The 54,708-nt window shown below is 59.9% G+C and carries 64 protein-coding genes and 2 pseudogenes (1 of these 66 only partly in view); 39 read left to right on the forward strand and 27 right to left on the reverse strand.

What is annotated here, in order from left to right; genetic code table 11:
• A pseudogene (locus RB2654_RS22705) lies at positions 1–795 on the forward strand (ISL3 family transposase); the annotation flags it as partial.
• Here the strand turns inward: RB2654_RS22705 and RB2654_RS00010 are convergent.
• From RB2654_RS00010 to RB2654_RS00030, 5 genes are all read right to left on the reverse strand, one after another.
• Positions 772–1,170, reverse strand: a complete 399-nt coding sequence (locus RB2654_RS00010) for a cation diffusion facilitator family transporter (RefSeq protein ID WP_425463158.1) — start codon at positions 1,168–1,170, stop codon at positions 772–774. The pseudogene RB2654_RS22705 and the gene RB2654_RS00010 overlap by 24 nt on opposite strands.
• Position 1,171: 1 nt before the next feature.
• Positions 1,172–1,834: a TVP38/TMEM64 family protein gene (locus tag RB2654_RS00015; RefSeq protein ID WP_008327266.1), complete on the reverse strand. Its 663-nt coding sequence runs from the start codon at positions 1,832–1,834 to the stop codon at positions 1,172–1,174.
• 3 nt (positions 1,835–1,837) lie between these two features.
• On the reverse strand, positions 1,838–2,287 hold the full coding sequence (locus RB2654_RS00020) for a DUF6010 family protein (protein WP_008327267.1): 450 nt from the start codon (positions 2,285–2,287) through the stop codon (positions 1,838–1,840).
• A gap of 161 nt (positions 2,288–2,448) precedes the next feature.
• Positions 2,449–2,886 (reverse strand): ion channel, encoded by a 438-nt coding sequence (locus RB2654_RS00025; RefSeq protein WP_222481193.1) that lies wholly within the window; start codon positions 2,884–2,886, stop codon positions 2,449–2,451.
• 88 nt (positions 2,887–2,974) lie between these two features.
• A complete protein-coding gene (locus RB2654_RS00030) occupies positions 2,975–3,403 on the reverse strand; it encodes a rhodanese-like domain-containing protein (protein ID WP_083794021.1) in 429 nt (142 codons plus the stop codon).
• Positions 3,404–3,636: 233 nt separating this feature from the next.
• Here RB2654_RS00030 and RB2654_RS00035 point away from each other — a divergent pair, with 233 nt between their 5' ends.
• The 7 genes from RB2654_RS00035 (at position 3,637) to ccmI (ending at position 10,325) form a co-directional block, all read left to right on the forward strand.
• A complete protein-coding gene (locus tag RB2654_RS00035; RefSeq protein ID WP_007803380.1) occupies positions 3,637–4,359 on the forward strand; it encodes a response regulator in 723 nt (240 codons plus the stop codon).
• Positions 4,359–5,825, forward strand: a complete 1,467-nt coding sequence (locus RB2654_RS00040) for an ATP-binding protein (protein WP_008327277.1) — start codon at positions 4,359–4,361, stop codon at positions 5,823–5,825. Before RB2654_RS00035 ends, RB2654_RS00040 begins: the two co-directional genes overlap by 1 nt.
• Entirely contained in the window at positions 5,761–6,066 is a 306-nt protein-coding gene (locus tag RB2654_RS23845) for an SHOCT domain-containing protein (RefSeq protein WP_222481198.1), read from the forward strand. The genes RB2654_RS00040 and RB2654_RS23845 overlap by 65 nt, the downstream gene beginning before the upstream one ends.
• 65 nt (positions 6,067–6,131) lie before the next feature.
• Positions 6,132–8,132 (forward strand): heme lyase CcmF/NrfE family subunit, encoded by a 2,001-nt coding sequence (locus RB2654_RS00050; protein ID WP_040884124.1) that lies wholly within the window; start codon positions 6,132–6,134, stop codon positions 8,130–8,132.
• Positions 8,133–8,140: 8 nt separating this feature from the next.
• Positions 8,141–8,707: a DsbE family thiol:disulfide interchange protein gene (locus tag RB2654_RS00055; protein WP_008327280.1), complete on the forward strand. Its 567-nt coding sequence runs from the start codon at positions 8,141–8,143 to the stop codon at positions 8,705–8,707.
• On the forward strand, positions 8,704–9,177 hold the full coding sequence (locus RB2654_RS00060; RefSeq protein ID WP_008327281.1) for a cytochrome c-type biogenesis protein: 474 nt from the start codon (positions 8,704–8,706) through the stop codon (positions 9,175–9,177). Before RB2654_RS00055 ends, RB2654_RS00060 begins: the two co-directional genes overlap by 4 nt.
• Complete coding sequence (ccmI, locus tag RB2654_RS00065; protein ID WP_008327282.1) at positions 9,174–10,325, forward strand: c-type cytochrome biogenesis protein CcmI; 1,152 nt, start codon at positions 9,174–9,176, stop codon at positions 10,323–10,325. Before RB2654_RS00060 ends, ccmI begins: the two co-directional genes overlap by 4 nt.
• Before the next feature lie 28 nt (positions 10,326–10,353).
• On the opposite strand, the gene RB2654_RS00070 is transcribed toward ccmI, so the two are convergent.
• Both RB2654_RS00070 and RB2654_RS00075 read right to left on the reverse strand, forming a co-directional pair.
• Positions 10,354–12,483, reverse strand: coding sequence for a protein-disulfide reductase DsbD family protein (locus RB2654_RS00070; RefSeq protein ID WP_040884127.1), 2,130 nt, complete (start codon positions 12,481–12,483; stop codon positions 10,354–10,356).
• 283 nt (positions 12,484–12,766) lie between these two features.
• A complete protein-coding gene (locus tag RB2654_RS00075; RefSeq protein ID WP_008327290.1) occupies positions 12,767–13,069 on the reverse strand; it encodes a DUF2933 domain-containing protein in 303 nt (100 codons plus the stop codon).
• A gap of 155 nt (positions 13,070–13,224) precedes the next feature.
• Between RB2654_RS00075 and RB2654_RS00080 the strand changes: the two genes are divergently transcribed.
• The 7 genes from RB2654_RS00080 (at position 13,225) to RB2654_RS00110 (ending at position 18,805) form a co-directional block, all read left to right on the forward strand.
• Entirely contained in the window at positions 13,225–13,785 is a 561-nt protein-coding gene (locus RB2654_RS00080) for a L,D-transpeptidase (RefSeq protein WP_009807486.1), read from the forward strand.
• A 28-nt stretch (positions 13,786–13,813) separates the two neighbouring features.
• Positions 13,814–14,272, forward strand: coding sequence for a c-type cytochrome (locus tag RB2654_RS00085; protein WP_007803401.1), 459 nt, complete (start codon positions 13,814–13,816; stop codon positions 14,270–14,272).
• A 369-nt stretch (positions 14,273–14,641) separates the two neighbouring features.
• On the forward strand, positions 14,642–15,235 hold the full coding sequence (locus RB2654_RS00090) for a c-type cytochrome (protein WP_007803403.1): 594 nt from the start codon (positions 14,642–14,644) through the stop codon (positions 15,233–15,235).
• Positions 15,236–15,237: 2 nt separating this feature from the next.
• Positions 15,238–16,155: a c-type cytochrome gene (locus tag RB2654_RS00095; RefSeq protein WP_007803405.1), complete on the forward strand. Its 918-nt coding sequence runs from the start codon at positions 15,238–15,240 to the stop codon at positions 16,153–16,155.
• Between the two features lie 43 nt (positions 16,156–16,198).
• On the forward strand, positions 16,199–17,593 hold the full coding sequence (locus RB2654_RS00100; protein ID WP_007803406.1) for a multicopper oxidase family protein: 1,395 nt from the start codon (positions 16,199–16,201) through the stop codon (positions 17,591–17,593).
• Positions 17,590–18,072: a c-type cytochrome gene (locus RB2654_RS00105; RefSeq protein WP_008327301.1), complete on the forward strand. Its 483-nt coding sequence runs from the start codon at positions 17,590–17,592 to the stop codon at positions 18,070–18,072. Before RB2654_RS00100 ends, RB2654_RS00105 begins: the two co-directional genes overlap by 4 nt.
• A 1-nt stretch (position 18,073) precedes the next feature.
• Positions 18,074–18,805, forward strand: coding sequence for a DsbA family protein (locus RB2654_RS00110; RefSeq protein ID WP_009807488.1), 732 nt, complete (start codon positions 18,074–18,076; stop codon positions 18,803–18,805).
• A gap of 42 nt (positions 18,806–18,847) precedes the next feature.
• On the opposite strand, the gene RB2654_RS00115 is transcribed toward RB2654_RS00110, so the two are convergent.
• Complete coding sequence (locus tag RB2654_RS00115; RefSeq protein ID WP_007803412.1) at positions 18,848–19,048, reverse strand: heavy-metal-associated domain-containing protein; 201 nt, start codon at positions 19,046–19,048, stop codon at positions 18,848–18,850.
• A 152-nt stretch (positions 19,049–19,200) separates the two neighbouring features.
• On the opposite strand from RB2654_RS00115, the gene RB2654_RS00120 reads away from it, so the two are divergent.
• A complete protein-coding gene (locus RB2654_RS00120) occupies positions 19,201–21,711 on the forward strand; it encodes a heavy metal translocating P-type ATPase (RefSeq protein WP_040884161.1) in 2,511 nt (836 codons plus the stop codon).
• Positions 21,712–21,723: 12 nt separating this feature from the next.
• Entirely contained in the window at positions 21,724–22,122 is a 399-nt protein-coding gene (gene cueR / locus RB2654_RS00125; RefSeq protein ID WP_007803416.1) for a Cu(I)-responsive transcriptional regulator, read from the forward strand.
• Positions 22,123–22,143: 21 nt separating this feature from the next.
• On the opposite strand, the gene RB2654_RS00130 is transcribed toward cueR, so the two are convergent.
• On the reverse strand, positions 22,144–22,908 hold the full coding sequence (locus RB2654_RS00130; RefSeq protein WP_012187037.1) for a MauE/DoxX family redox-associated membrane protein: 765 nt from the start codon (positions 22,906–22,908) through the stop codon (positions 22,144–22,146).
• A gap of 12 nt (positions 22,909–22,920) precedes the next feature.
• On the reverse strand, positions 22,921–23,757 hold the full coding sequence (locus RB2654_RS00135) for a DUF305 domain-containing protein (protein ID WP_012187184.1): 837 nt from the start codon (positions 23,755–23,757) through the stop codon (positions 22,921–22,923).
• A 179-nt stretch (positions 23,758–23,936) separates the two neighbouring features.
• Here RB2654_RS00135 and RB2654_RS23995 point away from each other — a divergent pair, with 179 nt between their 5' ends.
• The 4 genes from RB2654_RS23995 (at position 23,937) to RB2654_RS00155 (ending at position 27,240) form a co-directional block, all read left to right on the forward strand.
• The gene (locus RB2654_RS23995; protein WP_012187183.1) at positions 23,937–24,518 is read left to right on the forward strand and encodes a L,D-transpeptidase; all 582 of its coding nucleotides are present in this window, start codon (positions 23,937–23,939) and stop codon (positions 24,516–24,518) included.
• A 125-nt stretch (positions 24,519–24,643) separates the two neighbouring features.
• Complete coding sequence (locus RB2654_RS00145; RefSeq protein ID WP_008327307.1) at positions 24,644–25,906, forward strand: multicopper oxidase family protein; 1,263 nt, start codon at positions 24,644–24,646, stop codon at positions 25,904–25,906.
• Between the two features lie 113 nt (positions 25,907–26,019).
• Positions 26,020–26,532: a disulfide bond formation protein B gene (locus RB2654_RS00150; RefSeq protein WP_012187181.1), complete on the forward strand. Its 513-nt coding sequence runs from the start codon at positions 26,020–26,022 to the stop codon at positions 26,530–26,532.
• A gap of 42 nt (positions 26,533–26,574) precedes the next feature.
• On the forward strand, positions 26,575–27,240 hold the full coding sequence (locus RB2654_RS00155; protein WP_012187180.1) for a L,D-transpeptidase: 666 nt from the start codon (positions 26,575–26,577) through the stop codon (positions 27,238–27,240).
• Positions 27,241–27,316: 76 nt separating this feature from the next.
• Here RB2654_RS00155 and RB2654_RS24120 read toward each other — a convergent pair whose 3' ends face one another.
• Positions 27,317–27,874 (reverse strand): hypothetical protein, encoded by a 558-nt coding sequence (locus tag RB2654_RS24120; protein ID WP_012187179.1) that lies wholly within the window; start codon positions 27,872–27,874, stop codon positions 27,317–27,319.
• A gap of 397 nt (positions 27,875–28,271) precedes the next feature.
• On the opposite strand from RB2654_RS24120, the gene RB2654_RS00165 reads away from it, so the two are divergent.
• The 5 genes from RB2654_RS00165 (at position 28,272) to RB2654_RS00185 (ending at position 34,243) form a co-directional block, all read left to right on the forward strand.
• Positions 28,272–28,880 (forward strand): EF-hand domain-containing protein, encoded by a 609-nt coding sequence (locus RB2654_RS00165; RefSeq protein ID WP_012187178.1) that lies wholly within the window; start codon positions 28,272–28,274, stop codon positions 28,878–28,880.
• Between the two features lie 140 nt (positions 28,881–29,020).
• Positions 29,021–29,407 carry a DUF302 domain-containing protein gene (locus RB2654_RS00170; RefSeq protein WP_007803435.1) on the forward strand — a complete coding sequence of 129 codons (387 nt, stop codon included), beginning with the start codon at positions 29,021–29,023 and terminating at the stop codon, positions 29,405–29,407.
• Positions 29,408–29,512: 105 nt separating this feature from the next.
• Positions 29,513–30,433: a prolipoprotein diacylglyceryl transferase gene (gene lgt / locus RB2654_RS00175; protein WP_007803438.1), complete on the forward strand. Its 921-nt coding sequence runs from the start codon at positions 29,513–29,515 to the stop codon at positions 30,431–30,433.
• A 78-nt stretch (positions 30,434–30,511) separates the two neighbouring features.
• Positions 30,512–32,857: a copper-transporting P-type ATPase gene (locus RB2654_RS00180; protein WP_012187177.1), complete on the forward strand. Its 2,346-nt coding sequence runs from the start codon at positions 30,512–30,514 to the stop codon at positions 32,855–32,857.
• Between the two features lie 48 nt (positions 32,858–32,905).
• A complete protein-coding gene (locus RB2654_RS00185; protein WP_007803442.1) occupies positions 32,906–34,243 on the forward strand; it encodes an APC family permease in 1,338 nt (445 codons plus the stop codon).
• Between the two features lie 7 nt (positions 34,244–34,250).
• Here the strand turns inward: RB2654_RS00185 and RB2654_RS00190 are convergent, their stop codons facing one another.
• A complete protein-coding gene (locus RB2654_RS00190; RefSeq protein WP_007803445.1) occupies positions 34,251–34,895 on the reverse strand; it encodes a hypothetical protein in 645 nt (214 codons plus the stop codon).
• A gap of 109 nt (positions 34,896–35,004) precedes the next feature.
• Here RB2654_RS00190 and RB2654_RS23260 point away from each other — a divergent pair.
• The 3 genes and pseudogenes from RB2654_RS23260 to RB2654_RS00200 form a co-directional block, all read left to right on the forward strand.
• Positions 35,005–35,124, forward strand: a pseudogene (locus tag RB2654_RS23260) (IS5/IS1182 family transposase); the annotation flags it as partial.
• Complete coding sequence (locus RB2654_RS00195; protein WP_040884163.1) at positions 35,112–35,834, forward strand: cytochrome c biogenesis CcdA family protein; 723 nt, start codon at positions 35,112–35,114, stop codon at positions 35,832–35,834. The pseudogene RB2654_RS23260 and the gene RB2654_RS00195, both read left to right, overlap by 13 nt.
• 193 nt (positions 35,835–36,027) lie before the next feature.
• Entirely contained in the window at positions 36,028–36,693 is a 666-nt protein-coding gene (locus tag RB2654_RS00200; protein WP_007803448.1) for a L,D-transpeptidase, read from the forward strand.
• 47 nt (positions 36,694–36,740) lie between these two features.
• On the opposite strand, the gene RB2654_RS22715 is transcribed toward RB2654_RS00200, so the two are convergent.
• Positions 36,741–37,013: a hypothetical protein gene (locus RB2654_RS22715; protein ID WP_012187176.1), complete on the reverse strand. Its 273-nt coding sequence runs from the start codon at positions 37,011–37,013 to the stop codon at positions 36,741–36,743.
• Positions 37,014–37,205: 192 nt separating this feature from the next.
• Here RB2654_RS22715 and RB2654_RS00205 point away from each other — a divergent pair, with 192 nt between their 5' ends.
• Positions 37,206–39,560, forward strand: coding sequence for a heavy metal translocating P-type ATPase (locus RB2654_RS00205; protein ID WP_207287124.1), 2,355 nt, complete (start codon positions 37,206–37,208; stop codon positions 39,558–39,560).
• Here RB2654_RS00205 and RB2654_RS00210 read toward each other — a convergent pair.
• Positions 39,554–39,817, reverse strand: a complete 264-nt coding sequence (locus RB2654_RS00210; RefSeq protein WP_224888552.1) for a hypothetical protein — start codon at positions 39,815–39,817, stop codon at positions 39,554–39,556. The genes RB2654_RS00205 and RB2654_RS00210 overlap by 7 nt on opposite strands.
• 109 nt (positions 39,818–39,926) lie before the next feature.
• Here RB2654_RS00210 and mntR point away from each other — a divergent pair, with 109 nt between their 5' ends.
• On the forward strand, positions 39,927–40,385 hold the full coding sequence (gene mntR / locus RB2654_RS00215) for a manganese-binding transcriptional regulator MntR (RefSeq protein ID WP_008327326.1): 459 nt from the start codon (positions 39,927–39,929) through the stop codon (positions 40,383–40,385).
• A 94-nt stretch (positions 40,386–40,479) separates the two neighbouring features.
• Here mntR and RB2654_RS23625 read toward each other — a convergent pair whose 3' ends face one another.
• The 11 genes from RB2654_RS23625 to RB2654_RS00270 are packed head-to-tail and all read right to left on the reverse strand — an operon-like array spanning position 40,480 to position 48,099.
• Positions 40,480–40,647, reverse strand: coding sequence for a hypothetical protein (locus RB2654_RS23625; protein ID WP_007803456.1), 168 nt, complete (start codon positions 40,645–40,647; stop codon positions 40,480–40,482).
• A complete protein-coding gene (gene lnt, locus RB2654_RS00225) occupies positions 40,647–42,218 on the reverse strand; it encodes an apolipoprotein N-acyltransferase (RefSeq protein WP_008327328.1) in 1,572 nt (523 codons plus the stop codon). Before lnt ends, RB2654_RS23625 begins: the two co-directional genes overlap by 1 nt.
• Positions 42,215–42,688: a signal peptidase II gene (gene lspA, locus RB2654_RS00230; RefSeq protein WP_007803461.1), complete on the reverse strand. Its 474-nt coding sequence runs from the start codon at positions 42,686–42,688 to the stop codon at positions 42,215–42,217. Before lspA ends, lnt begins: the two co-directional genes overlap by 4 nt.
• A 4-nt stretch (positions 42,689–42,692) precedes the next feature.
• Complete coding sequence (locus tag RB2654_RS00235) at positions 42,693–43,475, reverse strand: ZIP family metal transporter (RefSeq protein ID WP_007803463.1); 783 nt, start codon at positions 43,473–43,475, stop codon at positions 42,693–42,695.
• 22 nt (positions 43,476–43,497) lie between these two features.
• Positions 43,498–43,956, reverse strand: a complete 459-nt coding sequence (locus RB2654_RS00240) for a DUF411 domain-containing protein (protein WP_007803465.1) — start codon at positions 43,954–43,956, stop codon at positions 43,498–43,500.
• Between the two features lie 3 nt (positions 43,957–43,959).
• Complete coding sequence (locus RB2654_RS00245; RefSeq protein ID WP_007803467.1) at positions 43,960–45,333, reverse strand: M23 family metallopeptidase; 1,374 nt, start codon at positions 45,331–45,333, stop codon at positions 43,960–43,962.
• Complete coding sequence (locus RB2654_RS00250; protein WP_007803468.1) at positions 45,330–45,956, reverse strand: SCO family protein; 627 nt, start codon at positions 45,954–45,956, stop codon at positions 45,330–45,332. Before RB2654_RS00250 ends, RB2654_RS00245 begins: the two co-directional genes overlap by 4 nt.
• Positions 45,956–46,426: a copper chaperone PCu(A)C gene (locus RB2654_RS00255; RefSeq protein WP_008327335.1), complete on the reverse strand. Its 471-nt coding sequence runs from the start codon at positions 46,424–46,426 to the stop codon at positions 45,956–45,958. The genes RB2654_RS00250 and RB2654_RS00255 overlap by 1 nt, the downstream gene beginning before the upstream one ends.
• A gap of 22 nt (positions 46,427–46,448) precedes the next feature.
• Complete coding sequence (locus tag RB2654_RS00260; protein WP_007803472.1) at positions 46,449–47,108, reverse strand: DsbA family protein; 660 nt, start codon at positions 47,106–47,108, stop codon at positions 46,449–46,451.
• Entirely contained in the window at positions 47,105–47,527 is a 423-nt protein-coding gene (locus RB2654_RS00265; protein ID WP_007803474.1) for a disulfide bond formation protein B, read from the reverse strand. The genes RB2654_RS00260 and RB2654_RS00265 overlap by 4 nt, the downstream gene beginning before the upstream one ends.
• A gap of 5 nt (positions 47,528–47,532) precedes the next feature.
• The gene (locus RB2654_RS00270; RefSeq protein WP_007803475.1) at positions 47,533–48,099 is read right to left on the reverse strand and encodes an SCO family protein; all 567 of its coding nucleotides are present in this window, start codon (positions 48,097–48,099) and stop codon (positions 47,533–47,535) included.
• 213 nt (positions 48,100–48,312) lie between these two features.
• Between RB2654_RS00270 and RB2654_RS00275 the strand changes: the two genes are divergently transcribed.
• From RB2654_RS00275 to RB2654_RS00300, 6 genes are all read left to right on the forward strand, one after another.
• Positions 48,313–48,741, forward strand: a complete 429-nt coding sequence (locus RB2654_RS00275; RefSeq protein WP_007803476.1) for a MerR family transcriptional regulator — start codon at positions 48,313–48,315, stop codon at positions 48,739–48,741.
• A gap of 82 nt (positions 48,742–48,823) precedes the next feature.
• The gene (locus RB2654_RS00280) at positions 48,824–49,444 is read left to right on the forward strand and encodes a cation efflux transmembrane domain-containing protein (RefSeq protein WP_008327361.1); all 621 of its coding nucleotides are present in this window, start codon (positions 48,824–48,826) and stop codon (positions 49,442–49,444) included.
• Positions 49,445–49,513: 69 nt separating this feature from the next.
• Entirely contained in the window at positions 49,514–50,077 is a 564-nt protein-coding gene (locus RB2654_RS00285; protein ID WP_007803479.1) for a transglutaminase-like domain-containing protein, read from the forward strand.
• The gene (locus tag RB2654_RS00290) at positions 50,067–51,032 is read left to right on the forward strand and encodes a cation diffusion facilitator family transporter (protein WP_008327363.1); all 966 of its coding nucleotides are present in this window, start codon (positions 50,067–50,069) and stop codon (positions 51,030–51,032) included. The genes RB2654_RS00285 and RB2654_RS00290 overlap by 11 nt, the downstream gene beginning before the upstream one ends.
• A complete protein-coding gene (locus tag RB2654_RS00295; RefSeq protein WP_007803481.1) occupies positions 51,004–51,315 on the forward strand; it encodes a SpoIIAA family protein in 312 nt (103 codons plus the stop codon). Before RB2654_RS00290 ends, RB2654_RS00295 begins: the two co-directional genes overlap by 29 nt.
• Positions 51,316–51,668: 353 nt before the next feature.
• Positions 51,669–52,364, forward strand: coding sequence for a hypothetical protein (locus tag RB2654_RS00300; protein WP_173674657.1), 696 nt, complete (start codon positions 51,669–51,671; stop codon positions 52,362–52,364).
• 517 nt (positions 52,365–52,881) lie between these two features.
• On the opposite strand, the gene RB2654_RS00310 is transcribed toward RB2654_RS00300, so the two are convergent.
• Positions 52,882–53,139, reverse strand: coding sequence for a helix-turn-helix domain-containing protein (locus RB2654_RS00310; RefSeq protein WP_008327365.1), 258 nt, complete (start codon positions 53,137–53,139; stop codon positions 52,882–52,884).
• Positions 53,140–53,263: 124 nt separating this feature from the next.
• Complete coding sequence (locus tag RB2654_RS00315) at positions 53,264–53,515, reverse strand: hypothetical protein (RefSeq protein ID WP_008327366.1); 252 nt, start codon at positions 53,513–53,515, stop codon at positions 53,264–53,266.
• 210 nt (positions 53,516–53,725) lie between these two features.
• Between RB2654_RS00315 and RB2654_RS00320 the strand changes: the two genes are divergently transcribed.
• Together RB2654_RS00320 and RB2654_RS00325 are read left to right on the forward strand one after the other, a co-directional pair.
• The gene (locus RB2654_RS00320) at positions 53,726–54,094 is read left to right on the forward strand and encodes a hypothetical protein (RefSeq protein ID WP_008327368.1); all 369 of its coding nucleotides are present in this window, start codon (positions 53,726–53,728) and stop codon (positions 54,092–54,094) included.
• Between the two features lie 43 nt (positions 54,095–54,137).
• Positions 54,138–54,708, forward strand: partial view of a lytic transglycosylase domain-containing protein gene (locus RB2654_RS00325; protein ID WP_008327370.1) — the 5' portion only. 44 nt of this gene lie beyond the right edge of the window; only the first 571 of its 615 coding nucleotides appear in the window; it begins with the start codon at positions 54,138–54,140; the stop codon falls past the right edge of the window.

The raw sequence follows: 54,708 nt of genomic DNA on the forward strand, positions 1-54,708 counted from the left end.
TGCGCACAGGACGTCCCGGGAAGAGATTTTCACCACCATCCATGCGCTCCGAAATCAGGGACTTCCTGCAGCGAGATCGGGCGGCGAACAGGGTTTCCGCGTCGCAGCATCGCGAAATGGCTGCAGTTCGAAACACCACCGGACCGCAGGCGGGCCGCTTTGAAGCCGAGTTCGCCATGGTATTTTGAAGAGTTCCTGAGCCAAAGCTGGAAGGAGGGCATTCGAACTGGCAGCGCCCTTTTCAGTCTGATCCAAGAGCGTGGTTACGAGGGGAGCCAGTCGCATTTGCAGCGGCTGCTGGCGGGTTGGCGCAGAGCCGAACAGCAAGCGAGCGATCCCAAGGTAGAACACAAGATCCTGGAGCCGGTTCGGGACCCGGAAACGGGGCACGCGATCTCCCCGGTCATCGCGGCCGCGCTGTGCATCAAACCGCGCGGCAAGCTCACCTCGGATCAGGCGCGTAAAGTCGATGCGCTCAAGACCCGCTCTCCCGCCTTCGTATCGATGCGCAGCCTCGCCATGCGGTTCAATGGTATCCTGCGCGGCCGCGTGGCAGACCCGCTCCCTGCATGGATCGACGACGCGATCGAAACCGACCTGGCGCCCATCGTGCGCTTTGCCCGCACAGTGAACCGGGACTACGAAGCCGTCAAAAACGCCATCGAGATGCCCTGGAGCAACGGCCAAGCAGAAGGTCAGATCAATCGCCTGAAGACCCTCAAACGCGCCATGTACGGCCGAGCCGGTCCAGAATTGTTGCGGGCGAGAATGCTACCGTTCCACCACACAGATTGAGGCAGAGCCGATTAAAGGGCAACGCGACACCAGGTGAATCGGATTCCCGAGCCGCATCGCGCCCATCCAGATCACCAGAAGCGCCATACCGAGAAGAAAGCCGCCATTCACCAGTGCCCCGATGATCTCGGCGCGGTACCAGCCGAAACTCCGCGCCGAATCCGCCGGGCGGCGCGCAATGCGCTGCGCGATGATGGCCACCAGAACGCCGCCAACCGCCGACAGGGTGTGAAACGCATCCGACAGGACGGCAATCGAGCCAGTCCAGAGCCCGACGGCCAGTTCAATCACGAAGTAGACGCCGGTGAGCCAGGCCGAAATCACAAGGGCCTTGCCGGAACTCGGCATATGCCCGGCGTGGGAATGACTGGCCATATCAGCTCTCCTTCCGTTTCGTACCGGTCTTTCGCGTCGCGGCGAAGAGAACCGACAGGCCGGTAAAGCCACCCAGCGCAAGTGCGGTCCATGTGGCAGTGCGGGCATCGCCGTTCATCGCCTGGCTGCCCATGTGAGCGAGCAAGAAACTCGCTGGAATAATCCCGGCCATCGTGGCCAGCGCGAACCTCCAAAGATGCAGCTTGCTCAGACCTGCGGCGTAACTGATCATATCGAAGGACAGAAACGGCAGCAGGCGACTGCCGAAGACCAGGAAGGTCAGAGTGTTCTGGGACCCGAACAGGCCTGCGTTAATCTTCTGACCGAGATGACGCTCAACGAAGGGACGACCCAAGCCGCGGGCCAGACCAAAGGCGGCAAGCGCACCGAGTTCCGCACCTAGAACGACGAAGAGCGTCCCGTACGTGTGTCCATAAGCCGCTCCGGCGGCGAGTGCGATTGGCGCCGAGGGCAGGGGGCTTGCGACAATAGCGATTGTCATGAGCGCCACGATGACAATTGGTCCGGCAAGACCTGCCGCCTCGATCCAGCGGTCAATTTCCGCGCGATCCGGCAGGCGAATGTCAACGCCAAGGACGTCCGGGAAGGCCAATGCGACGACTCCCATCAGGAACACCGCCATAAGAAGGATGCGCATCATCATGGATCAAAACACGGCATAGAGCAGAACGAAGAACGTCGCTGCCAAAAGGTCAAAGGCCACGCAGAATGGAATATACCAGTTCGGAATCCGGGCGAGACGATAAGAATTGTGGTGTGACATGTCCCAAAGGGCGTGAAGGGCCAAGCCCAAGGGGAGGAAGGCCCACTGCCATATCAGCCCCAGGAACGCTGCTAAGCCGAACAAAAGGGCGACCGCGAGCTCTGCCCAGAACACGCGCGCTCTGCCGTCCGCAGCGCCAAAGCCGATATAGGCACCGCCAATCAAAGCAAGCGTGATCGAAGCAAGAGCTATCGAGCTTTGCTCATCCAAAAAAAGGTGAGCCGGCAATGTGAGAACGACAAGCAACACGCCAACCCATACGGGAGATTTCAAGATATCCCCGTGTCGATGGTGCGATACGTGATCGCCTGTCTTTTCGAAAATCTGTGCCATGGCTTTGTACCTAGGGATTCCAGCAACTGGAAGGTCAAGGGCTATTCATCCACGCGCGCAACGCAGCGCTCACTCAACCGTTCCACGGTGAGGTCAAAGGACCGATATCAGGACGTATTTGACGCTGACGCCAAGCTCATGTCCGACGCGCGTGGCGATTTTCAGTCATCTTTCGCCTTCTGCCAGACTTGCTGGCAGGCTGAGTAAAGAAACGTCGCTGACCAGGTCAGCAACATGAAGCCCAAAAGCGATTGCAGCATCAGCAATAGTCGAAAGGGCCCGACCACCTCTATGGACGAATAGCCAAGGGTCGAGAACGAGATGCCCGTAACATAGAGAACATCCTGAAACATCGGAGGGCTGTTGCTGAACGATTGCGGCAGAACGCTTGCCACCACCATCGTGTTGAACACGGCGAGCGTCACAAGTTCCAAGACATGCAGCAACAGCAACGTGGAAAACGTCAGGATGATCCGAAAGCCGGAGCCATCCGACCGCTGCGGGGAAAACTTCAGAATGCCCGACAACGCATAATGATGGACAATTCCCATCACGATCGCCGCGCATATTCCGACAAACATAGCCATCAACTCGGTCATACACCCAAACCCGTCTTCCTGTTCAAACAGGTCAATTTGACCATACATCAGGCTTTTAGCACAACGGGACCAATTGATTCTTCACTGGTCAGGCCAACGCGGGGGGCAACCCGTTCAGGGCGACATCCACCGGAACGGTCGGCAAGTTCGATGCGATCCAGCCAGGCCCTTCGCCTGATCCCAACATCCCTTCCGAGATATCGGCGTAGCCCGAATAACCAGCTTGTCTCAACGCTCGAAGCAGCGATGCGGAGCGTCCGCCAGTGGCGCAGATCAGTCCAACAGTGCGATCACCGCTCAGTTCCTTGGCCCTGAACAATCGGTCCGGAAAACCGGACGCGTGCATGCTTATCGGCCATACACCAGCACCTACGCCGGTTTCTTGCCACTCTTTGTGCGTTCTGACATCGATGATCCGCGCCGTATCCGATAGAAGCGCGTCAAAGGCATTCTCTGCCGACCAGACAGATCGGCTCTGCGCCAACAGCGGTGACGCCGCGACGGTCAGCACCGTCATATGAGCACCCAGAACGAAACGGCGCCGGTTCAAATCAAGAGCCATATTCGAAAACCTCATCCTTTGATCGGTTGCGATCCCAAAGGTCACATAACATACGCGCGACGCTACCCGGGAGCACGACACGGTGCAGGCACAGATTTGTATCCATCTGTAGCAAGGGACTGACCTGATACAAACGGCTACAATTCTGCCCATGAAACAGAATGCAACGATGATCTAGGAAGGACGCCATGGGACCGCCACCTCATATCCTTATCGTGGACGACCACGCTCAGATACGCGAAAGCGTCGCGCGCTTCCTGGAGAAGAACGGAATGCGCACGACCGTCGCCAGGGATGCCGTGGAGATGGATGCCAAGCTGGCCACTGGTCACTTCGACCTCCTCGTGCTCGATGTCATGATGCCGGGCGAGGACGGTTTGTCGGTTTGCCGCAGACTTGCGCCAGAGGGTGATCTTCCGATCATCATGCTGACGGCGCTTGGTGAGGAAACGGATCGGATCGTGGGTCTGGAAATCGGTGCGGACGATTATCTCGCCAAGCCGTTCAATCCACGAGAACTGCTCGCCCGCATCAAGTCGGTTCTTCGGAGAAGCAACCGCGACGAACCTGTGGCCGGAAGCCTCGCTGGGAGGAAAGTCTCTTTTGCGCACTGGATACTGGATACCGACCGGCAGGTGCTGATTGACGAGTCCACCACCGAGACCCCATTGACGACCTCCGAGTTCAAATTGCTGGCGGTCCTGCTGGAACGCGCGAGGATGGTGCTCAGCCGTGACCAGTTGCTTGACCTGACCGCTGGTCGGACGGCAGGCCCGATGGATCGCACCATCGACAATCAGATCAGCCGTCTCCGCCGCAAAATCGAGCCGGATGTACTTAGGCCCAGTGTCATCAAAACGGTGCGGAACGGCGGATACTGTCTGGCTGCCGATGTCGAGGATGCGCCGTGATGCGCCGTGCGATGAGATCTCTGAGCGGCCAATTGATCCTGCTTGTGGTCGCGGCACTTGTCGTGGCCCAGGTGATCAGCCTGTTCCTGTTCGCCGACGAGCGCAGCCTTGCGATCCGTGCAGCTTTAGGATTCGAGGCCGCGGGTCGCGCAGCGAATGTCGCGCGGTTGATCGAAGAGGCCTCGCTGGATCTGCAGGACTCGATCCTTCGCGCGGCAAATTCGCCTCTGATCCGGTTCGATCTGTCGGACGCTCCGATCGTGGATCACACCGGTCATTCGGACGGCGGCATCGTGGAAGCGCGCATACGCGCCCTGATGGATGACAGCTACAGCCGGGATATTCGCGTTGAATTGCACGAGGTCGAGGGCGAGTTGCGGCCTCTTCCCAATCTCTCGGACGAGATGACAGAAATGCATCTCGCGATGATGCGCGGAGAGTTGACAGCGGTTGAAATGAACCTGTCCATCGCCATCAAGGGAGCGCGTTGGCTGAATGTCGGAACGCGGTTCGAGCGACCGCCGATCCAATGGCCTTTCTATTCGATGCTGACCTTCGGGATTTCCGCCGGACTGCTTCTGGTGGCGATCTTCTGGTTTGTAATGACGCGCCTGACGCGTCCTTTGCGGCACCTGTCGAAGGCCGCGGACCATCTTGGCCGGGGCGAAGATGTGGGCGAATTGGCGGTCACAGGGCCGACCGAGGTCAGAGATCTGACCGTCGCATTCAACCGCATGCAACGACGGCTGACCCGGTTTGTCAGTGATCGTACACGTATGCTCGCAGCCCTTGGCCACGATTTACGCTCGCCGTTGACTGCCATGCGTGTCCGCGCGGAGCTGGTTGACGAAGAAGAGACGCGGGACAGCCTCATCGCATCGGTCGAAGAGATGCAGAGTATGGTCGAAGCGACGCTCACCTTTGCACGCGGCCTTACCGGATCCGAAGGTGCTGAAGTAGTCGATCTGCGCAATTTTCTGGACAGCTTGTGCAGCGATATGGCGGCACACTGCACCTTTGCCCCGAGTGATGATGTTGCCGTGCGGCTTCGACCCAACGCGTTCCGAAGGGCACTGAGGAACTTGCTTGAGAACGCCGTTCGCTACGGTGGTGCCGCAAAAGTCAGCTGGGCGACCCACGGTTCGAACCTCGTACTCAACATCGATGACAATGGGCCCGGCATTCCCGTCGACCAGTTGGAAAAGGTCTTCGATCCGTTCTATCGCCTCGAGCAATCGAGGTCTCTGGAAACGGGCGGTTATGGGCTTGGGCTCTCAATCGCGAGGACAATCGTCCAATCCCATGGCGGCGATATCCAGCTGGTCAATCAGAACAGCGCGGGTTTGCGCGCTGTTGTCACCATCCCGTTGGATGAAACCGAACTGATCGAAGGAGAAACAGATGAAACTGAACGCGTTGATCCTGCCGTTGCTGGCCAGCTTGCCCGCCAGCATGGCGCAGGCTGATGGACCAGGCTCCTGGACGGGGCACATGTGGGGCAGTGGCTATGGCTTTATGGGCGGCTTCATGATGCTCGCCTTCTGGGGTGCGCTGATCGCATTGGTGGTGTTTCTGGTGTTCAGGCTGCGGGACAATGGCACCCGTCCCCCGGACTCGGACGCGCAGGAAGCGCTCAGGCGCCGCTTTGCAAATGGGGAAATCGACGAAGAAGAGTTCCGTCGCCGCAAAGCAACGCTCGACGAATAGACCCCGCCGCGGACGCCAAAGCCGTCCGACGCGACGCCCACCGACGCTGAATAGGAAAGAACGCCATGGTCCCGGAAATTGGTCACTTCGCACTGGCCCTCGCACTGGCGCTTGCGCTTGTTCAGAGTGTTCTACCGATTGCAGGTGCGTCGCGTAGAAATGCCGTCTGGATGAAATCCGCCCAGGCGACGGCAATAGGACAAGTGCTGTTTGTGGCCATCGCCTTCGCAGCGCTGATGCAGGCTTTCATCGTCAGCGATTTTACCGTCAGGAACGTCGTCGAGAACTCCCATTCGCTCAAGCCAATGCTCTACAAGGTGGCCGGGACCTGGGGCAGCCATGAGGGTTCGCTGCTGCTCTGGATCCTGATACTCGCGGTGTTCGGCGCGGGCGTCGCCTGGTTCGGATCGAACATCCCCGCCGAGACCAAGGCGCGCACCTTGTCGGTGCAGGCGTGGATCAGCGTCGGCTTCCTGTCCTTCCTGCTGCTGACGTCGAACCCCTTCGAGCGGGTGTTTCCGCCGCCGCTCGACGGCAATGACCTCAACCCGTTGCTTCAGGACATGGGTCTCGCCATGCACCCGCCGCTCTTGTATTTCGGGTATGTCGGCTTCTCCATCGTGTTTTCCTTTGCCGTTGCGGCTCTTCTGGAAGGGCGCGTCGATCCGGCCTGGGCCAGATGGGTCCGCCCGTGGACATTGGCCGCGTGGGTCAGCCTTACGGCAGGTATCGCTCTTGGATCGTGGTGGGCCTATTATGAACTGGGCTGGGGCGGCTGGTGGTTCTGGGACCCGGTCGAGAACGTGAGCTTCATGCCCTGGCTTCTGGGCACGGCGCTGCTGCATTCCGCCATCGTCACCGAAAAGCGCGACGCGTTCAAAAGCTGGACCATCCTACTTGCCATCCTGACTTTCTCGCTTTCGCTGCTCGGGACGTTCATCGTCCGGTCAGGCCTGCTTACATCCGTGCATGCCTTCGCCGTCGATCCAGAGCGCGGGCTTTACATTCTGGGTCTGCTGGCCGTGTCCATCGGTGGGTCGTTGGCGCTCTACGCCTGGCGGGCGCCCGAAATGGAGCCGGGTGGTCTGTTTCGCCCGATCAGCCGCGAGGCCGGGCTGCTCGTGAACAACCTCATTCTGGCCGCCGCTACGGGAACGGTCCTGTTCGGGACGCTTTATCCGCTGATCCTCGAGGCTATCACGGGGGACAAGATCTCGGTGGGTCCACCTTTCTTCAATGCGGCTTTCATTCCGATGATGCTGGCGCTGGTCGTGTTCATGGGTCTTGGTCCATTCCTGTCGTGGAAGCGGGCTGATATCGCCGGGTTGCTCGATCGCATTCGGTTCGTGGTCGTTCTGGCGTTCATCGCAGCTTTGGCCGCATGGTATCTTCTGAACGGTGGGCCGATCATGGCCTATCTTGCCATCCTTGGCGCAGCGTGGCTGCTTTTTGCAACCCTACGGGAATGGGCGCTACGCATCCGCCTGTTCGAGGTTCCCCTTGCAGAGAGCGCGAGACGCGCGCGCAATCTGCCACGCGCCTCTCACGGTATGACACTCGCCCATGCCGGCGTCGCTGTGTTGATGATGGGGATGATCGGCTCGACCGGATGGAAGAGTGAGGAGATCGTCTTTGCCGCCCCCGGGACCGAAGTCACGATCGCGGGGTTCGACATCACCTTCGAAGGGGCCACACAGGTTCAAGGGCCGAACTACATCGCGGATCGCGGCACCCTTGTGGTCCGTCGGGATGGCGAGCTGGTCACGACGCTTTTCCCAGAACGCCGGTATTACCCGGTCGCGGAAAGCCAGACGACGGAGTCGGCCATCCGCTCTACATTGGCGGGTGATCTCTATACGTCGATTGCAACGCCAGCCTCCGATCAAGTGAACAACGCCGGAGCATGGACCCTTCGGATCCTCTATGAACCGCTCGTCAACCTGATCTGGATCGGCTCGATCCTGCTGGTGATCGGTGGCTGTTTGTCCTTGTCGGATCGCCGTTTGAGGGTCGGGGCGCCGCGCCGCGCCAAACAGCCAGCCAGCGATGCTGTTCCTGCCGAGTAGGAGAGAAGATGAAACGTCTCATTGCCGGGCTGCCGTTTATTGCGGCGGTCATATTCGGGGTTTTTTTTCTCTGGGGGCTCAATCCCGACCGGGATCCCAACGAGATCCCTTCCGTCCTGATCTCGCAACCGGCCCCGGCGTTCGACCTCGATCCCGTGCCGGGGTTGGAGACACCCGGCCTGGCCCGAAGCGATCTTGTAGGCAACGAACGACCGGTCGTGGTCAATGTCTTTGCGTCCTGGTGCGTGCCCTGCCGCGCGGAACATGCCGTGTTGACACGCTTTGTCGAACGCGAGGGCATGCGGTTGTTCGGCATCAACTACAAAGACAAACCAGAAGATGCCGTGAAGTGGCTCAATGACCTCGGCAATCCCTACGAACGGATCGGGTCCGACCTTTCAGGCCGGACAGGGATCGAATGGGGCCTTTCAGGCGTGCCGGAAACCTTCATCGTCGATGGCGATGGTACTGTTCTGTTTCGCTATGTCGGGCCGGTCGTGGGTCCGGACGCCGTCGAACGGTTCACGCAAGCCCTGAAGCAGGCAGGCGCACTGCCAAAGGGAGCAGCATCATGAGACAGTTGATTTTCGCGTTTTGCATCGGGCTCTTTCCCTTTGCCGCCAATGCGGTCGAACCAGACGAAATGCTGACCGACCCGGTATTGGAACAGCGTGCGCGGGAGATTTCCAAGGATCTACGATGCGTCGTCTGTCAGAACCAGGACATCGACAGTTCGAACGCGGGTGTGGCGCGGGACTTGCGTCTGCTCGTACGCGAGCGCCTGGTCGTTGGAGACAGCGACGCGGAGGTGATCGAATACATACGGGCGCGGTACGGGGATTACGTGCTGCTGAAACCGCCTCTGGAGCCTGCGACCTACGCGCTTTGGTTCGCTCCGATCGCTTTCGTTCTGATCGGGGTTTTCGTTGGTGGCGGGCTACTGATGAGTCGGCGAAAGCAAGAGGCATTTGAAGACTTGGGCTCGGAGGATGAGAACACCGTGTCCGAAATTCTCAGGCAAAACGAAGCGGGGGATGCGTCATGATCTGGGGTATTTTCGTTCTTTTGACGCTGGTCGCAATCGGAATTGTCCTCTACCCACTGCTGCTGTCCAAATCGAACACTCTCACCAGAGGGGATGCGGTACCGGCGATCCTCGCCGATCAGATGCGGGAAATCCAACGAGACATGGACCGCGGTTTGATTTCTGAACAGGAAGCTCAAGCGGCCAGACTCGAGATCAAGAAACGGATCCTCGCGACGACCCGCAATTCGGAAGAAAAAGCCGGATCATCCCGTAATGGTGGCAGAGTCACTCTCGTTGTCGCGGCGGTCCTCGCGCCGGTTATTGCCGCGGGCTACTATCTGACGATGGGATCGCCGGAGGTTCCTTCAATGGCCTTCGCTGCCCGTGCAGAGGAGCGGGCACAGACTGATGAAGTGACGGCGCTGGCAATACAACTTCGCGAAAGGCTTGTATCCGATCCGACCGGCGGCCCTAGCGAAGGGTGGATGCTGTTGGGCCAGACCTATCAGCGCATGGGCAGAGCAGCCGATGCCGTCGAAGCCTTCGAAGTCGTTGCCGAACGGGAGGATGCCACCTCCGCGACATTCTCCATGCTGGCAGAGGCTGTCGCGGTTGCCAATGACGGCGTTGTTATTCCACGGGCGAAATTGGCCATTGATCGCGCTTTGGACCTTGACCCATCCAATCCTGCGGCAACCTACTTCGAGTCTCTGTATTACTTTCAGCAAGAAGAGACGCGTAAGGCCTACGATCTGCTTGTTTCACGACTGAATCAGGAAGAGGCTTACGTTCCCTGGATGGAGACCTATGCAGCGCAGATCAACCGGATTGCAGCGGCAGCTGACCTTCCGGTCGTCAATCTACCCAGCGGGCCGACGTCGCAACCAGGCCCGAGTGCCGCAGATGTCGCGGCGGCGTCGGAGATGAATGACGCGGATCGCGCGGAGTTCATCCGATCGATGGTCTCGCGGCTGGCCGAGCGTCTTGAGGATGAACCGGACGATCTGGATGGTTGGATGCGGCTGGCAAATGCCTATACCGTCCTTCAGGAGCCCGATCGCGCCGTTGAGGCCTACCGCAAGGCTGAAGCGCTGTTGGAGCAGCAGCCCGCCAGTGATCCTCGGCGTGCGGCGGTCCGTGCCGCGCTTGAGCGGCTCGGCGGCTGACTACTGCTCGGTGTCCCGGTCGAGCAGGTCACTCCTGTCCGGCAACCTTTGCGGAAACATCCCGACCACTGGCTTGCGCCAAGGCGTTCATCACGTCCTCGGTTTTTAGCAATTCGGACAGCACAATGCCGTTCGGTGCCGATGGTCCGTAGACGGCATTGAAGGGGATGCCGTATCTGCCGAAACTCTCAAGGTAGCGGGAAATGCGCGTGTCCGGGCGTGTCCAATCTGCCTGCATCGCCGTGACTCCAGGCGCTTCAAGCGCGCTCCGGACTGGCTCCCGATCGATGATAAGTGTCTTGTTCGCTTTGCAAGTCAGACACCAGTCAGCGGTCACATCGACAAAAACGACCTCTCCTGCGGACACGCGTTTCGCTATTTCCGAACGATCAAATGCGATCCAAGCCATTGCCAACTGCGGCGTCGAACGCGCAGGTGCTGATTGCTGCAAGAGAGGACCTGCGGCAATGGTCAGGACAAGGCTGGCTATGGCAATAGACCACCTGAATTGGGACTGCACATTCGGGAGAGATAGTATCAGAACGGCGAGACCGGACAACGCCGCGACCGCGATGACAGACGCAAGCCCGGCGACACCGTCGAGCACCCAGAACAGCCACACGGCGGTTGCAAGCAACAAAACCCCCATGACGCTTTTGATGATCAGCATCCATCGACCAGGCTTGGGCATGAATGCGACCAGACGCGGGAACGCGGCGATGACGAGATAGGGCAGGGCGAGGCCGAGCCCGAGGCTCGTAAAGACGATGAGGATGTCCACGCCACGCCCGGCCAAAGCAAAGGCCACCGCGGTGCCGAGGAACGGTGCCGAACAAGGCGTCGCCATGACGGCACCGAACATGCCAGTGAAAAAGTCGGCGGAATACCCGTTGCGTCCTCCGGCCCCTGCAAGCCGCGTCTGCATGCCGTGTGGAAGGGCGAACTCGAACGCTCCGAACAGATTTGCCGAAAAGACGAGCAGGACAGCGATCATCGCCGCAAGAAACAGCGGGCTTTGAAACTGCAAACCCCACCCGACGCTGAGGCCTGCCGTCTGGAGCGCCCAGAGGACGAGCGCCAGACCCCACATGAACGTCATGATGCCGGCGCTGGCAGCGACGAAACCGAACCGGACACGGGTTGTGTCGTGATCGGTGTGTTTGAGCACAGACGACACCTTGATGGACAGCACCGGCAGCACGCAGGGCATCACATTCAGGATCAATCCGCCCAGCAGCGCGATCGCGGCAATCCAGATCAGTTCCATCATGTCCGGTGTCGTGGCGGCCAGTTCAAAGGGTGGTGCTATTCCTTGCGCCACGCGATCCGCGATGATCGTGAAGGCCCGGTTCTCGCCGTCGGTGACGGTAATCGACGGAGCCACTGTCACATCCGTATTCGACGAGAGGATCGGCAAGCGCGCCCAAAGCAAACGATCCTCTTCTCCCAAACGGATATCGGGTTTGCCAAGCGCAACACCCATACCCAGTTCGGGAAACACATCCGGCGACTGGAGTGGTTCATCGACGCGAAGGCTGACGATCAACTCCGTGAGGTCTTCGTCGATGAAGGCATTTGCCTCGCTGACGCCGCTCGTCTTGGCCCCTTCGGGGACGCGCTCGGAAAACGTACCGATCAGCCCAGCCGAAGTGCTGTCGATGACGTTGCCCCGTCCGAGGCGAAGTGACAGGTCAAACTCTTCCGGGACACAGACATTGGAGCACACCAGCAGTTTGACCTGCGCGGAAAGAGTCACAGGTGCGCCGGGATCTTTGAGCGTTATGCGCAGCGGAAAGACGACTTCACCCGCATAACCAAAATTTTCGATGCCGAAGGCGGTGAAGCGCGTCGGGGCGGGCCACATGAATTCGACATCTGCGACGTTTTCGGAACCGCTCCATTCGACCGAAGGCGGTATTCCCACCTCGCCCGCCGACCGCCAATAGGTCTTCCAGTTTTCGTTCAGTTGAAGGTGAAGCCCGGCTGACAGAGTCTGTGTGTTCTCGGGAACGCCGTCCTGTACACTAATGAGATGCGCGGTGAGTGGCGCGCTCTGGTATTCAGCAGAGGTTGCTGCCGCGACACTTCCAGAGACAACGGCCAGGAGCACGAAGGGAATAAGCAAAACCCGTCGCAGGATCAAAAGGCAATCGATCAAGATACCTGCTTCCTTCCCATATTTTCCGCAGATTTCGCCAGGACGGCGGAAATTGCGTCAAAGTCCACCTGTGGCAAAACCCTGACGACCGTCCGCACAGACAATTCGCGCAACGCCAGTCGCAGAAGATGAAAGGGTTCGACACCCATCCGGCAGAAGGTCTGACGCTTGCTTCGTGGACACGATAGCCTTCAGATCTAGGCAGTCTGCAAGGCTTCCCGCGCAACCTCCAAGTAATGTAACCATCAACAGCAATACGAATACCTTTGCTTTCCCTCGCACATCACTGCCTGTTGCGGGCGACGCTAGGAATCACGGAACTTATGGGCTCGGGCGCTTCCTCGATAGTATCGTTTGCCTTGTCGGAACGGCACGATTTCCCCATGAATCTATGCATCACAAGATGCGCTCCAACGCACAACAGGAGCGGGGCGAAAGCCGATGCATTGCCCCACATACCCGCAAGCGTTCCGCCAGCGAGAAAAAAACCGATCACGGGCAACAGCATCACAATGCAACACGCCATCATTCCGTAATGCATGAGCTTGTCTGTAATCGGCTTATTCTTGGGATTTTCGTCGTCCATGACACCCTCTTTGTCTCGTTCCTGGCGTCATTTGCGACCCTCCAGCAGGGTAAGGTCAAGGATACAAATGGATACACTTCTCGCGGCCTTGTCAGGTTGCCTGATGCCGGGTCTCCCGTAAAAGACATGTACAAACCGTAGGCTAGGAGTGTGTCATGACGACATCGCGAAACAACAAGATCAATCGACGAAGCCTGTTGGGGTATGCGGCTGTCGCTTTGGTTGCACCAAGCGTGGTTCGAGCCGAAACCATTCGCCGCAACATTTCTTCTTTCCGAGTTCATGACTGGCAAGACCATTTCGACACGCTCGGCAAAGGGATCATCATCTCAGACACCGTGACGATGGCGCTACAGCACTGGACAGCGGACGGCGAGATGCGGATTTACCCGACATCCGTTCCGCTGACCGACGAACTCACCAAACGCGGTTACACTGAAGTGGTGGAAAAACGCAAAAACCCCAGTTGGGCGCCGACGCCCTCCATGCGGGAACGCAATCCGGAATGGCCGGCACGTATCGAGGGGGGTGATCCGGACAACCCCTTGGGTACTCGCGCACTGTACCTGTCGTGGCAGTACTACCGTATTCACGGGACACAGGACACGCGCAAGATCGGCCGCCGGTCGTCAAACGGCTGCATCGGTTTGTTCAACGAACAGATCGAGGAAGTCTACGAGCGAGCGCCTGTCGGCACTCAAGTCAAACTCATCTGACCCAACGGGCAAGGCGGAAGATACAGGCATGGACAAATTAACTGCGCTGATTGGTGCCGTTTTTGTTATCGGCGGGGGTTTTGCCGTTTGGCAGTTCGTTGGAGCCGAAGATTTAGCGGTTGGCCACTCCATGACGCCACCTGACACAAGCGAGATTGCCGAAGGCGATCCGATCGTCCAGGTCCAGCTGCCTGACGCACTCTCGCAGCAGGCGGCGCTTGGGAAGAACATATTCGAGGCAAAATGTTCCGAGTGTCACGGCGAAAATGCCGCCGGTCGCAACGGTGTTGCGCCGCCTCTCGTGCACAAGATCTACGAACCGAGCCACCATTCGGACATGGCTTTTGTTCTGGCAGCTCAAAACGGCGTCCGTGCACATCACTGGAATTTCGGTAATATGCCTAAGATCGAGGGATTGACCCAAGGAGACGTCAAGATGGTGGCCGCCTATGTCCGCGAATTGCAGCGGGCCAACGGGATCAACTGATGCGTTGGTCGAAGACGAACCGATGGATTCTGTCGGCCGTTTTCGGCCTTTTCCTTGTAGTACTCGGGGTGCCAGAGGCGCCGGTATATCATGGTGAAACGTCGTTGGGGCAGGAATACCATGGTCACGAAGACGCAGGGCCATCGACCGAGGCCTCTGGCCACTGCCATCCAGGCCTCGATTGTTCTGTCCCGGCAGCGTTATTGCTTCAGCCGAACATGGCGTACGAGCCTTCTTTTCTGAAAGCCGTCATGCAAGACGGCGCGATCCAACGAACCGAATTGCGCCCGATCAGCGATCCTCCACCGCCCCGACGGTGGGTCTGATTTCACATCGCTCGAAAAGCAGACCCAAAGAAGGATCGAAGACATGAAAAAGACGACTATCGTAGCGGCAGTGTTGATTGCAGGTACTGCGGTCACGGCATTCGCGCATAGCGGTGCCACCGGCATCGTGAAAGAGCGCATGGATGCCATGCTTGCAATGGGGAAGGCGGTCAAGACCGTGGCCCCGATGATGCGGGGCGAAACGGCCTATGACGCAGAAACAGTGCGCGATGCCGCGCGCCTGTTCCAGCAGCACGCCGGTGAGAGCATGACAAAGCTGTTCCCAGAGGGCACAGGGGGCATGCCCTCGGAAGCCAAGGACGAGGTGTGGACCGACTGGGAGCGCTTCGCGGCATTGGCAAGTCAGCTGGAAGAATACTCTGAGGGCCTGGAACGCGCAGCCGACAATGGATTGGGCGGCATGAGCGGCAATACCTCCATGGATGGCGCCTCGATGATGGGCGGCGGGTCAATGATGGGAGGCGATACAACCATGATGGGCGGGAGCACGATGATGGGCCGAGGCGACATGATGGATGCGGCCGCCATTGCCGAAATGCCCGCCGACGCAGCATTCGCGATGACGACCCAGGTCTGTTCCGCATGCCATGAACGCTTCCGGGCGGAAGAAGACTGACCATGCGCCGGTTCTTGACACTCGTCAGCGGGGCCGCCGTGCTGGGCGCGGCCAGCCTCGGCGTCGTGATTGCATGGCCTGTCGGCAGTGCAGTGACTCCGATTGCAATAGAGGGCAATGTCGACCGGGGCGCATATCTGGCGCGCGCCAGTGGGTGCATTGCCTGTCATACCAATTTTGAAGCGGGCGGCGCACCACTTGCCGGAGGGGCGCCGCTCGAAACCCCGTTCGGAACGTTCTACCCGCCCAACCTGACGACAGACCCGGAACATGGCATGGGCGAATGGACGGCAGAACAGTTCGCAAAAGCCGTGCGGCAAGGCATCGGCCCCGATGGAACGCCGTACTATCCGTCTTTCCCGTACACCTTCTATGCGGATTTTTCTGATCAGGATATCGCTGACCTCTGGGCGGCGTTTCAAACCGTGCCGCCCGTGGACGAGCCTGCACCAGAAAATGATGTCAGCTTCCCATTCGACCAACGATGGGGGCTGAAGCTCTGGCGAGCGGCGTTCTTCTACGATCCGGATACCGAACCGATTGAAGGGCGAAGCGACGCATGGAATCGAGGACGGGAATTGGTGCGCGGTGCGGCACATTGCGGAGCCTGCCATACGCCGCGCAATCTTGCGGGAGGCCGCGATATCGGTGCTTCCTTTGCAGGCAACGCCCAGCTTCCCGGTGGCAGCAAGGCCCCCGCGATACGGCCAAAAGACCTGGTCAAAAATGACTGGACGGTTTCAAACCTCGCTTATGCGCTCCAGACCGGCATCACCCCTTCGGGCGATGCTTTCGGCGGCAGCATGGCGGAAGTGGTTCGCGAGGGAACTCGGTTTCTGACACCTGCCGATCGCGAAGCGATGGCGCTTTTCCTGCTGAACAAGGACACGGTCGAGGCGGAGAACCCCGCGTCGAATTAACACCACGCGGGGGCAACACGCCCCCGCTTTCTCGAGGATCGAAATGAGACAAACACGTCGGGATTTCTTGCGCCATGCAACACTGGCGGCCTGCGCGGCGGCCATCCCGCAGTCGGCTTTTGCCGCGACCCCGTTCGAGGACCTGATTGCCAAGGTTGCACGTCGACAGCTTCTTCCGGACACCTACCCGGAAACAGAGATCTGGGGCTATGACGGCCTCGTTCCGGCCCCGGAAATCAGGGTCACACAAGGCGATCGGGTGCGTCGCAGGTTTCGCAACGAGGTACCCGATCCCAGTTCGGTTCACTGGCACGGAATCCGGATCGACAACGCGATGGATGGCGTTTCAGGGCTGACCCAAGAGGCCGTAGCGCCGGGTGGAACCTTTGACTACGACTTCGTCGTACCGGACGCGGGCACCTATTGGTATCACGCGCATAATCGCTCATACGAGCAAGTCGCGCGTGGTCTGCGCGGTGCCTTGATCGTCGAAGAGGTCGATGGACCGGACATCGACCGCGAGGAAGTCATCGTTCTGGAGGACTGGTTGCTCGACCCTGAGAGCGGGCAGCTGTTCGACAATTTCGAACAGCCCATGATGATGAGCCACGGTGGACGTACCGGCAACTTTATCACGACCAACGGGCGCTATGACCTGACCTTGCCCGCGCAGCGCAACGAGCGCATTCGCTTGCGGATCATCAACGCAGCAAGCGCTCGAATTTTCCCGCTGAGGCTCTCTGGATTCAGTGGCTGGACGGTGGCCGTGGATGGAATGCCAACCGGCCAACCCCAGTCGGTTGACGGCGAGTTGATCCTCGGCCCGGCACAGCGCGTCGACTTAATTGTGGATGTGACCGAAGACGAAGGCGGCACCGCCCAATTGCTTCGCATCGGCGATGATGATCAACTGACCCCGTTGGTGAGTTTTCTGGTCAACGGCACAGCCAGTTCAGTACCAAGAGGCAAGCCACTGCCGTTGCCGCCGAACCCCGCGGCACACGCCCCGGACCTTGCCGATGCGCGTGATTTGCGACTGGTCATGTCCGGCGGGGCAATGGGGCGAATGCAGTCCGCATTGCTTGGCGGGGAACGTCTTGGATTCCGTCAGCTTGCCCAAGCGGGCAAATTCTGGGCCCTGAATGATGTCGCCGAAATGACCTACACGCCACTGGCCGATCTATCCCTGAACGAGCCGGTGCGCCTGAAGATCGAGAACCAGACCGTTTTCCCACATGCGATGCACCTGCACGGGATGCATTTCCGCGAGCTGCGCCCCGACGGCGCGTTCGGGCCGATGCGGGACACGATCCTGTTGGCCGGCAACGAGTCCCGGGAGATCGCCTTTACGGCAGACAATCCCGGCAAGTGGCTGTTCCATTGCCACATGCTCAGCCACGCCGCATCTGGCATGACAACCTGGATACGGGTCACATGAGATATCTCGTTTGGTCCCTTCCGATCACTGTCGCAGCAGCCGCCTTCACGTATTGGCTCTCGACCAGTGCATCCTCGGATGTCGGCAGCGCGTCCAGGGCGGAGAGCTACGACATCGAAGAAGGCGCGTTGCTCTACGCAGAAAACTGTGCGTCTTGTCATGGCGCGGGTCTGGAAGGCCAGCCGGAATGGCGAACGCCCGGCGCGGATGGGCGCCTGCCAGCACCACCACATGATGAGACGGGTCACACCTGGCATCATCCTGACAGCCTGCTCTTCGAATACACAAAACTGGGGGGTGCGGCGCTTCTGGCGCGTCAGGGCGTCGAATTCGACAGTGGCATGCCCGGTTTCGCAGACGTGCTGACCGACCAGCAAATTCACAACATCCTGGCCTTCATCCGGTCCACCTGGCCAGACCGCATCCGCGAAGTCCAGGCCGCGCGGACAGAAGCCGACGAACAACGGGGAGAGAACTAAAATGCGTTTCAGACAAGCCTTCACGACGGTCGCGATAGCTGCCTTGCTTCCGATACCGGCACTCGCGGACGAACTGTCAGAGTCCCGGGTCAAGGAACTTGTGCTCGAGGCAATCCGCGAGAACCCGGAGATTGTCATGGAGGCCGTGGCGATCCTCGAACAAAGGCAGGCGCAAGCGCAGGAGCTCAGTCAGGCCCAAGTTCTGAATGACCAGCGCGATCTGATCGAGAACGATCCGAATGCGCCGGTTCTCGGCAACCTGGAAGGGGACGTCACTGTTGTGGAATTTTTCGACTACAACTGTCCCTATTGTCGGCGGGTCAAACCCGAGGTGCGGGCTTTGATCGAAGACGATCCCAACATTCGCCTCGTCTATCGTGAATGGCCCATTCTCGGAGACGGATCGGTGTTTGCCGCGAAAGCGGCCTTGGCAGCGCGCAAGCAGGACAAATACGAAGAGTTTCACTGGGCAATGATGGGGCTGGAAGGCCGCGCGGAAGAGGCCTCCGTGCTGCGCGTGGCCGAGGAGATCGGCCTGGATATCGCGCAGTTGCGCAAGGACATGGAGGCCCCCGAGGTCGAAGAGCACATTGCGACCTCCATGCAACTGACCCAAGCTCTGGGCTTTAACGGCACGCCGTCTTTCGTGATCGGGGATGCGCTGGTCCCGGGCTTCGTCGAAAAGGCGCAGCTTGCCGACTTGGTCGAGGAAGCCCGCAAAGTCGAAGACTGAAATTCTGTGCCCGGACCACCCTTGGGTGGTCCAGGCACTGCATCAAGCGGCCGCAGGTTCCACGTTGTAGCCCGCATCCCGAATGATCGCTTGGACCTGATCGGCTGGTAACACGCTGTCGACATGCACCTGTCGGGCAGAAAGGTCACATTCTACGCCTGCATTCGGATCTGCGCTCTTCACCGCGCTTTCGATTGCTGCGGTGCAATGCCCACAGCTCATGTCCGGAACGCTGAACTTCATCGGAACCACTCCTTGATCTGATTTCTATCGGTGACATGGGGCTTCCCCCCGCTGGAAGGTCAAGTGAAGAAATTTATTTGGCGCCCTCCCATTGACCCTCCAGTAACTGGAAGCCTCATATTCCACTTCGAATGGAAAAACAGGTGACACATATGCCCGAACCCAAACAGATCAGCCTGCCGATCGAAGGCATGTCATGCGCGTCCTGCGTTGGCAGGGTCGATCGCGCATTGAATGCAATCGACGGCGTAGAGGATGTGTCGGTGAACCTTGCCTCGGAAACTGCTCGCATGAGCGTGGACGCGCTCAAGCGCATTCCCGACATCATCGAATCCCTTCGCGAGCTGGGCTACCCCGCGCGGAAGGCCAGGGCCGAACTCACGATTGCAGCGATGTCCTGTGCCTCTTGCGTCGGGCGGGTCGATAAGGCGCTTGCCGCGGTGCCCGGGGTGGTCGAGGTGAACGTCAACCTCGCCTCAGAGACGGCGACGGTCGTTTACGTCGAAGGTCTTGTCACGACATCCGATCTGATCGAATCAAGCGGCGCGGCAGGGTATCCAGCAACCGTGGCAACGGCCCAGGCCGGTGACGACAGAGTTGCGCGCAAGGAGGAAGAGGCTCAGGCGCTTGCCAAACGGGTCACCTTTGCGGCCATCCTCGCCTTGCCGGTCTTCCTGATCGAAATGGGTGGCCACGTCATTCCGGCCGTTCATATGCTGATCGAGACCACGATTGGCCAGCAGACGAGTTGGCTTCTTCAGTTCGTGCTGACGACAATCGTTCTCTTCGGCCCGGGCCGGACGTTTTACACCAAGGGTTTCCCGGCCTTGTTCCGGGGTTCCCCCGACATGAACAGCCTCGTCGCGGTCGGCACCGGGGCGGCTTACCTTTATTCCGTGGTTGCGACATTCGTACCGTCGGTCCTGCCTGACACGCTGCGCACCGTCTATTTCGAGGCGGCAGCGGTCATCGTCGTTCTGATCCTTCTGGGGCGGTTTCTTGAAGCGCGCGCCAAGGGGAGAACGGGCGCGGCCATCCAGAAGCTATTAGGGCTTCAGGCGCGGACTGCACGCGTGATGCGGGACGGAGAAAGCGTCGAGATCGAGATCGATGCGCTGGTTCAGGGTGACATCGTCATCGTGCGCCCTGGTGAACGCATCGCGGTCGATGGCGAGGTCATCGAGGGGACCAGCCGCGTCGACGAAAGCATGCTGACAGGCGAGCCGATCCCCGCTGAAAAAGGTGCCGGAGATACGGTGACCGGCGGGACGGTCAACGGCGCCGGAAGCCTGCAGTTCCTCGCCACGCGGGTCGGCGCCGACACGACCCTGGCGCAGATTATTCGCATGGTCGAAGAGGCCCAGGGCGCCAAACTGCCGATCCAGGGATTGGTCGACCGGATCACCTTGTGGTTCGTGCCTGCCGTGATGGCGATCGCGGCGGCGACCGTGCTGGTCTGGCTGTTTTTCGGGCCTGATCCGGCCCTGACGATGGCGCTGGTCGCCGGTGTGTCGGTGCTCATCATCGCGTGCCCCTGCGCGATGGGGCTTGCGACGCCGACCTCGATCATGGTCGGGACGGGACGTGCTGCGGAAATGGGTGTCCTGTTCCGTAAAGGTGACGCCTTGCAGCAACTTGATTCCGTTGATGTGGTCGCCCTCGACAAAACAGGCACGGTGACCGAGGGGCGACCCGCACTGACTGACCTTGTGCTGGCGGAAGGGTTCGATCGCCCAACAACGCTCTCGAAGATCGCTGCCGTGGAGTCGCTCTCCGAGCATCCTGTCGCGGACGCCATCGTGCGGGCCGCGCGGGCCGAGGGCGCACCTCTTGTGGCGGCCGAAGGCTTTCAATCGGTCACAGGTTACGGCGTGCGCGCCGTGGTCGAAGACGTGGAGGTGTTGGTTGGGGCCGACCGCTACATGGCGCGCGAAGGCATTGACGTCTCGGCATTGGCTCCAGAGGAAACGAAGATCGCAAGCAAGGGTCGCACGGCGCTTTACGCTGCCATAGATGGGCGTGTCGCCGCCGTGATCGGCGTGGCCGATCCGGTCAAACCGGCAAGCCGCGCAGCCATCGCAGCGCTGCACGAAAAGGGTCTTGCGGTTGCGATGATCACCGGCGACAAACGCGAAACCGCCGAAGCCATCGCCCGCGAAACCGGTATCGACCACGTCATCGCCGGCGTCCTGCCGGACGGCAAGGTTGCGGCGCTCGGCAGTTTGCGCCAAGGGAACAAGCGCATCGCCTTTGTCGGCGACGGGATCAACGACGCCCCGGCGCTGGCGCATGCCGATGTGGGCATCGCCATTGGAACCGGCACCGATGTGGCCATCGAATCTGCGGATGTCGTCCTGATGTCGGGCGATTTGCGCGGCGTGGTGAACGCCTTCGAAGTATCGCGGCGGACCATGCGCAACATCCGGCAGAACCTGTTCTGGGCCTTTGCCTACAACGTGGCACTTATTCCGGTCGCTGCCGGGGTGCTTTATCCCGCCTTTGGGTTGCTCCTGTCACCAATCCTTGCGGCGGGTGCGATGGCGTTGTCCTCGGTGTTTGTCCTGACCAATGCCCTGCGGCTGCGGCGCATCGCGCCTGCGATGGACGAGCAGCGCGCAATCCCGGCAGAGCTGGCAGCCGCCACTCCTGCTCCAGCAGAATAACGGAGGTTCGACATGAACATCGGAGACGTTGCCCGACAATCGGGTGTGCCCCCAAAAACAATCCGCTACTACGAGGACATCGGGCTGATCCGCCCGAACCGTAGCGAGAACGGCTACCGCGCGTTCACCGAGAGCCACATTCACAAGCTGGCGTTTCTGGGTCGCGCACGGGCCTTGGGGTTCACCATCGAAGATTGCAGGACGCTCCTGTCGCTCTACGAGGATGAAAACCGCGAAAGCATGCAAGTGAAGGCGGTTGCGGAAGACCATCTGCGCCAGATCGAGGAAAAGATCGCGAAACTGCAATCCATGCGCGCGACGCTCGCCGAACTGGTGGAAAAATGTGCCGGGGATCACCGGCCCGACTGCCCCATCATCGAGGATCTGTCGCCGGAGCGGTTGGCCAAGTGACAGGCAAGAAGGGGCTGTACCTCAGAACCAGATCGCGCGGACCGGCATCCAGATACCCATGAAGATCATCATCAGGTTTTCCGTCAGCGAAATGAACCCCAGCGGGACGGAACTGTCACCGCCGACGCAGGCGCATTTCAGCTCTCTCTTGTCGATATAAACAGCCTTGAACACGCTGACAGCGCCGACCGTGCCGATAAACAGGGCGACAGGCGCCGAGAGCCACAGCAGCGCGCCGGCAGTCATCAGGACACCTGCCAACGCTTCGCCGAACGGGTAGACCTTGCCGTATCGCACCCATTTGCGCGCCAGCAGATCGTAGTTGAGGAACATCGTCGAAAACCCTTCGACATCCTGCAATTTCTGGATCGCGAGAATGGTCATGGACAGCGAAATGAACCATTCGAACCCCCGCAAGGTAAGGACCGACCCGTACTGGTGCCAAGACAGGCCCAATGCCAACAGCGCGGCAACGGAAAAGATCGCGATGACCGGCTGGTAGGTCGTGTCGCTTTGCTCTTCCTCGGGTGGGTCAATGTCGAAAAACACCCTGAGATCATCGTAACCGCCGATCCGTTCGTCCCCGATGAAAGTCTGCGGCGTCGTCTCGACCCCGTGCTTCTCCATGAAAGCATCGGTGTCTTCACGGGTGTCAAGCGGATGGTCTTCCACCTCGAAGCCTTGCCGCTCCAGCAGGTCTTTCGATTTCAGACCGTAGGGGCAGACATGGCCCGGCATGACCATGCGATAAAGCTGCGCGGATTTACTGTCTGTGTCGCGGGGCATGTCCTTTCCTCCTTATCCGCTGCACGTAAGTTGACCACGGAACCCGGCTTCGTAGTCGGTTCCCGCGCTGACGATCAGATCGGTCAGGTCACCGTTCGTCTCTGCGATCTCGGCCGACAGCGGGCCTTCAGAAAATGCATTTTCGCCCTGCGCATTCAGGCGCACCAGATCACCGCTGATCTTCATTGCGGCGGCAGACCCTTCGCCGGTTTCACCAGTCACCAGTACAGCCGGACTGTCCGAGGTGTAAGCAAAGCGGCAATTTCCGCCATTCGGGAACACCGCAGCGATTTCGTCTTCCGTCAGAAACTCAGGATCGACCTTCGACACGACCTCCGTTTGAAGCGCCTGTTGCGCATCCACAACCTGCGCCGGCGTTTCGCTTCGCGTGGCCGATGCTTCGCCGTTTGCTCCAATGTCAGCAATAAGGTAGCGCATTTCGGCGATTTCCTTGTCCTGCGCATAGATAATGTCGTCTGCGAGCCCCCGGACGCGCGGGTCGGTGATCTCGGCACGAGTCGACGTCATGATGGCGATCGAGTGGTGCGGGATCATGGCGCGCATGTAGGACCTGTCCTGCACCGTGAATTGCCCGCGAACCAGCCAGAGGCTCGCCGCGAAAAGGACTATTGCGCCAACGAAAATCGCGATGTTGGCTTTGGTGTTCTGATACATGGACAACATGTACGCCAACATGATCACGGCCATGGTCGCCCCCATCAGGATGGCCATGTAAAGGCGTGTCTCCGAAAAGAAGATATGGCCCCAAAGATAGGTGTTCAGGTACATCAGAACGAACATGACCACGGTCGATGTTCCGATCATCATAAAGAATCGTGAGTAGTGCATTTCCAGTCACCTCCTTGCAGTTCTCTGTAAAACAACAACATTCCAGCGCTGGAGAGTTCCAAAAGCACGAATTTTCGTAGTTTCAAGGCAACAAAGGCGCGTCGTTTGCCCCGGTTCACGGCTTCTTTTCTTTGCCCCTGACGCGCACTGAATTTTCATGGGTCCGAGGAGATCGCGCCATGCAGAATTTCACGAGACGAGAATTGATTTGTGCCGGAGCGATGGGTTGCTTTCTGCCCACAACTGCCTGGGCCCACAAAGTCAAATTGCCCGAACGGTTCGAACCACAATTGGTAAACACCCGTCGTGGTGACTGGGTTAAAGGCGATGTCCACGTCGTTCCCGACGATTTTTTCCTTTATTTCATGCTCGAGGACGGGATGGCGATCCGCTACGGGGTCGGGGTAGGGCGCAAAGGTTTGTACGAACCCGGAGAGTTCACGGTAGCGCGCAAGGCCAAATGGCCATGGTGGCGGCCAACGAACGCCATGATCCGGCGCGAGCCACGCAAATACGCAAAGTACAAGGATGGACTGAAAGGCGGGCCAAACAACCCGCTCGGGGCCCGCGCGCTCTATCTCTACGATGCCGAGGGACGCGATACCTATCTTCGCATTCATGGAACGAACGCCCCGGAGACAATTGGGTCTGCCGTGTCGAATGGATGCGCGCGGTTGACGAATGAACATGTGAAGGATCTGTACGAACGCGTTGAAATCGGCGCCCGCGTCTTCCTGTATCCCAAAGTGACAACGGCGTGAGGAGTGTTCTGTCGCCTTGAAGTTCCTCTTCCGGAAATGGCACAAGTGCGGCAGTTGGCGAAAGCCAGTCTATCATTCATGAGGTGACGGAATTGTCTTTGAGCCGGAGGTCTTTCCTTGGCGGGATGACCGTTGCGCTGGCTGGTACCCGCTTGCCAGCAGCGACACACGAGTTGATCCTCGCGCCCCAATCGATCAAGGCGCACCTTGCTGGGTACGACGTGTCGATGTTGGGCTTCAACGGTGGTCTGCCGGGCCCAGAAGTCAGAATGCGACAAGGACAAACCGCCCGCATTACCCTCGATAACCGATTGGAGGAGGGCGCTCTCGTTCACTGGCATGGGTTGCGGGTTCCAAATCGGATGGATGGTGTCAACGTCCTCACTCAGGATGTGGTCATTCCGGGCGACTCGTATCGTTATCAATTCGGCGTCCCGGATGCCGGCACGTATTGGTATCACTCGCATTACCTGTCTTACGATCAGGTCAGCCGCGGTCTTTTCGGCGCCTTCATCGTCGAGGAGCAAAATGCGCCGGCTGTCGACCATGACATCGTTGTTCAGTTCTTCGATGTCTTGCTGGATCAGTCCGGGCAGTACGACGAAGCGTTCAACCCGGCCCACTTCGCAACCGAGGGCCGTATCGGCAATACGGTCACGGCACTTGTTTTCAATGGAACCGGCAAGACTGTGAAACGAGGCGACCGTCTGCGACTGCGTCTCATAAATCCCTCTATCGACAGGGTGTACCGTGTCGGCCTGGATGGTTTGATAGGCAAGATCGTTGCACTGGATGGCATACCTCTGGCGCATCCTCGGACGCTCGAACCGATCCTTCTCGCTCCGGGGCAAAGATGCGATGTGATTGGTGATGCGACCGGGCCTATTAGATTCGACGACAGCTTTGGAGAACAGACGTTGAGCCTTGGCGAAATCGCTGTTTCCGGTTCCCGTGAGCCCGCGAAAGCGCCCATCACCGCATTGCCCGCCAACCGAATGCCCGCCCCGAAAGACCCCGGCCAAACCGCGGAGCTGGTGCTCCAGGGAGGTGCGGGAAGCGCGTCCCACAACGGCACAGGGACATGGGCGCTCAATGACGTATCCGGCCTGCCTCGAAGGCCTTTCCTATCCGCCGCGCAGGGGACGACCGCGCGCATTTCGATCCGCAACGAAACCGGGTTCCCACACGTCATGCATCTGCATGGCCACCATTTCTGGGAACTCGATGCGGCGGGTGAAGCCGGTCCATACCGGGACTCGACCTATCTGGATACCGGCGAGACGCGGGATATTCTCGTCGTCCTGGACAATCCGGGATCGTGGATGCTGCATTGCCACATGTTGAGCCACCAAGCCGACGGTATGGCAACGTGGATCAGAGTCGGCTGAGGGTCGAGACGGATACATACCGTTACAAATCTCTGAATGATAACAGGCCTTTCGCCGTCTACGTAACCTGACAAGCGAGAAACAGGTCCATCGACTGCCAATGGGAGCGTTCATTGACCCTGACACCAAAATCTCTCGGCATGACTGCGGCGGCAGGATCAGCCGCCTTGCTGTTGGGGGCCTTCGTTTTCCAGGCTCTTGGGTACGCGCCGTGCGCAATGTGCATCTGGCAACGCTACCCACACGCAATCGCCATTGGAATGGGCGCTCTGTTGCTCTTTGCTCTGCCGATTTTGCCAATCCTGATAATCGGTGCCCTGTCGGTACTCAGCACATCCGCGTTGGGAGTGTTTCATACCGGTGTCGAGCGCGGCTGGTGGGAGGGACCGACTTCTTGCACGGGATCCGGCCTCGATGTTTCCCAAATGTCGGTATCGGAATTGCTGCCCTCTGCCAGTTCAAATACGTCCAATCTTGTTCTGTGCAGTGAGGTTGTCTGGGAATTTCTGACGTTGTCCATGGCCAGTTGGAACGCGATCCTAAGCGGTGTCCTTGCTTGCCTCTGGTTGGTCGCGATCGCAAGACATCAAAAGGTTCGGTGGCATGGGGTCGCGGACGTTTCTTGAATCGTCCCGCATTCATCGAAAACAAACAAAGGGCTTCGCTTCATGGTTACAAGACGACACTTCCTTGCACTTTCCGGCTCGCTGTTTTCAGCGTCTCTGAGTTCGCCAGCATTCGCTAAGACCTGGCCGTCAACAGCCGAAAAAGCAGCTTGGGATGCGCAGATCACGCCCGCCAACTATGACCCGGCAACAACCAACCCATGGGGGCTGCATCCCAGGCTGCTGCCGCAACGCGTTTTGGCGAATGACGGTTTGCGCCCGGGTGACATTCACGTCGATGCGATCGCGCGCTATCTGTACCATATCGAGGAAGGTGGCACCGCGATGCGATACGGGGTGGCGATTGCCAAGGGCGATCTCTATGAACCCGGCACCTATACGATCCGCCGAAAGGTCGAATGGCCGCACTGGACGCCAACGCAGTCAATGATCGAACGCGATCCGGAGGCTTACGAGCGGTTTGCCGACGGTATGGAGCCCGGCCCCAACAATGCCTTGGGCAGCAGGGCTTTGTATCTATTCGTCGGAGATCGGGATACGTACCTTCGAATTCACGGAACGCCGAGCCCTCGCAGCATTGGCGGCCGGGCCAGTTCGGGATGCGTGCGCATGGTGATGGCCCACATCAATGATCTCTATCCGAATGTCGCTGTCGGATCGACGGCGTTCCTTTACTCGGCCGAAGACAGCGTTACCGCTCGAAGCTAACCTATTGCATCTTTGGCTCACACGCCGAGGACTGCGTCGTGCAGGGACATCTTCCAATGAATTGTTGGACGAACACTCACGGCTGTGTCGCAAGTGAACTTTCGAACTGTGCGATCGCTACGGATTTGTCGTCCTCATCGTTCTCGAACAGCTTTGTGGTTCGCACGCCCGGCAACTTGCCAAAATCCGCCATCAGGCGCTTTGGAAAAAATGTGCGTCCGATGGATTCAAATCCTGGTAATTGTCTGAGTACCGCGGAGGTACTGGCACTACAAAAACCGGAAGCGGCTGGGCCGCTGGCAATTGCAAGGCGCAAAGCCTGCTCCGCGACTTCGGGAGACACATCGATCTCTTGTATGACGACATGGTATGTCTCGCGAGCATGAGCCCGCGCATAAAAATCGGCCACTTGTGGAGTAATGCCATAAAGCACATCTCCCCGTTCCGGTACAGCGCTCAGCCGGACCGTTCCTGCCGGATCGAAGATAACACGCTGCGACCCATTAATCATGACGCTGCTATGCGCACCCGCCCCGGACCTGTTGTTGATCATGGTGTACAACGTCAGCGCGGCCGGTCCATCGTGACGGTAGGATGCGCTACTGATGACTTCGGCTGAAGCATCCGGGCGCATGTCGTTTCCTGCACCGCACCCCGCCAAAATTACCAAGGTTAGAACTGAGAAAATGCGGTTCAAAAAGAGCACCCTGCAGCCTCCTGCCATGGGTTGAATGATTGAATTTTCGGGATATTCAGGGCCTCTAGCAATCTCGACATCAACTCTTCCGGATTTCACCTCTACCGAAACATGGGTTCGGTTTCGGTTGGTATACGGATCCTCGACACCTTTTTTTCTGGATATCGCATGTTTCAGATGAAGAGGAGCGTTCGCCCCGAATTGATTTGTCGCAATTTGTAACAGACCCCGCCTTTGTGACCTCGCGATACAAAACACCGGCTCGCGTGGCATTCCGCATCTGCAGGTGCCCCCCATATGCTGGGTATCGCAACACTGACACGAGGTGATCGAAATGAAACGCAACACTTTACTCGCTGCAATGACCCTGGCTGCAACCGCCCTTGGCGGTGCCGCATTCGCGGACGCCAACCACGGGCGTGGGGGACAATTTGGCGCCCAGAGCGGACCAGGCATGATGCAGAACGGTGGTCCCGGTATGATGGGGAACATGGGCGGAATGATGGACATGATGAAGCGCATGCACGGAAACATGATGGGCGCAGGCATGATGGGCGCAGGCATGGGCAGTGGTATGATGAGCCCAGGCATGGCTGGCGGCATGATGCAAATGTTCGACACTGATGGAGACGGCACAACGACGCCGGAAGAAATGCGCACGCAGCTGCAGGCCAAGCTTTCCGAGTTTGACAGCGACGGGGATGGAAGCCTCTCGATTACCGAGTTTGAAGCTCTCCACAGCGCGATGATCCGCGAAATGATGGTGGATCGCTTCCAACACCTCGATGCCGATGGCGACGGCGCGGTGACGCCGGAAGAGATGGCCGCTCCTGCCGATAGGATGGAGCGGATGCAGATGATGCGGTCGAATATGGCAGATGCGCCTGCGCGGCCTGGCAACGGTCAGGGCATGGGCAACGGCTCCATGATGCAGGACAACTGAGCCAATGGGTGCCGGTTTTTTTCCGGCACCCGTCCTCACAACCCCAAAACCATTCGCGGTCGGGACATTGAACCGAACCGCGACCTGAACCGTTTAGCCTCGGTATGCCAACAAATAGAGACACGGAAAGGAAAATTCCCATGGCCTATACCTATGATCGCGTCCTGAAAGACACCAAAATCGATGACGCAGAGATGCGTGTTCGGGATGCTTTGGCAGACAAGGGCTTCGGCGTTCTGACTGAGATTGACGTCAAAGCGACGATGAAAAAGAAACTTGATGCGGACATGCCGCCTTACCGCATCTTGGGGGCCTGTAATCCGGGCATGGCGCACAAAGCCATCGAGATCGAGCCTCGCATCGGTGCGATGCTTCCCTGCAATGTTATCCTGCGGCAACTGGACGGCGACACCGAGGTCAGCGCGGTCGATCCTGTCGCTTCGATGCAGGCGGTGCAGAACCAAGACCTGGACGCGGTCGCCGGCGAAGTCCGCGATCTCCTTCGGGACGCCCTCGACACCGCGTGATGCCGGGATGGGCGTTGGATGCCCTGTCGCAGATCGAGCGCCTTTAGCGGTGCTCGATCAATGCCATCTAATCCCCACGTAAATTCCTGATGAGGAACTCACCCAGTGCTGCCAGCGGGATTGCCATTTCCGGATATTGGAACCGACCTCTTCTCCTTCGACATCGGGGGGGTCACATTCGCACTCCGCTGGTACGCGCTAGCCTATATCTTCGGTATCCTGATTGGCTGGCGCATTTGTTCGAGTGCCATAAGCCGTCCCGCGCTCTGGACGTCAGCTGGACCGCCGCTTGACCGAACGCAGATCGAAGATCTTCTGACGTGGATCATCATCGGCGTGATTGCTGGTGGTCGCCTGGGCTTTGTACTGTTCTACCAGCCCGCATATTATCTCGCCAATCCCTTGGAAATTCTGATGGTCTGGCAAGGCGGCATGTCTTTCCACGGGGGGTTCGCGGGAGTTGTCATCGCGGCCTTGCTGTTCTGCCTTAGACAGAACGCGTCATTGCTCAGCACTGGCGACTTGCTGGCTTTGGCAACACCACCAGGCTTGTTTCTTGGAAGGCTGGCGAACTTCACCAACAATGAGTTGTGGGGGCGTCCAACGGACGTTCCCTGGGCGGTGATCTTTCCCGGCGAAGTCGCGCAGGCCTGCCCAGGGGTTAGCGGCCTCTGCGCCCGACACCCGTCCCAGCTGTACGAGGCGGTATTGGAGGGGCTCATTCTTGGAATACTGCTCATTTATCTCGCTTGGGGCCGGGGCTGGCTGAAAATGCCCGGTGCCTTGGCTGGCGTGTTTCTGACCGGCTATGGTCTTGCCCGAAGTTTCGTCGAGATGTTCCGGCAACCGGACCAACAATTTGTGACGGCGGACAACCCGATCGGCCATGCGCTTCATTTTGGTGAGTGGGGTTTGACCATGGGCCAGTTGCTCTCCATGCCAATGGCGCTGGTCGGGCTGGCGTTGATCGTGTTCGCCCGGCGGGAACGGGGCCGGACAGCGCCACCCCGCAGAGCCGCAATGTAATCGCCGTACTGATCTCTCTTGACCCTCCCGCGGATGGAAGCCCTAGGCAAGAGAAGCATTCTCGGAAAGGACCGCAAAATGAGCACTCCCGACAGTTCTGAAACCACAGCAGCTTCTTCGGTATTCGTTTGCCCCATGCACCCTGAGGTGCGGCAGGACGAGCCCGGCAATTGTCCGAAATGCGGGATGCACCTCGTGCCGGAATCGGAGCTCGAGGTCCATTCAGCACATGATCATCACGAACACCACGCGGGTGCCACGCCGGCCGATGGCCGATATGATCTGGTTCCTACAGGACATGATGGTCCCATTTTCACCTGCCCGATGCACCCTCAGGTGCGGCAGCCTGATCCGGGCGCGTGTCCGATCTGTGGTATGGGATTGGAACTGGAATCCGGTGTGCCGGGCGATGAAGGTCCAAATCCCGAACTGGTGGATTTCACACGGCGGTTCTGGGTCGGCACAGTCCTGACGATCCCGCTCCTTGTCCTCACGATGGGGCCATTCGTCGGTTTCCCCGCAGTCCGGACTTTTTTTGGCGAAAGCACCACACAATGGATCGAATTGATCCTGGCAACGCCAGTGGTCTTGTGGTGCGGCTGGCCGTTTCTGGAACGCGGATGGATTTCGTTCCGCACATTGAACCTCAACATGTTCTCCCTGATCGGCATGGGCGTTCTTGCCGCCTGGCTCTTCAGCGTCGTTGCCGTTCTCGCACCGGACATATTCCCTGATGGGTTCCGAGACTCCGAAGGCCATGTCGGCGTCTATTTCGAGGCGGCGGCGGTGATCGTGACGCTGGTGCTGCTCGGCCAGGTGATGGAACTACGCGCCCGCGAGGGGACCGGCAAGGCGATCCGCGCGCTTCTCGACATGGCGGCAAAGACCGCGCGGGTCATCCGGGACGACGGATCCGAGGAGGAAATCCCGCTGGAGGACGTGCAAGTCGGGGACCGGCTGCGCGTGCGGCCCGGTGACAAGGTGCCGGTCGATGGCGTGGTTCTGGACGGCCGGTCCTCGGTCGACGAAAGCATGATCTCCGGTGAACCCGTGCCGGTCGAGAAGACCGAGGGCGACCCGCTGACCGGCGCGACGATCAATGGCACCGGCAGTCTGGTGATGGAGGCGACGCGTGTCGGGTCCGACACGATGCTGGCTCAAATTGTCGAGATGGTGTCGAACGCGCAGCGCTCGCGCGCCCCGATCCAGAAATACGCCGACAAGGTGGCGGGATATTTCGTTCCGGCCGTCATCGGTATCGCGGTCCTGTCCTTCATCGCCTGGGCGATCTGGGGGCCCGCGCCTGCGCTTTCCTACGCATTGATTTCGGCGGTGGCGGTTCTGATCATCGCCTGTCCTTGTGCGCTTGGCCTGGCGACACCGATGTCGATCATGACAGCGACAGGACGGGGCGCTCAGGCAGGGGTGCTGATCAAGAACGCCGAGGCGCTGGAGCGGTTCGAGAAAGTCGATACCCTGATCGTCGACAAGACCGGCACGTTGACCGAAGGCAAGCCGCGGCTTGTCGACGTACTCCCGCAACCCGGCCACGACGAAGCCGAGGTCTTGCGTCTCGCCGCATCGCTTGAGCGCGGATCGGAGCACCCCTTGGCCGAAGCGATCGTCAGGGGTGCGGAGGAGCGAGATGTCAAAATGGACGAGGCACGGGACTTCGAGGCGGTCACTGGCAAGGGCGTCAAGGGGGTCGTTGACGGCAAAGCGGTCGCGCTCGGCAATTTGGCGATGATCCGCGAATTGGGGCTCGAGGCGGGCGCGTTGACCGCCAAGGCCAATGCCCGCCGCGACGAAGGCGAGACGGTCATGTTCGTTGTGCTGGATGGCGAGATCGCCGGTCTAGTTGCTGTCGCCGACCCAGTGAAGGAGACCACGCCAGAAGCCATCGAGGATCTGCATGAACTGGGGTTCCGCGTCATCATGGCGACCGGCGACAACGAACGCACGGCCAAGGCCATCGGCACGCGGCTCGGAATCGATGAGATCCGGGCCGACGTGCTGCCGGAGGACAAGGCGCGGATCATCCTTGAGTTGCAAGAGGCGGGCCACAAGGTCGCCATGGCCGGGGATGGCGTCAACGACGCCCCCGCGCTCGCGCAGGCCGATGTCGGCATCGCCATGGGCACCGGCGCCGATGTGGCCATCGAAAGCGCGGGCGTCACGCTGGTCAAGGGCAACCTTGATGGTATCGTGCGTGCGCGGCGGCTCGCCCGGGCCACGATGCGCAACATCCGCCAGAACCTGTTCTTCGCGCTGATCTACAACGCCTCCGGCGTGCCGGTCGCGGCGGGAGTTCTGTTTCCCTTCTTTGGCATCCTCATCAGTCCGATGTTTGCTGCCTTCGCCATGAGCGCGTCGTCAATCTCGGTGGTGCTCAATTCGCTGCGCCTTCGCGGCGTTCGTATCTAGAAGCGCGCAACAGCGTTCGGATGAACCAAAATTAAAAGGGGGCCATTTATGCAGAGCGAAAAAGAAACGTACCGCGAAAATTCCATCAGTCTGGGCGGAGCCGTTGCGATGGGGACAGGCGTGATGATCGGCGCTGGAATCTTTGCGTTGACGGGGCAAATCGCGCAGCTCGCCGGCCCGCTTTTCCCGCTTGCATTCATCGCCGGCGCGGTCGTCACAAGCTTCAGCGCCTACAGCTACATCAGGATGTCGAACAAATGGCCGTCCTCGGGTGGCATCGCCATGATCCTGCAGAAATGCTATGGCCCCGGAGCCATCGCGGGCGGGGCCGCACTGCTGATGGCGCTCAGCATGGTGATCGCGGAAAGCCTCGTCGCGCGAACCTTCGCCACCTATGTCCTGCGCCCTTTCGATATCGAAGGTGGCCCATTGGTCCCCGCTCTGGCTGTGGCCGTGATCGTTTTCGCCTTTTTGGTGAACATGGCCGGAAACCGCTCGGTCGGGCTGTTCTCGTTGATCATGGCCGCGATCAAGATCGGAGGCATAGCTCTGTTTGGCATCGCGGCCCTGTGGTCCAGTGGTTTTGCGTTCGCCGCGGCGTCCGAGACCTCACAATCCTACGGGCTCACGGGGTTCATCGCCTCTACGGCGCTGGCCATCCTTGCGTTCAAGGGATTCACCACGATCACCAACAGCGGAGCCGAGATCACTGAACCAAATCGCAATGTTGGCCGAGCGATCATGTTCTCTATCGGAATCTGCGTCGTCGTCTACCTGTTGGTCGCCTACGGGGTCGGTTCGAGTCTCACGATCGAGGAGATCATCTCAGCGCGTGACTATTCGCTGGCACAAGCGGCGCAGCCCGCCCTTGGACAAACCGGCTTCATACTCACGGTGATCCTGGCCGCTGTCGCAACGGCGTCCGGCGTTCTGGCCAGCGTCTTCGCGGTGTCGCGTATGCTGGCGATGCTGACCGACATGGAAATGATCCCGCACAGCCACTTCGGTATGCCAGGTCCCATCCAACGCCACACCCTGGTCTATACTGTCGTCATCGCCGCGACGTTGGCCGTGCTCTTTGATTTAGGCCGGATCGCATCCCTCGGTGCTTTCTTTTACCTCGTCATGGACATGATCATACATTGGGGCGTGTTCCGCTATCGTCGAGCAGACGTCGGCGCCTTCGGTATCGTGCTTTTGACTGCCCTGGCGCTCGATGCGATAGTACTGGCAGCTTTCACCGTGATGAAGCTTCAAAGCGACCCGATGATCGTTCTCTACGCCGCTGTCGGGATGATCGCTGTGTTCGCCTTCGAGCGCGTTTACTTGTCGCAATGGGTGGCACCGCAAGTCGCCCCCGCCCCCGCCCACGCCCACGGTGATTAGCCTGCCATCACCTGGCCTGAAGAGATGCGATGCCTTGTGCGCCGATCGTGATCAGCCCGACCGACAAGGCAAACGCAGCCAGGGCAAGCAGCATCACGCCCGTGTTCATGGGCAAGCGACGTACAACCGGTCCAAGAAATTCCGACCGCCCGAAAGCCGAGACGTAGAGCGGCAACGCGCTTATCATAGTCGCATAGAGGTAAACGCCGGAGATGTTCTCGAAAAACGCCGAACGCGCAAGAGTCGGGGATACAACCGCCAAAGCGGTTGAACGATTGCCGCCGAATGACCCGAACCAGTCGGCAGATAGAACGTATATCAGCACGTGGAGACCTGGAAAGAGAAGGGCTCTGAGCAAGACATCGACCAGCACGAAAAACGCCGTGTCTCTTGAGCCCGCCTTTGGTTGCTTTGTCATAGCGAAAAGGAAAAAACTGACATAGTTGACGGCAAAAACCACGGGCAAACCGTTGGTCGCAACCTGCCTTAGTAAGCGCATGAGTGCCGGTCCGCCGGCAGCAAGAGCCGGAGCAAAGCCCGGAGCCAGTAAGACGTAGAACAACAGGACCGGCAGTAATGCAGCGAAGCTGAACAGCAGGACATTTCTAACAAACTGAGCCGCGGGCATACTGATAGAGAAAAATCTATCCATTGAAATAGCCTGCCATGTGGGCACCACTAGGTCGATGATACGGGGCGTTGTTGCACAAGTCTGACGCCTCAGGATTCCCTTCGCGAACCCATGCTGTTAGCCGCATTCCATGAGCAACCCATCTCCCGCCCGCTATCGTACGACCAACTGGTCCAGCTACAACGCATCGCTGCGCAAGCGGGGGTCCCTCCTGATCTGGGTCGACGAAGACATCACTTGGCGCGCGCCCTCACCGCCGCCCTCCTAGCCGGCACGATATCATTTCTGTCCCCCTGCGTGCTACCTCTTGTGCCAGGTTATGTCTCCTACGTAACCGGGCGCACAGCCGCTGAGGGCGGGGTGGTCGGCGCTTCGCCGTCGCGCGCGGTCTGGCTGAGCCTGTGTTTTGTCCTCGGCTTCTCCACCATCTTCATGGGACTTGGCGCATCCGCGACTGCAATGGGTCAGGCCCTGCTTCGGTGGCGGTATGAACTCAACCTCGTTGGGGGCGGCATCATCATTTTCTTCGGGCTCTTCATGATAGGAGCCGCGCGTGTTTCGGTCATGGAACGCGACTTCCGATTCAATCTCAACATCCCCGGGGGCCAACCCGCTGCGTCCTATGTCCTCGGTCTTGCCTTCGGTTTCGGCTGGACTCCGTGCATCGGCCCGATCCTCGGCGCGATCCTGACAGCCAGTGCGGCGAGTGCCACGATGGGCGAAGGTATCATGCTGCTTGCCGTCTATTCCGCCGGCCTTGGAATACCGTTTCTGATCGTGGCCGGATTCACCGACCAGATCGCGGGACGGTTGCGGGCCATCGGCCGGGTTGGCCGCCGCCTCCACCAGCTTGCGGGCATAGTGATGATCTTGATGGGGCTGGCGATGATGACAGGGCAGTTGAGCGCGCTGTCATACTGGATGCTCGACGTATTTTCGGTTCTGGGACGGATCGGATAGCTCCATTAGTAGCAGCGTCTATTGATAACAGAAAATTTTCTTGAACCTCTAGTAGCTTTAGGAGTTAAGCCACCGACAAAGAACGGCACCATGGAGCAAGTTGCCAATAACGCCTCACTCCTTCCCGGGCGAACAACACTGCGTTCGGGGTAAGGTTCGGTTTGCCGTCCAATGCGTGAACGGAGCAATCTATATGCTGACAAGACGACATTTCATCCAGACGACCACCGCGCTGTTTTCGGCATCGATATCCAGCCCGCTCCTTGCAGACACGTGGCCTACCGATGCGCAGAAGGCAGCTTGGGACGCACAGGTTACACCTCCCGGCTACGACCCGGCCACGTCCAACCCTTGGGGCCTTCACCCTCGCTTCCTGCCACAGCGGGTCCTCGCGAAGGACGGACTTGTACCCGGTGATATCCATGTCGATGCTGTTGCGCGCTATCTCTACCACATCGAAGAAGGCGGCACGGCGATGCGCTATGGCGTGGCGATCGCGCGCGGTAAACTTTACGAACCGGGCACCTATACGATCAAGCGCAAGGTCAGGTGGCCGCATTGGCAGCCGACACAAAACATGATCGACCGCGACCCAGAGCTCTACGCCGATATCGCTGACGGTATGGAACCCGGACCTGAAAACGCGCTCGGATCGCGAGCCCTCTATCTCTTCGTCGGCGACCGAGACACCTATCTAAGGATTCACGGGACACCGTATCCAAGAAGCATTGGCGGCCGTGCGAGTTCCGGCTGCGTCCGAATGGTCATGGCACACATCAATGATCTCTATCCCAACGTCGAGATTGGCTCGACGGCATTCCTGTACTCGGCGGAAGACAGCGTCACCCCGAGAAGTTGACTGGCGCATCATGTGTTACGCGTGGGCTTGACGCATCTGTGGGCTGATCAGGACTGGCGCGAAGTGCAGATGGGGTTGCCACCTGCCGAGCGTAGCGGAACCAAGGTGTTTTCCACCGGACCGCTGTGTTCATACCAATAACAGCCATCCTCGGGACGAAGCCGCGCCGTGGTGAGATCCTGACCAGGCGCAGCAAGGGCAATGACGGCCTCGGGAACACTTCCCACTTCGTTGCGAGCGCCGCCGTCGTCCAGCGTTGGCACCGCGCAGCCAGCAAGCACCAATGTCGCTGCGATAATCGGCGCGTTTCGTTTCTGCATGTCTACCTCACTCATTCTGATCGCTTCGTACCGGCAAGCGTTGCTCCAACCGCGTCGTTTCAAGGGGGCGGCTAGCTTCAAGCCTCCGCAGGGCGCCTTTCTTGCTGGACGAATATCCACTTGTTGCCCTTGAAGCTCTAGTTACTGTAGGGGCTATGTCAATGTGGAATCAATGAATCCTGAGGTCAATCCATGTCTTCCGACGGCAACCGCAACGATCACGGCCATCCGGGTGATCAAGAGCATTCTGACCCAAGAGGCAACTCCTGTTGCGACGCCAGCAAGGACGTCGCGTCCACGGCGCCAGCGCCGTCTGGCGGAAGGAGCTTTCAGGTCTCCGGGCTCGATTGCGCCGAAGAGGTGGCGATCCTGAACCGGGTTGTCGGGCCGAAAGTGGGCGGAACCGAACACCTGGCATTCGACGTGATCAACGGGCGAATGACCATCCTCGATAGCGCCGAGAGGATACCAGACGACGAAGTCACGCAGTTGGTCGCAACGACCGGCATGAGCGCCAAGCCATGGGATGCCGACAACGCAGCAGAGGACCAGGCGGCGCATCTGGCACGTCAGAAGCGCTTTACCTCGTTGAGCGGCGGCTTCTGGGCGGCGGGATTCCTTTTTCACATTGTCGAGACCGGCATGGGCGGCGCGCTCGGGCTCTTTGCGGGCCATGGCGAGGTGCCTATGCCTATGGTGGAAGCAGGGATCTTCGCCGTCGCGATTCTTTTTGGCGTCTGGCTTGTCGCGCCCAAGGCCTGGTCTTCGGCGCGGAGGCTTAGCCCCGACATGAACCTGCTCATGGTGGTGGCCGTCGCGGGCGCCATCGGCCTCGGCGAGTTTTTTGAGGCCGCGACGGTCGCCTTCTTCTTCTCGCTTTCGCTTTATCTTGAGAGCTGGAGCGTGGGGCGGGCGCGTAATGCGGTTTCCGCGCTCCTCGATCTGGCGCCGCCAACGGCGCGGGTTCTTTACGACGACGGATCTGAATCCGACGTTCCGGCCGCGGCCGTGGCAGTCAATGCAAGGTTTATCGTGCGCGGCGGCGACCGGATCCCCCTCGACGGTGAGGTCGTGGACGGGGCAGGGGCCGTCGATCAGGCCCCAATTACTGGGGAAAGCGCGCTAGTGCCCAAGGAACCAGGCGACGAGGTCTATGCCGGCACGATCAACGGCGAGGGCACACTGACGGTGCGGGCGACGAAGGCCGCCTCGGACACGGTGCTCGCGAAAATCATTCGCATGGTGGGCGATGCCCATGCCCGCCGCGCGCCGGTCGAACAGTGGGTGGCCAAGTTCGCGCGCATCTACACACCCATCGTGATGGCTTTGGCGATCGCCATCGCGCTGGTGCCGCCACTGCTGCTCGGCGGCGCCTGGGACTACTGGTTCTACAATGCTCTGGTCCTTCTGGTCATCGCATGTCCTTGCGCGCTGGTCATTTCTACGCCGGTCTCCATCGTGGCAGCGCTGACCGCGTCGGCACGGGCGGGGGTGCTCATCAAGGGCGGCGCCTATGTCGAGGCGCCGGGGCGGACCACGGCACTGGCGATGGACAAGACCGGGACGATCACCATGGGCGAGCCTGAGGTGGCGGCGGTTCACCCACTGGTCGGCGTTTCCGCACGCGATCTCATGGCGCTGGCAGCAAGCCTGGAGGCGCGGTCTTCACACCCGCTGGCACGCGCCATCCTCTCGCGCGCCGAAGCCGATGGTGTTTCCGTGTCTGCCGCAGAGGACACCCGTACCGTGCCCGGGCGCGGTCTGGAAGGACGCGCCGACGGGCGCGCTATCTGGCTCGGCTCGGATCGCTTCGCCGAAGAGAAGGGGTTCGGCAATGCCATTCCGGCGGATCTGCGGGATCGGATCGAAGGGGCAGGGAGCACCCTCGTTGCCGTGGGTGACGAGACCGGCGTGACCGGCGTACTGGAGCTTCGCGACCGCATCCGCCCAGATGCAAAGGGGATCGTTGCGCGTCTGCATGCGCAGGGTGTGAAGACCATCGTGATGTTGACGGGCGACAACGAACGCACCGCGCGCGCGGTGGCAGCCGAAGTCGGCATCGACGAGGTGCGCGCCGAACTTTTGCCAGAAGACAAGGTGACGGCCATTGAGGAACTCGTCGAAAGCCACGACATGGTGGCGATGATCGGCGACGGTGTGAATGACGCACCGGCCATGGCGCGGGCGCATTATGCCATCGCCATGGGCGCTGTCGGATCGGATGCCGCGATCGAGACGGCCGACATCGCGCTGATGACCGACGACATCGGCAAGGTACCCTGGCTTATCGGCCATTCGCGCCGTGCCATGACGATCATCCACCAGAATATCGGCATATCGCTGGCGACCAAGGCGCTGTTCGTCGGGCTGACCGCGTTCGGTATGGCCTCAATGTGGGGCGCCATTGCTGCGGATGTAGGCGTGTCTCTGCTGGTGGTCGCCAACGCACTTCGGCTCCTGAACGGCCATCAGGTTGAGGCCGGGCCTTCAGGCGGAGAACCGGTGGGCGAGCAGATGGCGAAAGGAGCACTGGCGCACGGTCATTGATCCGGCGGTTTCGGTAGCTCGATATCGCTTTTGCGGTCCAGCCACGCCAGCGCCCCGACAGAGAATTCCGAACCCCGGTAGGGTTCCGTCCAGGCGGTCTCGATGTCGTCCCAGGGCAGAGGCTCGAGATTTCCAAGAAAGAGCGTCAGACGGTAGGCCGCTGCCTCGGGAAGCCAAGGCGCCTCCTTGGCCGGCGTCGCGGCGACAGGTCCGGACAGGAGGAGCGCACTTGCGAGTGTGGCGAGCAGCACTCTCATAATATTTCGCATCACCACGGCCTCCAAAGTAAAAAGTTAGACATGGCTAACTTATCTACCCGAAGCAAACAAGTTGTCAATCCCACTGTTTCGCTGCAAAGTCCCGAGTATGACAAAGCTACAATCACAAGGGCGTGAGCCATTCGAAGCGGTCGACCGGGCTCCCGAGGCGCAGGCCGATGGCTTTGCGACCGTGCGTCAGGCACATGAAAGCGAGATGGCGGAGGATTACGTCGAACTGATCGCGGAACTGATCGAGACGCGCGGGGAGGCAAGACCGGTCGAGATCGCCGAGCGGCTTGGCGTGAAGCCGCCGACCGTGACCAAGAACATCTCGCGGCTCAAGGCTGCTGGTCTGGTCCGGCGGGAGCCATACCGCGCGATATTCCTCACCGATGCCGGGCAGGACCTCGCGGAGATCTGTCGACGCCGCCACAGGGTCGTCGTCGCCTTTCTTCTGAGCCTGGGAATCGACGAAGAGACCGCGGAACGCGATGCGGAAGGGATCGAGCATCACGTCAGCGGGACGACATTGGAGGCGTTCGAGCGACGGCTCAATCAGAAATGAGCTCGCCTAGATGCACATTCGCGCGATTCTCTATCGGGACCTCGAGCTATCAGGTCTTCAAGCCGCTGACACGTTTGCGCAATTTCGAAGCTCGCTAGCCGAGAACCCGCGACAGCACGATGGTTGCAAACAGGGCGACAAGTCCGAAGGCGATCGCAGACGCTACCGCATATTGGAGGATATCCAGGTGATTCCCCCTCCTCCGTCGTGCCAGATAGCCACCCCAGATCGCGCCTCCGATAGCGCTCACGATCACAAGCATCAGGATACCTCCGTTCCAAAATGCCGCGCATCGGGTTCTCGTCCGAGCAAACTGGCCAGCCAGCCGAAGACCCAGCACCCAAAAACAAGAACCAACAAGGTCCAGTCGCCGAACCGCGCATAGGGCGTTGGAGTACGCGCGCCCGGCAGGCCGGCATCAATGGTGCCTGTTTCCCCGGTATCAAGACGCGCGACGACATTTCCATTGGCGTCGATGATCGCGGATATCCCAGTGTTGGCCGCCCGGACCACGGGAAGTCCCTCCTCGACCGCGCGCATCCGCGCGGAGGCGAGGTGCTGCTCGGGTCCGATGCTGGTTCCGAACCAGGCATCATTTGTGGCGTTGAATATCCAGTCGGGGCGGAAAAGGTCATCGACCACGTGGCCCGGAAAGATGATCTCGTAACAGATCGCCACCGCGACCAGAGGCGCGCCAGGGATCGCCAGCGTGCGCGGCCCTGGTCCCGGCGTGAAATCGCCCAACCCTTCGGTCAGCCGCTCGATGGGCAGCCAGCCTTTCAGGGGCACATATTCCCCGAACGGAACAAGATAATGTTTTGCATACCCCGTCAGAACCTCGCCGCTGCCGTCATAGGCCTGAACCGTGTTGAAATATCTGGTTCCCCCATCGCCCTCCACTCGGTCAGGCGCACCTGTCAGTAGGATCCTGCCGTCTGGCAAAGCTGCAGATATCCGCGCGCGTGCCGCAGCATCTTCGTCCAGAAAGCCGGGGAAGGCCGTTTCCGGCCAAAGCAGCAAATCGAAACGTCCGGGTTGCGCGGACAAGCCCAGGTATTTTTCCAAGGTTCGCTGGCGGCTGCCCGGTACCCACTTCTCGACTTGTGGCACATTGCCTTGGACGATGCGCAAAGCAACGTCTGTCGGCGGCACGTCCTGCCCTGACCGAAGCGCACCGCCAACCCAGAAACCCGCCACAGCAACGGCGAAGAGCACGAGAACAGGCGCGCGTCTCTTTGGCGCCGCCACAGTCAACACACCTGGCAATATGCCGATGAAGACCGTGAGAAAGCCCAAACCGTAGCTTCCGACCCAGGCGGCGGGTTGGCGCAGGGCGGCATAGTCGACAAGGGCATAAGCGGCAAGGTTCCAGGGAAACCCTGTCAGGACATGACCCCGCAGCCATTCCGTGGCCACCCAGCAGGTTGCAAACAGCAGGCCCGCCGCAATGCCGCCGACAGCTCGGCGCTGCATGATGGCGGCAAAAAGCATCGCCGCCATGCCCGGGAAGATGGCAAGTCCGGCGGACAGACCCGCGACCGCCGGAATCGCCAGTGCGCCGAAACGTTCGGCATCGACGTAAAAGCTCTCGGCGATCCAGGAAATTCCAATCCCGAATTGGCCCAGTCCGAAAGCCCAACCGACAAGGAAAGCGCGCGAGGTTGAGATGTTCCGGAGAACGATAAAGAGCACGGAGAAGGCGACAGGGACCGCGATGAGCCAAGAAAACGGCGGAAGAGTCAAAACCGTCAATCCGCCGGCAGCAAGGGCAAGACCCATGCGCTGGAACAGGTTCAGGTCCTCACTAACGAACTGCGGCAATCCCGGCTTCATGAATCGGTCTGAAGTCGAGCGCCAACCCACGGCGCAATGAGCAGCAGCATCACGCCGCCAACCACAAAAACATCGGCCATGTTGAAGGCAGGCCAGTGCGCCGTCCCGATGTAGAAATCGAGGAAATCCGTCACCGCACGATAGCGCAGGCGGTCCAGAATATTGCCGAGTGCACCGCCGATGATCGCACCATAGGCAATGGCCTCGACCCGGCTGCTGGTACGGACCAGCATGAACGCCAGCCAGACGCAGATGCCAAGCGCCAGTAAGACAAGGCTCCACCACGGCGCGCCGCCGAGAAGCCCGAAGGTCACTCCGTCATTGCGCAGGTAGATGAGATTGAAGCCGGGAAAGACCGATACGCCGGAACTAAGAACAGTCGCATTGGACACAACGATTGCCTTCGTTGCCTGATCGACAAGAAAGGCGATCAGCGCAGCAAGCAGACCGACGAAGAGGCAAGTTCTCATCAGCTTATCCCAGCCAGACGTCGAGGAACAACATGATCACAAGACCAACGGCGAGGCCGAGCGTCGCCCTGTTCTGATGGCCGGATCGGTGGGTTTCCGGAATGATCTCGTGGCTGATGACGTAGAGCATCGCACCTGCTGCGAAGGCGAGACCCCAGGGCAGCAGCGGTTGCGAAAGACTGATAATCCCTGCGCCGAGAAGTCCACCGACGGGCTCGACGAGACCGGTCAGAGCGGCGATGCCCCAGGCGCGAAGCCTGGAATAGCCCTCGCCGAGCAACGAAACCGCCACCGCCAGACCTTCGGGGGCATTCTGTAATCCAATACCGATCGCAAGTGGCAACCCGCCCGACAAACCGTCAGCCCCGAACCCGACGCCGACGGCAAGCCCTTCGGGAAAATTGTGGATAGTGATCGCGATGATGAAAAGCCAGACGCGCCGCAGCGATGCGGCGTCGGGACCTTCCCGCCCCGTCTTGAAATGTTCATGCGGTAGCCGTTCGTTCATCAGAGCGATCGCGCCCATGCCAAGCAGGATCGCAACACATACGATGGCCGCCGGGAGAGCACCGTTGTCGAACTGTCCTTCAGCTGCGTCGAGAGCCGGGATGATCAGCGAGAAGAACGAAGCCGCGAGCATGACACCCGCCGCGAAGCCAAGCAGCAGATCGCGCGTGGCCCGGGACGGGATGCGCCCAAAAAGAACGGGGACCGCCCCGACCGCGGTCAGCGATCCGGCGGCCAGGCTTCCAAGAAAGCCAAGCGCTATGGGGGAGAGGGGTTCCAATTGTTAAGGTTCTGCCGCGAGTTCAGTCAGGAGCCGAGTAGCTGGTGTAGACCTCGGTCGATCCGTCTTCGTGGATCAGGAAGACATCGTAAGCCTCCCGGTCGTCCTCCGGTCCCATGCCGGGCGACCCGTAGGGCATTCCCGGCACCGCCAGGCCTACCGCGTCTGGCCGGTCCTCCAGCAGGCGTTGGATGTCAGCCGCCGGCACGTGGCCCTCGATCACATAGCCGTCGACCAAAGCCGTATGGCAGGAGACCATGCGCTGCGGCACGCCATTGTCGAGTTTGAAGCGCACAAGAGATCCTCCGAACATGTCCTCGCCCATCGGCGCGAAGCCATTCTCCTCGAGGTGCTTCATCCAGGACAGGCAACAGCCGCAGCCGTTTGTCTTCCGGACGTCGATCTGAATCGCCTCTGCGACGGCCTGCGCCGCAGGAAGCAAGGCAAATGCGATGGCAAGGGCGGGAGTAAATCGTTTCATGGATCAAAGCCTTTCGGTTGTCGTCTGTGCAAATTCGCTGGCGAGCCTCTCAGCAAGAAGTGAACGCGCCTCACGCAGTCGCTCAAGCGCGGCCGTGTCGTCCGCTTCACGCTCGGCCGCCTCTGCCAATCGGTCGTCAGAGAGAGGGTCGGTTGGGCGACCGTCCACCAGCACTTCGTAATGTAGGTTGGGGCCTGTCGCGGTACCCGTCGCACCGACCCGCCCGATCATATCTCCGGCCATCACGCGTTGCCCTTGTGTGAGCCCGTCCGGTACGGCGCTCAGATGCGCATAGCGCGTCAGGGTGTCGGAGCCATGAGCGATCTCGACGACCCGGCCATACCCACCGCGTCGGCCGATGAAGCTAACGCGGCCCGGCGCCGTCGCCTGTACCGGCGTGCCGCGCGCCGCCGCGAAGTCGACTCCTGTGTGCATCCGTACATTGCCGTAGACCGGATGGGTGCGGCGCCCGAACACAGAACTCAGCCGTGCACCTTCGACCGGTTGCGCAAACACGCGCAGGACTTCTCCGTCGACATAGATCGTCGCTTGGCCGCTGCCGTCGTTCGGCCAGACGATTTCATAGACCGAGCCATCGATATCCAGTGCGGCAAAGGCAAGCTCGGGCTGACCAATCCTCTTGTTCCCGTCTCGGGCCTCGCGCCAAAGGAGGCGCATCGTCTCGCCACCCGCAAGATCACGACGGAAATCCACGGTGCCGCCCAGCATCTGCGCCAGGTCCACCGCAAAACGGGCGGGGATGTCTGCCGTGTTCAGGGCGGCGAAAATCGAGCTCTCGATCACCGCCTCGCCGGCGAAAGTCACCAATTCGGGATCCGGGTCCAACACGCGGGCGGCAAGCTGTTCGCCGAAGACCGCCTCTATCCGGACACCGTCTTCGACGGCGAGCTCTACACGACGCGGGTTGTCGTCCGTTGTGGAAACCACCGTAATGATGTGACCCGGACGCAGACGGCGCAGATCGTATTCCGTGCCAATCGCCAAGGCGATTTCGGCGCGATCCGAAGCATCCAGCCCCGCATCGGAAAGGACCGCATCAAGCGTCTCGCCGGACGCAATCTCCCGCGACCAGGTGACCAGCGGGGGCTCGATAGATGGCAAGGAGGTATCAGCGGGGGAAACGGTCAGGAGCGGCCGGGGTCTGAACTCGAATGCGATATCCGCCTGGGCGAGTGTAGGGCGGACCGAATTGGTTTCGGTAATCCGAGGCGGCGCAAGCGGATTGGGAGTCCAGAGGGTCGCTTCAGCAATCGCAGGGGGCACCGGTTCTTTGGACAGAACGCCAGAGATGGCGATGGCGGTCACCGAAAATGCGCCTGCGACCGCAACGGCCGCCAAGACAGTTCTTATCTTCATGTTGCCCCCTCTACGTCTTCTGTCAGTGCGCGCTGGATCTTCGGCACCGCGAATTCTCTTTGCTCGTGATAGTCGATCATGGTGACGAGCTCACCCTCGGCATCGAACAGGAATACGCTTGCCGTATGGTTCATCGTATAGCCGCCGCCCTCAGTCGGGACGCGCTCAAATGAGGCACGAAACCCTTCTGCAGCGCGGGCAATTTGGTCTTCCGGCCCCGTCCAGCCACGAATGACCGGATGAAAATAGCCGACATATTCGGCCATGGCCTCGACCGTGTCCCGCTCCGGGTCGACCGTGATGAAGACCACGTTCATCTCTGATGCTTCGTCGCCCAGTTCCTCAAGCCAGCCGGAAATATCCGATAGGGTCGTCGGGCAGACGTCCGGGCAGTAGGTGAACCCGAAAAACACCATTGTGGGACGACCGATCAGGTTGCCAGGCCCTACCTCATTTTCCTCGTGGTCGGTCAGCCGGAACTCCATCGCCGATAGGGGCAGGGGCCGCTGCCCTTTTGGTTCAGGCGCACCGGGCCCGTCCACCCGCCACCAGCCCACGAAGAGCGTCAGGCCAAGAACGCCGGCACCGGCTGCGCCGTATAGAAGGAGCTGCCGACGTTGCATCAGCCCTCCGGTCCACGCGCGGCGATTCCGAGGATTGGGACCTCGACCGTCACCTTGCCGCCATCCGAGAAGGTCAGTGTCAGCGGGAAATTCTCGCCTTCGGTCATCGGCTCTTGCAGCTTCATGAGCATGGCGTGCAACCCGCCCGGCTCCAATGCCACGCTTTGGCCGGGCTCAATCGTGATCTCGCCTGCAGGCGCCATGGAACTGACGCCATCGGAGTTGGTTTTCGACTCATGGATCTCGGGCATCATTGCCAGCGGTGTCGCAAGTCCGGTCAGCGTAACGGCGTCTTCACCCGTGTTGCGCACGGTCATATAGGCGGCACCTGGCCTGTTGACGCCGATCGAGGCGCGGGACCACGCATTCTCGACCACGACATCCTCCGAACCGGCCAGTGCGGGGGCCGACAGCCCTGCAACCGTCAAAAGCACGGCCAATGCATTGGTATATCTCAACTTCTTCACCACTCGTTTCTCCTGCCTCCGCAAATCAGCTTTGGCTTGCCGCAACTTCCACTGCCACCAGCCTCTGCAATTCGGCCTCACCGAACGGATCGAGAGGCTTGCCGTTCACGAAGAACGTGGGCGTTTGGCGGACCCCGACTGTCTCGACATCGGCGCGGTCCTGGTTGAGCACCGCCACAACACCGGGGGCCAGCATCTGTGTCCGGGCAGCTTCGACATCCAGACCTCCGCTTGCTGCAATCTCAAGGATCAATCCGGGTGCCGGGGTCCCGTGAGACGCCCATCTGGGCTGCTCTCGCAAGACTGCCTCGAGCACAGGTTCAAACACGTCCTGCATGCGCGCCGCCTCGAGCACACGGATCGCTTCTACCGACGCCTCGCCGTGAAAAGGCGTATAGCGGATTACAACGCGCACCGCGTCTCCGTGCTCCGCCATGATATCCTCGACGACCGGATAGAAAGCGCGGCATGCCTCGCAGGCCGGGTCGAAGAATTCAACGATGGTTACGGGCGCATCCTCGGGCCCGAGGATCGGGGAATAGGGTCGGATCAGCGCGTCGGCCATTTCAGGGTCGATGGGATCGGACGCGGCAATCGGGTCGGGGCGGGTGGCATACCAGGCGGCACCGCCGAAACCGGCGACCCCGAGCGCGAGAACGGACAGGATGAGGCCGCGTCGTTTCATTTTTGTGTTTCCTTCAGTGAGAGAGCCGACAGCAGACCGATCATCGCGAAGGCGACGAGCGCCATCAAAGGAATCGGAATGCCGAAGACCAGTTGATTGTCGTCGGTACAGGATGGGCCGGTCGCCGTGCAGGGCTGGATACGCTCGGGGATAACGCCGACATAGAGGCCCAAGTGCCAAAGCGCGACGGCGGCACCGCCCAAAGCCAGCGCGATCCCGTAGCGACCCACGCGCCGATCCTGCCACCACAGCCCAAGCCCGAGGATGATGGCCAAGGGGAACATGAAGGCACGCTGGAACCAGCAGAGCACGCAAGGTGTCTGCCCCAGAACCTCGCCGATGAAGAGCACGGCAAGCGACGCGGTGAGCGCGATGATCCAGGCCAGGCCAAGGGCCGTCTCTCCGGAAAGTCGGGTCATGACGATCAGATCCTCTGTCTCAGATCGGCGAGGATCTCTTCGGCGGGCGTGCCGTAGGGCCAGGAGTCCGCGAAGCCTGCTTGCGTGTCGAAAAGGAAAAGATGCGACGTGTGACCCATCGTGTATCCGCCCGGCGCAGTCGCCTGCTCGATCCGCTCAAAGAATATCGGAAAGGTTTCGGATGTCGCGGCGATCTGCTCCGGTGTACCGGTCAGCCCGATGATCCCTGCGTCGAACAGGGGCACATACTCGGCAAGTGCAGTCGGCGTATCCCGCTCCGGATCAATCGTTATGAAAATCGGCTGAACCATTGCTGCCTCATCGCCCAGGCCCTCCATCACGGCCGCGACTTCGGACAGTGTTGTCGGACATACGTCGGGGCAATTGGTGAAGCCAAAGAAGACCAGCATCCAGCGCCCTGCGAAATCTTCGTCCGTTTGGACCATGCCGCGATGATCGGTCAGTTCGAAATCAGCAAGAAACGGTGGTTCACTCTCGGTGCGGGCAAGATCGGCACGGTAGTCGGACCATAGCAACAGCCAGATGAAAACGAACGCCGCCGCGCCCGCCAACACCCACAATACCTTCTGAAGACCTGAAAGCCTCACGCCGCTCCGCCCGAACCTGAGTCTATATTTTGTGTGCGTTTACATCCTCTAGCTACTGTAGGTTCAAGCGTGATTGTCATCGATCGGCCAACAATCACCGATCTGTGAAACTCGGGTGAAGCTTGTGATGCGCACCGCATAAAGCTACACCCACTGTAGGTAATGTGGGGAGCGGAAATGCTGACGATTGGGACGCTGGCGAAGAAGACCGGAACAAAGGTGCAGACCATCCGGTATTACGAGCAGATCGGACTTATGCCTGAGCCCGGCAGGACCGAGGGGGGCCAACGACGCTATGGCGACGCCGAACTCGACCGCTTGTCATTCGTCCGGCACGCACGGCAACTGGGGTTCTCGTTGGACGCGATCCGTGAGCTCCTCGATCTCAGCGATCATCCGGGAAAGTCCTGCGCTGAGGCGGATGCAATAGCCCGTCGGCAACTCAAACAGGTCGAGCAACGATTGGCGCGGCTCGAGGCGCTGCGGACGGAATTGAAGCGGATGGTGCATGAGTGCAGCGGCGGACAGACTTCTGATTGCCGTGTACTCGAGGTACTGCGCGACCATTCCGAATGCCTGACCGACCATGAAGAGATCGGCGCCTGAGCAATTTCGACGACCTTTGATCGGAACGCAAAAAGCCCGGTGTTAGTTACTCATTGGCAATTCACTAATTTGGATACCCGGCATGGCGGAGCAGAGAAACGCAACGGAAAGACGCACACTCTGGATCGTGCTGGGTCTCAACATCGGGCTGGCAGTCGCTTTCTTCGCCTCGGGCGCATTCGGCGAGTCAAGCGCGCTTATCGCCAATGGCCTCGACAATCTGTCGGACAGTTTCGTCTACGCGATCAGCCTCTTCGCGCTGTCCCGCTCCGCCAAGTGGAAGCGCGGAGCGGCGAACGTTTCGGGCGGCCTGCTGATCCTCTTCGCCCTTGGAATCCTGTATGACGCGTGGCGCCGCTACGTCGGCGGATCGGATCCTCTTGGCACGATCATGATTGTCATGGCGCTGGTAGCGGCGGCCATCAACGCACTTTGCGTCTGGCTGCTGGCACGGCTTCGCGATCCAGACGTAAACATCCGAGCGGCGAATACGTTCAGCTGGAACGACTTCGCGGCCAATCTCGGAATCGTCGTCGCAGGCGGGCTCGTAGCCTGGCTCGGAACGAATTGGCCGGACCTTGTCGTGGGCGTGATTGTCGCCGGCATCGCGGCCTGGGGTGGCGTCGGAATCCTGAGAGACGCGCATGGTGAACACCACAAGGCGGTGCACAATGACGATCAGGTAACCAAGGACTCGGCCTGAAATCGGGGCTTGAAGCTACAGTGACTGTAGCAACTACATATTCTCGTGAACGATTCGAGGAGGTATCCCGTGAACCCCGCCGACCCTCATTTGGCCAAAACCCGGCTGCTGGATTTTGACGCGACCTCAATTGCAAAACTGATCGAGGAGCGCGGCTGGGCAGACCTTCCCAGCGACGACCGAATTGGGGCCATCTACGATTTCGTCAGGAACGAGATTACCTTCGGCTACAACCGCGCCGACGACATTCCGGCGTCCGAGGTCCTCGCAGATGGCCACGGGCAGTGCAACACCAAGGGCACGCTCCTCATGGCCCTGCTGCGTGGCGTGGGAGTTCGCTGCCGACTGCACGGGTTCACAATCCACAAGGCGCTTCAGAGAGGCGTCGTTCCGGAACTCGTCTATCCCCTCGCGCCGTCCGAAATCCTCCACTCCTGGGTAGAGGTGGACTTGGGCGACGGATGGGTCAATCACCGCCAGAACTTCGGATTTGTGCGCGACTTGCTCTATCGCCACGTCATCCGTCACTGGATGAATGCCAGGGTTCGCCGCATCCGCCGCGGAATCTTGCCGCCGGTCCCCGGATTCGATCGGCCGAACCACCGCCATGAGGAGACGAACCGTGCCGCATGATCACGGCCACGCCCACATCGATCCTCAATCCGGTGATCGTCGCGTCTCCATCGCCATCTGGGCCAACGGCCTCCTGACGGTCGCGCAGATCGTCGGCGGGATCCTTTCCGGCAGCCTCGCGCTGATCGCGGATGCCCTCCACAATTTCTCGGACATGGCGTCGCTGGTGATCGCCTTCTTCGCGCGTAAGATCGCTCGCCGCCCGGCGGACAAGCGCATGACCTTCGGCTATGGGCGGGTAGAAATCGTCGCAGCGCTCATCAACTACACGACACTTATCCTGATCGGCTTCTACCTGATCTACGAGGGTGGCATGCGCATGATCGACCCACCAGAGGTACAGGGCTGGACGGTGGTGATCCTGGGCGGTGTGGCACTGGTCGTCGACACGTTGACGGCGCTGCTCACCTATTCGATGCAGAAAGGCAGCGTGAACATCCGTGCGCTCTTCCTGCACAACCTATCGGACGCTTTGGCCTCCGTGGCGGTCATCATCGGCGGCTCGCTCATCCTCCTCTACAACATGCGGTGGGTCGACCCGGCGATCACCATCGGCATCGCTCACTACATCCTCTACCTCGCATTTACCGAGATCGGCGGTCCGATTCGGACGCTGATGCTCGGCAGTCCACCGGATATCGATAATGAAACCGTCGTTCAGGCGATGCGGGGTGTGGATGGTGTCGCGGACGTTCATCACGTGCATCTGTGGCAGATGCAGGAGCACGAGGCGGCTCTGGACTGCCACGTCGTGCTGACAGCGGACGGCTGGGGTCAAATCGAAAAGATCAAGGCCGCGATCAAGGACCGGCTGAAGGACGATTTCAGCATCGGTCATTCGAGTCTGGAATTTGAGCACGAAGACCGCGCACACGAAAACGCTGACCTTTACGGTCACGGCAAACCGGAAAAAGAGGAGGAAAACCATGTTCACCGAGACACTGACAGCTCATGACGACACGATTGGCCTCGCCTGCGAGGGCAAGCTCAGCGAAAGCGACCTGAAACGGATGCACGCCCTGCTTCATGAGCGCCTGCAAGAGACAAGTAAGCCCGGCCTGGTTCTCGATCTCACGAGGTTCGAAGGCTACGATGGGCCGTCCGCTCTGCTCGAAGATCTGAAAATCGACACAGCCCATAGGAATGACTTCCGCCGCGTCGCTGTGGTGGGCGAAGGGGCTTTGTTGGAGTGGGGAACCAGGTTCGCCGACGTGCTGACCACGGCAGAACTCCGTTAGTTCGACCCGGCGGAAATGAAGGCGGCAATCGCCTGGGCAAGTGAAAGGTAGAGTAGCTTTCAATCAGATGCCTTCGCAGAAGACAGCATCTGTTCGAAACCATAAACAAAAGAACTACAGCAGTTGCGAGACCCAAGAGCAATCCGAAAGTTCTGAACATGGTCGCTCCTTTCGCAAAGGAGTAACTTTGGTACGGTGGCACTGCCCTTGCCGGGGCATTATCAAATCGTAATGTTTTAGCGGCTCAGGGCGCCAGTTGGTTAACATAAACTTCATTATGCGACTTTATACTTAGCGTTGCGATAGTATATTATTGTATGTATGCTGAACTCCTATCACGGAGGCTCCACAGCATGCGCCATTTACTCAAGAAGCTCCTCCCCTCGGTCGCAGTCGCTTTGACCGTGACAGGTTCTTCGCTGCCAATACCCGCCCGCGCGCAGACATACCCGATCGATTGCGCGATCCTTTTGTGCCTGTCTGGCGGCTGGCCTGCTTCCGTCCCTTGCGCCCGAGCCCGCGCCGAATTTATCCGGCGGATTACACCTTGGCCGGTCGAACCACCGCTGCAAATCTGGCGCTGTCCCATGGGCGCCTCCTACGAGAACGATCGGTTACAAAACAACGCTGGCGGCATCTTTGAAGCCTTGTACCGAACCGACAGCCGTCGACCGCTTCAATCCTTGCCAGTAGATAATCTCGTTCCCACCGACCTCGCCCTGCGGCTCGTTCAGGACCGCGCGGACATCGATATCAGCGGGCCAGAGTTCAATTTCGTGCGGTCCATCCGCGTCTTCGATGTACGGTATGCACGACAGCACGAGTCCGGGCGCGATGGGGATTGTAACCGAAGCGCGACCGTGGTCCTCGGCACCTACGGGACCCAAGGCGATTTCTCATGGCAGCGATCTTCGATAACTGCCCTGCCCGAGGCCCATGTGGGACTTGAACGTTGGGGCGAGCATTGCCCTGGCATTTACCACCGATCCGTCTTCGTCGATTGGCGTGACTATGACGGCAACTACGGGTTCGAGCAGGTGAACTACTGACCTGCCGCTACGTAGATTTGTCATGGAAGACGGCTTCTTTGGCTTGCACGACCGCACCGCATACGCTTCGCGGTCCACATGCTGTTTGGCGTTTAGGCAAACACCGCGGGTTCGCTCTGTTCACCCGTCGTCGCTTCTTCCGATCCTCGTCAGCGCATCGAAGTCGATTTCTTGCTTCTGTTCGTCACTTATATCCGGCCGGGTTTCCGATACCGGCTGGGGCCCTTGGACGTCCCACATCACCGCATGTGAGCCTGTCCTCCAGCGATAAACCCAACCAACAACACTGCACCCATCGGTCCCGATCAGATTGGCGATCGCGACGCCCTCACCCTTATCTTCGTTCACTGTTTACTGGCTTCCTGCACTGCGGCGCTGCGAATTGCGGCGTGGGGTTGCAGAGCGTTCACTACGACCGCGCGCCGGGCTTCTTTGATGTTGGCTAACTGGTCCTCGATGAGGAAATGATCATCAGACCGGGAAAGTGGGTTCCCGTGTTCTCAACAATTCATTGGCTTCAAATCCTGTGGTCGGGCTCCGTGGCGGCTTCAACGATCGCCAGAACCTCGAACGGGTCAAAGCCGATGGCGCACGCCAAGACGACCAGCTCGACAACGTCGACCCGGCGCTGGCCGCTCTCAAGGCGGGCAATAAGGGACTGGTGGCATCTGAGCCTGTCTGCCAGGTCTTTCTGACCAAGGCCCGCTTTGACACGGGCGTCGACCAACGCCTGACAGAGTGCCACTTGTCCCTTGCTTCTGATTGTCTTTGCCACGCGTCACATACCTTTTGTGACGTCGCTAGCGGATGAAATCTGTTATCTAAAAAGTAGATATATGAGGGTGTTATCGGCGTCTGGTTTCCATGGGCTGCAAGTCTGATGCTCCCGAGGTTGCCCATCAATCCCCTACCAATTGCAGGAACCGGCCATATTCCTCGCTGACTTCGCGCGCTTCCTCGAAGGCGCGGGCCCGTTCACCGTCGAGGCAACGGAAGTAGCTCTGGATATCCTGAATGTAATCTTCGAAGTCGCCGCGGATGATATCCGCATAGTCCCGCGCGGCCTGCGAATCGCTTGGCAGGAAAGGACGGGATGGCGCAAAGCAGGATTCCGCCAAAACCGGCCCAGGAACGCAGATCAGAAGGGCCATAGCTTGCAATGGGAGCAGGCATGTCAACCTTGGGTTTCTCAAACCTGTTATCTCCTTGATCGCGGACACTGGCCGTGACTAGTGTTTGCGTAACCAAACTACAGCCAAAGCACGATATTACATCTTGCGGTTGATAATATACTATCGTAACTCTGGGCTTCAAGTAGGAATGCCTGGGGTCGCGCCATTGGAGAAAGCGTGAGCCGGGCCATGAACTGGGACATCGAAGCACCAAATGTGGTTACGGAAGCCAGGTTCCGCGAACTCGTGGAAAGCGGCTATAGCGCAGAAATCCTGTGCCAAGAGTCGGCACACAAGAAAGGCCCCAGCTATTACGGGGTCTGGATCATGCGTGTTGTCTCTGATGACGGGGTGGAAAAGCTCCTCGTCACCGCCCGCACGCGGACGACCTACAACGATATCAAGATCCGCGAGTTCAAGACGATCTCCGGCGTGGTGTCTTTCTTCATTGGCCTTGGTTTTGCGCATGTCGACCTGCCGCTTGAGGCGGGGACAAGCCGTACGCACAAATTTGCGCCGCCAGACAAAGCCCCATCAGACAAGGGCGCTGGCAGCTAACCTCGTCTGTCTCTGGCTGGTCGCAGCACCTGCCTCAGCGCAAATGGTCCTGGTCATGGAGAGCGACGGCTCCCTGACCCCGTCCCGCTCTCAGAGCAGCTTTGCTCGAAACTACAATGAAGGGATTGGTCAGAGTTCGGCCTCCGATGGGATCGCGATCTTCGGCGAGGTAGAGGCCGAGCAAGAGGGCGTCCAAGTCGCGGCCCTTGCCCGCCCGACTCCCCTGCCCCGCGCCGATGTCCTCTCCGGGATTCAGACCACGGCCTTGCGCTATGCCGGCCATCCCGGCCTGCGTCGCGCGGGGCTTTCCGTGACGGATTGGCTGGCTCTCTATAGGGCCAATATCGAGGTTGAGAGCGCCTACCGCCAGGATACGATTTCAAGTGCAGGTGCCATTGGCCTTGGTCAATTGATGCCAGCGACGGCGCGTAATCTGGGCGTCGACCCGCGTGATCCGCTGCAGAACCTCGACGGCTCCGCCCGCTACCTCGCGATGATGCTGGATACGTTCGGCGATCCGCGCCTTGCCCTCGCAGCATACAACGCCGGACCCGATGCGGTCCGCCAGTATGGCGGCATTCCCCCCTACCGAGAAACCCAGAACCACGTGGCCC

Origin of the sequence: Maritimibacter alkaliphilus HTCC2654, from assembly GCF_000152805.1 — a bacterium.
In the GTDB taxonomy this organism is placed as follows: domain Bacteria; phylum Pseudomonadota; class Alphaproteobacteria; order Rhodobacterales; family Rhodobacteraceae; genus Maritimibacter; species Maritimibacter alkaliphilus.

Excerpts from the sequence above, each read along its gene's own strand:
- RB2654_RS00260 (WP_007803472.1), bottom strand. The coding sequence starts at position 47,108 with ATGAAACGACGCGGCCTCATCCTGTCCGTTCTCGCGCTCGGGGTCGCC.
- RB2654_RS00190 (WP_007803445.1), bottom strand. The coding sequence starts at position 34,895 with ATGGATAGATTTTTCTCTATCAGTATGCCCGCGGCTCAGTTTGTTAGA.
- lspA (WP_007803461.1), bottom strand. The coding sequence starts at position 42,688 with ATGAGAACTTGCCTCTTCGTCGGTCTGCTTGCTGCGCTGATCGCCTTT.
- RB2654_RS00030 (WP_083794021.1), bottom strand. The coding sequence starts at position 3,403 with ATGACGGTGCTGACCGTCGCGGCGTCACCGCTGTTGGCGCAGAGCCGA.
- RB2654_RS00105 (WP_008327301.1), top strand. The coding sequence starts at position 17,590 with ATGAGATATCTCGTTTGGTCCCTTCCGATCACTGTCGCAGCAGCCGCC.
- mntR (WP_008327326.1), top strand. The coding sequence starts at position 39,927 with ATGACAAAGCTACAATCACAAGGGCGTGAGCCATTCGAAGCGGTCGAC.
- RB2654_RS23845 (WP_222481198.1), top strand. The coding sequence starts at position 5,761 with ATGAAACTGAACGCGTTGATCCTGCCGTTGCTGGCCAGCTTGCCCGCC.
- RB2654_RS00275 (WP_007803476.1), top strand. The coding sequence starts at position 48,313 with ATGCTGACGATTGGGACGCTGGCGAAGAAGACCGGAACAAAGGTGCAG.
- RB2654_RS00050 (WP_040884124.1), top strand. The coding sequence starts at position 6,132 with ATGGTCCCGGAAATTGGTCACTTCGCACTGGCCCTCGCACTGGCGCTT.
- RB2654_RS00245 (WP_007803467.1), bottom strand. The coding sequence starts at position 45,333 with ATGAAGATAAGAACTGTCTTGGCGGCCGTTGCGGTCGCAGGCGCATTT.
- RB2654_RS00315 (WP_008327366.1), bottom strand. The coding sequence starts at position 53,515 with ATGGCCCTTCTGATCTGCGTTCCTGGGCCGGTTTTGGCGGAATCCTGC.
- RB2654_RS00155 (WP_012187180.1), top strand. The coding sequence starts at position 26,575 with ATGGTTACAAGACGACACTTCCTTGCACTTTCCGGCTCGCTGTTTTCA.
- RB2654_RS00180 (WP_012187177.1), top strand. The coding sequence starts at position 30,512 with ATGAGCACTCCCGACAGTTCTGAAACCACAGCAGCTTCTTCGGTATTC.
- RB2654_RS00300 (WP_173674657.1), top strand. The coding sequence starts at position 51,669 with ATGCGCCATTTACTCAAGAAGCTCCTCCCCTCGGTCGCAGTCGCTTTG.
- RB2654_RS00025 (WP_222481193.1), bottom strand. The coding sequence starts at position 2,886 with ATGACCGAGTTGATGGCTATGTTTGTCGGAATATGCGCGGCGATCGTG.
- RB2654_RS00075 (WP_008327290.1), bottom strand. The coding sequence starts at position 13,069 with ATGGACGACGAAAATCCCAAGAATAAGCCGATTACAGACAAGCTCATG.
- RB2654_RS00120 (WP_040884161.1), top strand. The coding sequence starts at position 19,201 with ATGCCCGAACCCAAACAGATCAGCCTGCCGATCGAAGGCATGTCATGC.
- RB2654_RS00085 (WP_007803401.1), top strand. The coding sequence starts at position 13,814 with ATGGACAAATTAACTGCGCTGATTGGTGCCGTTTTTGTTATCGGCGGG.
- RB2654_RS00185 (WP_007803442.1), top strand. The coding sequence starts at position 32,906 with ATGCAGAGCGAAAAAGAAACGTACCGCGAAAATTCCATCAGTCTGGGC.
- RB2654_RS00060 (WP_008327281.1), top strand. The coding sequence starts at position 8,704 with ATGAGACAGTTGATTTTCGCGTTTTGCATCGGGCTCTTTCCCTTTGCC.
- RB2654_RS00020 (WP_008327267.1), bottom strand. The coding sequence starts at position 2,287 with ATGGCACAGATTTTCGAAAAGACAGGCGATCACGTATCGCACCATCGA.
- RB2654_RS24120 (WP_012187179.1), bottom strand. The coding sequence starts at position 27,874 with ATGCGCCCGGATGCTTCAGCCGAAGTCATCAGTAGCGCATCCTACCGT.
- RB2654_RS00200 (WP_007803448.1), top strand. The coding sequence starts at position 36,028 with ATGCTGACAAGACGACATTTCATCCAGACGACCACCGCGCTGTTTTCG.
- RB2654_RS00210 (WP_224888552.1), bottom strand. The coding sequence starts at position 39,817 with ATGAGAGTGCTGCTCGCCACACTCGCAAGTGCGCTCCTCCTGTCCGGA.
- RB2654_RS23625 (WP_007803456.1), bottom strand. The coding sequence starts at position 40,647 with ATGCTTGTGATCGTGAGCGCTATCGGAGGCGCGATCTGGGGTGGCTAT.
- cueR (WP_007803416.1), top strand. The coding sequence starts at position 21,724 with ATGAACATCGGAGACGTTGCCCGACAATCGGGTGTGCCCCCAAAAACA.
- ccmI (WP_008327282.1), top strand. The coding sequence starts at position 9,174 with ATGATCTGGGGTATTTTCGTTCTTTTGACGCTGGTCGCAATCGGAATT.
- RB2654_RS00265 (WP_007803474.1), bottom strand. The coding sequence starts at position 47,527 with ATGACCCGACTTTCCGGAGAGACGGCCCTTGGCCTGGCCTGGATCATC.
- RB2654_RS00035 (WP_007803380.1), top strand. The coding sequence starts at position 3,637 with ATGGGACCGCCACCTCATATCCTTATCGTGGACGACCACGCTCAGATA.
- RB2654_RS00090 (WP_007803403.1), top strand. The coding sequence starts at position 14,642 with ATGAAAAAGACGACTATCGTAGCGGCAGTGTTGATTGCAGGTACTGCG.
- RB2654_RS00115 (WP_007803412.1), bottom strand. The coding sequence starts at position 19,048 with ATGAAGTTCAGCGTTCCGGACATGAGCTGTGGGCATTGCACCGCAGCA.
- RB2654_RS00015 (WP_008327266.1), bottom strand. The coding sequence starts at position 1,834 with ATGATGATGCGCATCCTTCTTATGGCGGTGTTCCTGATGGGAGTCGTC.
- RB2654_RS00165 (WP_012187178.1), top strand. The coding sequence starts at position 28,272 with ATGAAACGCAACACTTTACTCGCTGCAATGACCCTGGCTGCAACCGCC.
- RB2654_RS00135 (WP_012187184.1), bottom strand. The coding sequence starts at position 23,757 with ATGCACTACTCACGATTCTTTATGATGATCGGAACATCGACCGTGGTC.
- RB2654_RS00320 (WP_008327368.1), top strand. The coding sequence starts at position 53,726 with ATGAACTGGGACATCGAAGCACCAAATGTGGTTACGGAAGCCAGGTTC.
- RB2654_RS00170 (WP_007803435.1), top strand. The coding sequence starts at position 29,021 with ATGGCCTATACCTATGATCGCGTCCTGAAAGACACCAAAATCGATGAC.
- RB2654_RS00130 (WP_012187037.1), bottom strand. The coding sequence starts at position 22,908 with ATGCCCCGCGACACAGACAGTAAATCCGCGCAGCTTTATCGCATGGTC.
- RB2654_RS00295 (WP_007803481.1), top strand. The coding sequence starts at position 51,004 with ATGTTCACCGAGACACTGACAGCTCATGACGACACGATTGGCCTCGCC.
- RB2654_RS22715 (WP_012187176.1), bottom strand. The coding sequence starts at position 37,013 with ATGCAGAAACGAAACGCGCCGATTATCGCAGCGACATTGGTGCTTGCT.
- RB2654_RS00040 (WP_008327277.1), top strand. The coding sequence starts at position 4,359 with ATGCGCCGTGCGATGAGATCTCTGAGCGGCCAATTGATCCTGCTTGTG.
- RB2654_RS00095 (WP_007803405.1), top strand. The coding sequence starts at position 15,238 with ATGCGCCGGTTCTTGACACTCGTCAGCGGGGCCGCCGTGCTGGGCGCG.
- RB2654_RS00100 (WP_007803406.1), top strand. The coding sequence starts at position 16,199 with ATGAGACAAACACGTCGGGATTTCTTGCGCCATGCAACACTGGCGGCC.
- RB2654_RS23995 (WP_012187183.1), top strand. The coding sequence starts at position 23,937 with ATGCAGAATTTCACGAGACGAGAATTGATTTGTGCCGGAGCGATGGGT.
- RB2654_RS00250 (WP_007803468.1), bottom strand. The coding sequence starts at position 45,956 with ATGCAACGTCGGCAGCTCCTTCTATACGGCGCAGCCGGTGCCGGCGTT.
- lnt (WP_008327328.1), bottom strand. The coding sequence starts at position 42,218 with ATGAAGCCGGGATTGCCGCAGTTCGTTAGTGAGGACCTGAACCTGTTC.
- RB2654_RS00280 (WP_008327361.1), top strand. The coding sequence starts at position 48,824 with ATGGCGGAGCAGAGAAACGCAACGGAAAGACGCACACTCTGGATCGTG.
- RB2654_RS00145 (WP_008327307.1), top strand. The coding sequence starts at position 24,644 with ATGACCGTTGCGCTGGCTGGTACCCGCTTGCCAGCAGCGACACACGAG.
- RB2654_RS00205 (WP_207287124.1), top strand. The coding sequence starts at position 37,206 with ATGTCTTCCGACGGCAACCGCAACGATCACGGCCATCCGGGTGATCAA.
- RB2654_RS00240 (WP_007803465.1), bottom strand. The coding sequence starts at position 43,956 with ATGAAACGATTTACTCCCGCCCTTGCCATCGCATTTGCCTTGCTTCCT.
- RB2654_RS00110 (WP_009807488.1), top strand. The coding sequence starts at position 18,074 with ATGCGTTTCAGACAAGCCTTCACGACGGTCGCGATAGCTGCCTTGCTT.
- RB2654_RS00010 (WP_425463158.1), bottom strand. The coding sequence starts at position 1,170 with ATGGCCAGTCATTCCCACGCCGGGCATATGCCGAGTTCCGGCAAGGCC.
- RB2654_RS00055 (WP_008327280.1), top strand. The coding sequence starts at position 8,141 with ATGAAACGTCTCATTGCCGGGCTGCCGTTTATTGCGGCGGTCATATTC.
- RB2654_RS00080 (WP_009807486.1), top strand. The coding sequence starts at position 13,225 with ATGACGACATCGCGAAACAACAAGATCAATCGACGAAGCCTGTTGGGG.